At 40.8% G+C, this 57,671-nt stretch carries 39 protein-coding genes and 1 pseudogene (1 of these 40 running past the window's edge); 21 read left to right on the top strand and 19 right to left on the bottom strand.

Going from position 1 to position 57,671, the window contains the following annotated elements; translation table 11 throughout:
• Positions 1 to 91 precede the first annotated feature (91 nt).
• From arsS to AA650_RS18135, 3 genes are all read right to left on the bottom strand, one after another.
• Positions 92 to 1,066, bottom strand: a complete 975-nt coding sequence (arsS, locus tag AA650_RS18145; RefSeq protein WP_053540084.1) for an arsenosugar biosynthesis radical SAM (seleno)protein ArsS — start codon at positions 1,064 to 1,066, stop codon at positions 92 to 94.
• A gap of 421 nt (positions 1,067 to 1,487) precedes the next feature.
• Complete coding sequence (locus tag AA650_RS29355; RefSeq protein ID WP_081424266.1) at positions 1,488 to 2,750, bottom strand: SUMF1/EgtB/PvdO family nonheme iron enzyme; 1,263 nt, start codon at positions 2,748 to 2,750, stop codon at positions 1,488 to 1,490.
• A 1-nt stretch (position 2,751) separates the two neighbouring features.
• Positions 2,752 to 3,249: a hypothetical protein gene (locus tag AA650_RS18135; protein ID WP_053541331.1), complete on the bottom strand. Its 498-nt coding sequence runs from the start codon at positions 3,247 to 3,249 to the stop codon at positions 2,752 to 2,754.
• 870 nt (positions 3,250 to 4,119) lie between these two features.
• On the opposite strand from AA650_RS18135, the gene AA650_RS18130 reads away from it, so the two are divergent.
• Positions 4,120 to 4,914, top strand: a complete 795-nt coding sequence (locus AA650_RS18130; protein ID WP_053540083.1) for an Rpn family recombination-promoting nuclease/putative transposase — start codon at positions 4,120 to 4,122, stop codon at positions 4,912 to 4,914.
• 71 nt (positions 4,915 to 4,985) lie between these two features.
• Here the strand turns inward: AA650_RS18130 and arsM are convergent, their stop codons facing one another.
• A complete protein-coding gene (gene arsM, locus AA650_RS18125) occupies positions 4,986 to 5,954 on the bottom strand; it encodes an arsenosugar biosynthesis arsenite methyltransferase ArsM (protein ID WP_053540082.1) in 969 nt (322 codons plus the stop codon).
• A gap of 279 nt (positions 5,955 to 6,233) precedes the next feature.
• Here arsM and AA650_RS18120 point away from each other — a divergent pair, with 279 nt between their 5' ends.
• Positions 6,234 to 6,851 (top strand): TMEM165/GDT1 family protein, encoded by a 618-nt coding sequence (locus AA650_RS18120; protein WP_053540081.1) that lies wholly within the window; start codon positions 6,234 to 6,236, stop codon positions 6,849 to 6,851.
• 72 nt (positions 6,852 to 6,923) lie between these two features.
• On the opposite strand, the gene AA650_RS18115 is transcribed toward AA650_RS18120, so the two are convergent.
• Positions 6,924 to 7,811, bottom strand: coding sequence for a tetratricopeptide repeat protein (locus AA650_RS18115; protein WP_053541330.1), 888 nt, complete (start codon positions 7,809 to 7,811; stop codon positions 6,924 to 6,926).
• 391 nt (positions 7,812 to 8,202) lie between these two features.
• Between AA650_RS18115 and AA650_RS18110 the strand changes: the two genes are divergently transcribed.
• Positions 8,203 to 9,192, top strand: a complete 990-nt coding sequence (locus tag AA650_RS18110) for a hypothetical protein (RefSeq protein ID WP_053540080.1) — start codon at positions 8,203 to 8,205, stop codon at positions 9,190 to 9,192.
• A gap of 97 nt (positions 9,193 to 9,289) precedes the next feature.
• Here AA650_RS18110 and AA650_RS18105 read toward each other — a convergent pair whose 3' ends face one another.
• Together AA650_RS18105 and hisD are read right to left on the bottom strand one after the other, a co-directional pair.
• Positions 9,290 to 10,459 carry a homocysteine biosynthesis protein gene (locus AA650_RS18105; RefSeq protein WP_053540079.1) on the bottom strand — a complete coding sequence of 390 codons (1,170 nt, stop codon included), beginning with the start codon at positions 10,457 to 10,459 and terminating at the stop codon, positions 9,290 to 9,292.
• Between the two features lie 103 nt (positions 10,460 to 10,562).
• Positions 10,563 to 11,858, bottom strand: a complete 1,296-nt coding sequence (hisD, locus tag AA650_RS18100) for a histidinol dehydrogenase (RefSeq protein WP_053540078.1) — start codon at positions 11,856 to 11,858, stop codon at positions 10,563 to 10,565.
• Between the two features lie 469 nt (positions 11,859 to 12,327).
• On the opposite strand from hisD, the gene rpsT reads away from it, so the two are divergent.
• The 5 genes from rpsT (at position 12,328) to AA650_RS18075 (ending at position 24,428) form a co-directional block, all read left to right on the top strand.
• The gene (gene rpsT / locus AA650_RS18095) at positions 12,328 to 12,615 is read left to right on the top strand and encodes a 30S ribosomal protein S20 (protein WP_039202355.1); all 288 of its coding nucleotides are present in this window, start codon (positions 12,328 to 12,330) and stop codon (positions 12,613 to 12,615) included.
• Positions 12,616 to 12,810: 195 nt separating this feature from the next.
• Positions 12,811 to 13,596, top strand: a complete 786-nt coding sequence (locus AA650_RS18090; RefSeq protein ID WP_053540077.1) for a TatD family hydrolase — start codon at positions 12,811 to 12,813, stop codon at positions 13,594 to 13,596.
• 738 nt (positions 13,597 to 14,334) lie between these two features.
• Positions 14,335 to 17,673, top strand: coding sequence for a DNA-directed RNA polymerase subunit beta (gene rpoB / locus AA650_RS18085; RefSeq protein ID WP_027404243.1), 3,339 nt, complete (start codon positions 14,335 to 14,337; stop codon positions 17,671 to 17,673).
• Between the two features lie 356 nt (positions 17,674 to 18,029).
• Positions 18,030 to 19,922 carry a DNA-directed RNA polymerase subunit gamma gene (locus tag AA650_RS18080; RefSeq protein ID WP_053540076.1) on the top strand — a complete coding sequence of 631 codons (1,893 nt, stop codon included), beginning with the start codon at positions 18,030 to 18,032 and terminating at the stop codon, positions 19,920 to 19,922.
• A 342-nt stretch (positions 19,923 to 20,264) separates the two neighbouring features.
• On the top strand, positions 20,265 to 24,428 hold the full coding sequence (locus tag AA650_RS18075; protein WP_053541329.1) for a DNA-directed RNA polymerase subunit beta'': 4,164 nt from the start codon (positions 20,265 to 20,267) through the stop codon (positions 24,426 to 24,428).
• Between the two features lie 1,037 nt (positions 24,429 to 25,465).
• Here the strand turns inward: AA650_RS18075 and AA650_RS18070 are convergent.
• Positions 25,466 to 25,834 (bottom strand): hypothetical protein, encoded by a 369-nt coding sequence (locus tag AA650_RS18070; RefSeq protein WP_053540075.1) that lies wholly within the window; start codon positions 25,832 to 25,834, stop codon positions 25,466 to 25,468.
• Positions 25,835 to 26,013: 179 nt separating this feature from the next.
• Between AA650_RS18070 and AA650_RS18065 the strand changes: the two genes are divergently transcribed.
• The 5 genes and pseudogenes from AA650_RS18065 to AA650_RS18045 all read left to right on the top strand — a co-directional run bounded on the left by AA650_RS18065 (position 26,014) and on the right by AA650_RS18045 (position 30,741).
• Positions 26,014 to 26,559, top strand: coding sequence for a GIY-YIG nuclease family protein (locus AA650_RS18065; protein ID WP_053540074.1), 546 nt, complete (start codon positions 26,014 to 26,016; stop codon positions 26,557 to 26,559).
• A 1,211-nt stretch (positions 26,560 to 27,770) separates the two neighbouring features.
• Positions 27,771 to 29,141, top strand: a complete 1,371-nt coding sequence (locus tag AA650_RS18060; protein WP_053540073.1) for an HlyD family secretion protein — start codon at positions 27,771 to 27,773, stop codon at positions 29,139 to 29,141.
• Between the two features lie 367 nt (positions 29,142 to 29,508).
• Positions 29,509 to 29,859: pseudogene (locus AA650_RS18055) on the top strand (ATP-binding cassette domain-containing protein); the annotation flags it as partial.
• Between the two features lie 28 nt (positions 29,860 to 29,887).
• Positions 29,888 to 30,445 carry an ABC transporter permease gene (locus AA650_RS18050; protein ID WP_053540071.1) on the top strand — a complete coding sequence of 186 codons (558 nt, stop codon included), beginning with the start codon at positions 29,888 to 29,890 and terminating at the stop codon, positions 30,443 to 30,445.
• Positions 30,418 to 30,741, top strand: coding sequence for an ABC transporter permease (locus tag AA650_RS18045; RefSeq protein WP_367272422.1), 324 nt, complete (start codon positions 30,418 to 30,420; stop codon positions 30,739 to 30,741). The genes AA650_RS18050 and AA650_RS18045 overlap by 28 nt, the downstream gene beginning before the upstream one ends.
• A 37-nt stretch (positions 30,742 to 30,778) precedes the next feature.
• Here the strand turns inward: AA650_RS18045 and AA650_RS18040 are convergent, their stop codons facing one another.
• The 3 genes from AA650_RS18040 to folB form a co-directional block, all read right to left on the bottom strand.
• Positions 30,779 to 33,556 (bottom strand): ParA family protein, encoded by a 2,778-nt coding sequence (locus AA650_RS18040; protein WP_053540070.1) that lies wholly within the window; start codon positions 33,554 to 33,556, stop codon positions 30,779 to 30,781.
• Entirely contained in the window at positions 33,553 to 34,047 is a 495-nt protein-coding gene (locus tag AA650_RS18035) for a hypothetical protein (protein ID WP_053540069.1), read from the bottom strand. The genes AA650_RS18040 and AA650_RS18035 overlap by 4 nt, the downstream gene beginning before the upstream one ends.
• A 153-nt stretch (positions 34,048 to 34,200) precedes the next feature.
• The gene (gene folB / locus AA650_RS18030; RefSeq protein ID WP_053540068.1) at positions 34,201 to 34,566 is read right to left on the bottom strand and encodes a dihydroneopterin aldolase; all 366 of its coding nucleotides are present in this window, start codon (positions 34,564 to 34,566) and stop codon (positions 34,201 to 34,203) included.
• A gap of 12 nt (positions 34,567 to 34,578) precedes the next feature.
• Here folB and menD point away from each other — a divergent pair, with 12 nt between their 5' ends.
• From menD to AA650_RS18005, 5 genes are all read left to right on the top strand, one after another.
• Entirely contained in the window at positions 34,579 to 36,288 is a 1,710-nt protein-coding gene (menD, locus tag AA650_RS18025; protein ID WP_053540067.1) for a 2-succinyl-5-enolpyruvyl-6-hydroxy-3-cyclohexene-1-carboxylic-acid synthase, read from the top strand.
• 162 nt (positions 36,289 to 36,450) lie between these two features.
• A complete protein-coding gene (serA, locus tag AA650_RS18020; RefSeq protein WP_039201298.1) occupies positions 36,451 to 38,031 on the top strand; it encodes a phosphoglycerate dehydrogenase in 1,581 nt (526 codons plus the stop codon).
• 210 nt (positions 38,032 to 38,241) lie between these two features.
• Positions 38,242 to 39,162, top strand: coding sequence for a 50S ribosomal protein L11 methyltransferase (gene prmA, locus AA650_RS18015; protein ID WP_053540066.1), 921 nt, complete (start codon positions 38,242 to 38,244; stop codon positions 39,160 to 39,162).
• A gap of 122 nt (positions 39,163 to 39,284) precedes the next feature.
• Complete coding sequence (locus AA650_RS18010; RefSeq protein ID WP_053540065.1) at positions 39,285 to 40,322, top strand: agmatinase family protein; 1,038 nt, start codon at positions 39,285 to 39,287, stop codon at positions 40,320 to 40,322.
• Between the two features lie 42 nt (positions 40,323 to 40,364).
• Positions 40,365 to 40,535, top strand: a complete 171-nt coding sequence (locus tag AA650_RS18005) for a hypothetical protein (protein WP_053540064.1) — start codon at positions 40,365 to 40,367, stop codon at positions 40,533 to 40,535.
• Positions 40,536 to 41,418: 883 nt separating this feature from the next.
• On the opposite strand, the gene AA650_RS18000 is transcribed toward AA650_RS18005, so the two are convergent.
• The 4 genes from AA650_RS18000 to AA650_RS17985 form a co-directional block, all read right to left on the bottom strand.
• Positions 41,419 to 43,002: an HlyD family efflux transporter periplasmic adaptor subunit gene (locus AA650_RS18000; RefSeq protein ID WP_053540063.1), complete on the bottom strand. Its 1,584-nt coding sequence runs from the start codon at positions 43,000 to 43,002 to the stop codon at positions 41,419 to 41,421.
• A 364-nt stretch (positions 43,003 to 43,366) separates the two neighbouring features.
• On the bottom strand, positions 43,367 to 46,360 hold the full coding sequence (locus tag AA650_RS17995) for a peptidase domain-containing ABC transporter (protein WP_053540062.1): 2,994 nt from the start codon (positions 46,358 to 46,360) through the stop codon (positions 43,367 to 43,369).
• Positions 46,361 to 46,416: 56 nt separating this feature from the next.
• Positions 46,417 to 47,121, bottom strand: a complete 705-nt coding sequence (locus AA650_RS17990) for a peptidylprolyl isomerase (RefSeq protein WP_039200663.1) — start codon at positions 47,119 to 47,121, stop codon at positions 46,417 to 46,419.
• 512 nt (positions 47,122 to 47,633) lie between these two features.
• On the bottom strand, positions 47,634 to 48,398 hold the full coding sequence (locus tag AA650_RS17985) for a COP23 domain-containing protein (RefSeq protein WP_053540061.1): 765 nt from the start codon (positions 48,396 to 48,398) through the stop codon (positions 47,634 to 47,636).
• 682 nt (positions 48,399 to 49,080) lie between these two features.
• On the opposite strand from AA650_RS17985, the gene AA650_RS17980 reads away from it, so the two are divergent.
• The 3 genes from AA650_RS17980 (at position 49,081) to AA650_RS17970 (ending at position 51,994) form a co-directional block, all read left to right on the top strand.
• Positions 49,081 to 49,881 carry a type 1 glutamine amidotransferase gene (locus AA650_RS17980; protein ID WP_442853945.1) on the top strand — a complete coding sequence of 267 codons (801 nt, stop codon included), beginning with the start codon at positions 49,081 to 49,083 and terminating at the stop codon, positions 49,879 to 49,881.
• A gap of 179 nt (positions 49,882 to 50,060) precedes the next feature.
• A complete protein-coding gene (locus tag AA650_RS17975) occupies positions 50,061 to 50,624 on the top strand; it encodes a GAF domain-containing protein (RefSeq protein ID WP_053540060.1) in 564 nt (187 codons plus the stop codon).
• Positions 50,625 to 50,878: 254 nt separating this feature from the next.
• The gene (locus AA650_RS17970) at positions 50,879 to 51,994 is read left to right on the top strand and encodes an RRXRR domain-containing protein (RefSeq protein ID WP_053540059.1); all 1,116 of its coding nucleotides are present in this window, start codon (positions 50,879 to 50,881) and stop codon (positions 51,992 to 51,994) included.
• 114 nt (positions 51,995 to 52,108) lie between these two features.
• Here the strand turns inward: AA650_RS17970 and AA650_RS17965 are convergent, their stop codons facing one another.
• The 4 genes from AA650_RS17965 to topA all read right to left on the bottom strand — a co-directional run.
• The gene (locus tag AA650_RS17965) at positions 52,109 to 54,673 is read right to left on the bottom strand and encodes an AAA family ATPase (protein ID WP_053540058.1); all 2,565 of its coding nucleotides are present in this window, start codon (positions 54,671 to 54,673) and stop codon (positions 52,109 to 52,111) included.
• The gene (locus AA650_RS17960; protein WP_053540057.1) at positions 54,673 to 55,065 is read right to left on the bottom strand and encodes a hypothetical protein; all 393 of its coding nucleotides are present in this window, start codon (positions 55,063 to 55,065) and stop codon (positions 54,673 to 54,675) included. The genes AA650_RS17965 and AA650_RS17960 overlap by 1 nt, the downstream gene beginning before the upstream one ends.
• 239 nt (positions 55,066 to 55,304) lie before the next feature.
• Positions 55,305 to 55,475, bottom strand: coding sequence for a hypothetical protein (locus tag AA650_RS28145; RefSeq protein ID WP_199924288.1), 171 nt, complete (start codon positions 55,473 to 55,475; stop codon positions 55,305 to 55,307).
• Between the two features lie 290 nt (positions 55,476 to 55,765).
• Positions 55,766 to 57,671 carry the 3' portion of a type I DNA topoisomerase gene (gene topA / locus AA650_RS17955; RefSeq protein ID WP_053540056.1) on the bottom strand. It continues 260 nt past the right edge of the window, so the window shows 1,906 of its 2,166 coding nt (coding positions 261–2,166); its start codon lies off the right edge, out of view; the stop codon is at positions 55,766 to 55,768.

Raw genomic sequence — 57,671 nt, 5'->3', positions numbered from 1 at the left:
ACTTCATCTAAAAATTAGAAGTTCAACTACCGCAAATTTCTTTACAAAGTAATTCTTTGATGACATATATATATTCTTAATATTTGTCACCTTATACTATAGCGCCACCACAACTAGAACCACACCCCGCAGTACAACCATAGCAATATTCAGCAGTTTGGACTTCTTGAATTATATCTAAACTACCAATTTCTAATAATTTGCTCACCGTCAATTTTTCACCATTGCTAGTTTTTGCAGGTAAATTCATCATTTGGTTAAAATCACAATCAAAAATATTCCCTAAATAATCAATTGAAAGTTGTTCACGACACATTAAACCATCAATTGTGTTGGGGTTAAAGTGAGACTCTAAAAAATGCAAATACCTAGAATAAAGCTGCTTTTTTTCTAAATGAAACTTGGTTCTCCCCACAGGTATATTAGTAATGGTGAAAAGATGATTAAATCTAATATCAAAATTTTCCATCAAAAAGGTTTTATAAGCCTTTTCTAAATTTTCCTGTTCGGGAGTTAAAGAAAAATCTTCACTATTTGGTAATGGAGGATTGTACACTAAATCTAAAACTAAATTTGGGTTTTCACCATAACCAATTTTGTTCAACCATTGCAAAGCTTTAATTGATTGATCAAAAACACCATTCCCCCGCATTTTATCCACATTATCTGCTAAATAACAGGGAAGAGAAGCAACAATCTTCACTTGATGTTGAGCAAAAAAATCTGGCAAATCCTCAAATCCCTTCACAAAATAGATTGTCAAATTTGATCTCACAATTACCTGTTTACCTGCCTTTATAGCAGCTTCTACCAATGACTTAAAACCATAATTCATCTCTGGAGCGCCACCAGTTAAATCAACAATTTTGATTTCTGGAAACTTCTCAATCAAGGTAATTAACTGTTGACAAATTTCCGGTGTTAGTTCCTCTGTTCTTTTGGGACTAGCTTCGACATGGCAATGGTTACAAGCTAAATTACAACGCTTTCCCAAATTAATTTGTAAAACATTAATTTCTTTTTTTGTTAAAGGTGAATTTAGCTGTTGAAAAAAAGGTGTAATCATAGAAGCATCTCTAGCACGAATTTCTATAAGAGGATATTTTAAAGGTCATTCAACCTAAGAGGATGTTTGAAAAGTTTTGAATATATAGACTGACCCCTCTCCAAACCTCTCCCCTGCAAGGGGAGAGGCTTTAAAACCCCCATTCCCTTGCAGGGAAGGGGGGTAGGGGGTTAGGTTTTTGGAGATTACGGGTTTGATATAATACTTTTCAAACAACCTCTAAGAGACAGGGGGAAGTGGCAGACTATTGATAATTGGAACATACCACTTGACTAAATCGAAAGTTTCCTATATCATAGAGAGACAACCCATCAATCATTCCCGAAATCTAAGTAAAATATTTTTGATCGCTCCACTCCGTTACGCTAGGGAAGTGAAAAGAATAAGAGCGCAGAGCGCAAAAGAGCAAAAGTGCAGAGTGCTAACAAGTCCTCGCCGCACAACTACAAACAACCCGAAAACCAATATTGTCGTAGTCGTAAACGAGGTAGTAGTAGTGGCGAAAAGCAGAACGGCAATACGCAGGATCGTAGATCCACGAACCACCGCTCAGCAGTTTACGTTGACTGCTTAGACTTGTCCAAGCACTGCCATCGGTAGGCGCGTTTATATAGTTTTCATGCCACCCATCCTCACACCATTCCCACACATTCCCACACATATCATATAAACCAAAAGGGTTGGCGGGAAAAATTCCTACCTCTGTGGTTTTTTCTCGATATTGTCCTTTTTGTCCCTGCCCATAAGTGTAGTTACCATGATAATTAGCTAAATCTGTAGAAATTGTTTCCCCACAATAAAACGGGGTAGTAGTTCCTCCACGACAAGCATATTCCCATTCAGCTTCGCTAGGTAAACGATAGGTTTTATTTGCCATTCGGGAAAGTCTGGCACAAAATTCTTGAGCATCATTCCATGATACACAATCAACAGGCAGATTATCACCTTTAAAATAAGATGGATTAACCTTTCCTAGTGCAGCTACAGCCCGCCATTGTTTTTGCGTAACTGGATATTTACCCATGAAAAAGGGGGGAACAGTAACTTGATGTTGTGGACTTTCATCCGAAGTTCGGCCTTCCTCATTTTCTGGAGAACCCATGATAAAAGTCCCTCCGGGAATAGCCACCATTTCCAGAATTACACCATTTCCCAAGTCTTGGGCAAAATACTCTGCTGTTTTGGGAATGGGTTTAATTTCCGGATTAATTATCGGGTCTGGTTGCGGCGTTAGAATAACTTCTTTCCGTCCTCTGATACCACGGATTAAATCCTGTAATGCTTCTTCATCTTCTTCAACATTTGAATTAGTAAATCTAATCCAAACCCACTGTTTTAAATGATATAATTCATCTGGAATATCGCTAATATCAGGAAGTAAAATAGGAATCACACGAAAACCTTTTTCTTTTTTTTCCAGAAAAAATTGTATTATTGCACCAAGTTCTAAATTCCTCTGAAAAGCTCCCAATCTATTTTGGCTAATAAAAAAAGCACCTACTTTAGACTGCGAAATTCCTTGAAAAACAACTTCTTGAATATTGTCTCCAGCAAAAATTTGCTCCTTATCTAACCAAGGATTTAAACCACCTTGTCGTAGTTTGTTGGCAATTTTTATAACTTCGGGTTTATCTTTACTATTGTGAGCAAGGAAAACATCAAATTGTAGTCGGTTATCAGACATTTTACTCCTCCACACCAGCAATAATCGCCAAAGCCTTCGCATACTCTTCTAAATCACCTCGCAAAGCAACCAACTCGCTTCGCAACTTTCCTTCCTCAGACCAACTCACCTCGTGTTCCTTCACACTTACCCCCATAGGTCGTCTTGCTTCCCAAGCTTGTAAAATAGGATGCCATTTAGCTAAAAATGGTCGTAACCCATTATTCAACACCGCAATAGCAATACCCCCAACTGAGTTCTTAGAAGCACCCACATCAGGTCCAGCAGCTTTGAGAACTTCGCGGGTAGTTCCGAATAAACTATACAAAGAATTCAACGCTTCCCGCACTAACCCCTGGTCAACTTCTAAGGACTGCACAGCAACCCGTGTCACCAGTTCCACATACAACGACCAAGCGGCTTTCCGTTCTGTTGTGTCGGCTTCCCATTCCGCAGCACCAATACCAAAGGGAAGACTAATAGATACTTTTTTTAACTTTGCGGGATCTTGTTTAGGCATAAAAGCCATTTTAATAAAATTAATTATTTATTCCATCTAAATTAAACCATACTGAACTTAGAAATAAAAGCAAGAGAATTTACAATTTGGGGAAATCTTGCTGTTTGAGCGAGTTACACGCATTTATTTAGACATCTCGTTCCCATGCTCTGCGTGGGAATGTAGTTAAGAGGCTCTGCCTCTATTATACCTGGAGGTAGAACCTCTAAGATGACATTCCCAGTCAGAGACTGGGAACGAGAGTTTTCTGGCTTTGCGTCTACAGAAGCATCTGCAACAGGTAAATTAAAAGCATCTCCCGGACGAATTTCGACAAAGCCATCTCGTTCCCATGCTCTGCGTGGGAATGTAGTTAAGAGGCTCTGCCTCTATTATACCTGGAGGTAGAACCTCTAAGATGGCATTCCCAGTCAGAGACTGGGAACGAGGAAATTGCGTCGTTTGGGAATAACTTATTGAGTAGGGTGCGTCAGATAGAAGAAATCTGTTTTTTGTCAAAATATCCTCTCTGACGCACCTGAGAACGAGGAAATTGCGTCGTTTGGGAATAACTTATTGAGTAGGGTGCGTCAGATAGAAGAAATCTGTTTTTTGTCAAAATATCCTCTCTGACGCACCTGGGAACGAGGAAATTGCGTCGTTTGGGAATAACTTATTGAGTAGGGTGCGTCAGATAGAAGAAATCTGTTTTTTGTCAAAATATCCTCTCTGACGCACCTGGGAACGAGGAAATTGCGTCGTTTGGGAATAACTTATTGAGTAGGGTGCGTCAGATAGAAGAAATCTGTTTTTTGTCAAAATATCCTCTCTGACGCACCCTACAAGAGATAAAATTCACTAGAGTTTAGATATAAGAATTACTCAATTACCGTGAAAACCGATACAATTTTCTATAGCCTATTTCAAGCATTTCCTAGCATCTTTTTTGAACTAATTAATAATTCTCCCACAGAAGCAGATGTTTATGAATTTACCTCTCGTGAAGTTAAACAACTGGCTTTTCGTTTAGACGGTTTATTTTTACCAACCACCAAAGATCCTAAAAAACCATTTTACATTGTCGAGGTTCAATTTCAACCCGATGATAATTTATATTATCGTCTCTTTGCAGAGCTTTTTCTCTACCTGCGACAATACAAAACTCCTCATCCTTGGCAAGCTGTCATCATCTATCCTAGTCGTAATATAGAAAGAGAACAGAATTTACAATTTGGCGAAATCTTGCTACTTGAGCGAGTTACACGCATTTATTTAGATGAGTTGGGAGAGAGTTCTTTAGGGGTGGGAGTTGTTAAACTGGTAATAGAAACAGAGAAAGCTGCACCAGCATTAGCAAGACGCTTAATCGCACAAGCAAACCAACAACTAACTGATACCAAAATCAAACAGGATTTAATTAAGCTGATTGAGACAATTATCGTCTACAAATTACCCAAAAAAAGCAGAGAGGAGATTGAAGCTATGTTAGGTTTAAGTGAGTTGAAACAAACCAGAGTTTATCAAGAAGCTTTAGAAGAAGGTAAACAAGAAGGTGAAGCTGAAGCAACCAGGAAGTTTACTTTAAAATTGTTACGAACTGGCATGAATTTACAACAAATTGCTGAACTTACGGAATTATCTCTTCAGCAAATTCAGGCTTTACAAAAAGAAATTCAAGAATCATAGTTTTAATTAGAACTTGCTGATAGCGTGGCGGATGATTATTGCATCGTCACGCAAGCTATAACTATCTAAAATTAACAACATCCCCCACCATCGTAATACCATGTAGAATCAGTAATTATAATTTCTTCAGGATTTACAACTGCTAAATTTCTAGCTGTTTTATCACAAACTACTGCGGGAATTCCTCTTTGTAAAATATGCCCATTCTTATCATCAAAAAATATTTCCTTACCTGCATAAATCGCTGTTTTACCAGTAAAAATACAAGCACCGTCCGCGGGAATTTCCACTTTAAAAGCCACAGAATCTAGACTTTCTAAAAGTAGATTTTCTTCTAATTGATAATTGTGTTTATCTAATAAGCGATAAGGACGACGAGCGCGAATTTCAATTTGTCCAAAACCAGCATTAATAATTAAGTTAGTATACTCTTGATATGTAAGTGCGCCAGATAAACACAAAGCGCGTAAATGTTCATTTTGTTGTAAATGAGCAGGAATTGGACTTGTTGCAATCGGGTCACTCATCTGCAAGCGTCCACCTGGTTTCAATACCCGATATGCTTCCTTTAAAGCACGAGTTAAATCTGCTGGTTCAAAAATATTAAACAGGCAATTTTGCGCTACTACATCTACAGAAGCATCCGCAACAGGTAAATTAAAAGCATCTCCCGGACGAATTTCGACAAAGCTAGGATCAAACCAAGGGTTTTCCTTTGCAGCAAGTTGTAAATTACGGGTTGCAGCTTCTCTCATAGCTTCCACAGGTTCGACAGCAATAATCGCACCAGGACGACGAGAAAAATAAGCAAATTGCAAAGCTTCTAAACCACCACCGACACCAACATATAAAACTGTGGGTTCATTACTGAGTTCATTGTGATGAACTGTAGTTCCACAACCATAGTTCATTTCCTGCATAGCTAGAGGAATTTTCAGTCCTGGTAGTTGTAAAGGCGTACTTTGGACACAACAAAGACCTATTTCTGGTGTTTGGGCAACTTGGCTGTAAAATTCGGCTGCGGTTTCTAAATAGGTCATAATCTTAAATTAGGGTTTATGGCTTGACTTTTATTGTCAAAAAGAGTATTATACATGACTAATAGAAGGGGAGTAGCTGCTGACAGTAAATTAAAATTTTCTGTTCAGTATATCTAAGTCAACATACTGGTGATGAGCCTGGTTTAGATAGCGAATAAATAAAGTATTTGAAAGCGAGACCTTCACTGACTACACATTTAACTATGTGGAGTTCAGTGAGGTTTGATTGCTCTCATTGATACTCCACACAGGTAAAAAATCCTTTAGGAGTTTGAGAGAGTGCTAACAGCTTTTACCGCAGGTTTATTACTAATTACCATTTCCGAACTAGGCGATAAAACATTTTTTATTGCTGTGATTCTGTCCATGCACCACCCCCGGCGCTTGGTATTCACTGGTGTAGTAGCTGCTTTAGCGGCTATGACTGTCTTATCAGTTGCATTTGGACAGGTAGTATCTTTTTTACCAAAACAAATTATTCATTACACCGAAATAGTTTTGTTTATTGCCTTTGGTTTGAAGTTAATTTATGATGCCAATAAAATGGCTGTATCTGCTACCGAGGAAGTCGCAGAAGAGGCACAAGAGGCGGTAGAAAAAGCAGATTTAAATAACTCCCAGCAAAAAACTGTTTGGTCAATTTTACTGAAATCCTTCGTATTAACATTTATAGCAGAATGGGGCGATCGCACACAAATAGCCACCATAGCCCTAGCTGCTGGAAATAACCCCATTGGTGTCACCGCTGGTGCAATATTAGGACACGCAATTTGTGCAGCGATCGCCGTCATCGGTGGTAGATTAATAGCAGGTAAAATTTCCGAACGGCAAATTACCTTTATCGGCGGCTTCCTATTTATCATCTTCGGCATAGTCGCCGCCATAGAAGGACAATAAATTTAACATCGTAGGGGCGCAGGGCCTGCGCCCTCATCCTGCGCCCTCATCCTGATTCTACCCTCCAAACCCTTACGGAGTGACCGTAGGTGAAGGCGTAGCTGATGCCGTAGGAGTAGGCTCAGAAACCGCTCCAGCCCTATTGATTTCGTCCTTATACTGAGCCGGTGCTAAAGCCGTCGCACTATCAAATAAAGGTTTTGCTTCATCAAGCTTACCTTGTTGTTTAAACAGCATAGCCTTTGCTAAAACGGGGCGAAAATCTTGAGAATCTTTCTTAATTGCTTGATCATAAGCAGAAATAGCCAAAGTATCATTCTTTTGAAAAGCGTAGACACTACCCAAAAGCACTTGGACAGCAACCACATCCACGCTTCCCGGCTGAATAGTATTAGCTTGAGTAGCAGCAGCCAAACTTTCCTGCAACAAGCCAATAGCTGCTTCTGGACGCTTTTCACTTAATTGCAAATTCACCATCCCCTGCAAAGCCTTTAAATCGCCCGGTTTTGTAGTTAAAATAGTCCGGTAAGTTTGAGCAGCCCCCTCCTTATCGCCAATTTGTTGTTTAGCTTGTGCTAATAAAACCCCATACTCTGACTGTTGGGGATTGAGTTTAGCGAGTTTTTCCAAAGGTTCAATCACAGCTTGAATATCCGCTGGTTTCACTTCCCCTTGGCTCTTTTGACTCAATAACTGTAAACGTGCTTGTAAAAGTCCCTTGAGTGCAGTTTGATTTTCTGTATCTTTCTGTAAAACTAATTCATAACCCCGAACTTGATCTTCCAGTTTTGACTTTTGCTCCGATGAAGATATTTTAGGGTCAGCAGTGGGCTGATTTTGTGGTGATGATTGGGGTTTATTAATCGCTGTAAGGATGGGTATAATAGAAACCCCTACAAAAGCAACAACAGCGAAAGCTAACACTACCCTAACTATCCAGCGATTACGCGATTCAGACACAATATTATTCTGCTCCTCAATGGTAATGAAATTAATGGCAAAGTTAAAAATTTCCAAAACTTTGCGGAATACGGTCATTTGTCTGTGAATTTTATAACAAATAAATATCTATCCTGCTAAAGTAAGTGATGACTTTAGGAAGACCCGTCCGAATTATCGCTATGCTATGCTTCCGATAGCGTAGCTTGGCGTAAGCCATAACTGGATTAAAGCCGCTAAATTGCACATTTAGTGTATAAATGTGGGATTCTGCGTTTTGATTTTCGTACAGAGTATTAAGCGAGTAGCCAGATTAAAAAGAAATATACTTTAATCAGCTACACACTGGCTCTTTTCCTTTGTCTTTATTAAATCCCACAATGGGGTATGTCTTGTGCCGCAAGGAGTTTTTATGAATTCCGACCTGATGCCGTCTTCTGAATCCGCAAATTTCACAGCCTCTAACCAAGGCATAAAAGAGATTGAATCCCCTGTTAGTGCTAATACATTAGCAGACCAATCCTCTAAACTGGAAAGTTCTCTCACTGACTCTAGCAAACCTGACTCTAATGGACATTTGGCTAATCGAGAACAACCAATTCCACCTCCTAGCGAACCGACTCAATACCGAGCTATTGGGTTAATTCGCGGGTGTTACCATGCTAGTGATGAACAGTTTACCCAAGGAACATTAATCACAAAAGATGGGGTTGAACTTAATGCCGTCCTCTTAGGTCGGATTATGAGTTTAGTCAAAAATCACTTAGACCTAGAAACAGAACATCTATGGGTAGTTTATCCCCGCACTAGACAAGAAAATGACGCATTGCACCTGCAAATTGTTGGTGTTTGGGAACCAGAAAATCTGGCCAAATATGAACTAGATGAAGCTGGTACAGATTCGACAGCAGTTTCTAATAACGGTAGTGTAGCGTTAAGCATTAATCCAAAACCCTCATCAGCAGTTCCTGATGGTGGTTTTTCTGTGCGTGGTGAGGTAGTTTACCAGTCCTTTGACGAAAAGAGTTTGGTTGTGAAAATCAAACAAGCTCCCCGTAAACCTACTGATAAAGCTAAATATTTTAAGTTGAAACTCAAGGGCGTATTAACCACCAAAGCTGTGGGTAAGTTCTGGGACTTCAATGTTAAACGGGAGGCTGACGCATTAGTAATAGTTAATGCCGAAGCGATCGCCGATTTACCCAAAAAACGCCGACCACCCTTCAAAGGAGCGCCTCGTGGTGCCGGTGGTGGTGGTAGAAAGCCATTCCCTCCTAGACGCAATGGAGAAGCCCCACGTCCCATTAGAAAGACAGCAGGTGATGCCACCACAGTCATCACCAAACCTGTGCCAAAAACCCCCACTCCTAAGCCAGTAAAAAAGCCTAAACCTGGGGATTAGGTAATTGGTGATTGGTGATTGGTAATTGGTGATTGGTGATTGGTAAAAAAGATTACCCAGTCCCCAGTCCCCAGTCCCCAGTCCCCAGTCCCCAATCTTAAAATTCCGTCCAACGGTCTTGAGGTAAAAAAGAACGCTCCATAGGAATTGGGGCTACTGGTTCAGTGAGAGTAAATTTCCCTTCAGTAATCCATTGCTTTAACTCTTGGGCTACTTGTCGGGAAAGAAACAAACTAGCTAAAGAGGCTACTCGTACAGTCCTGCCTTCAATAGTGATACGTCCAGATTTAAGTTGAGCGTAACTCACTAAACCGAAAGTAGGACGGACACGACGAGGAATTGAAAAATCTACAATTGGTGCTACTAAGTCTTTGTCTTGGACAGCACAGCGTTCTACCACACCAGTATTTAAAACTGGCAGTGGTACACCTACACCCATCATTAAAGATGGTCCATAGCTTTTAAAATAACAACCTCGTATCCATCGCGCGTCCATTTGTTTAGCATCACCAATTAACGCTAAAGTTGCCGATGGTCCGATAGGTGTCCGATTTTCTAAACGCTTTTGCAAGGGAAAATGTTGTGTCCCTTCCCAAGCTACATAACCAATACCCCCAGCGAGAAAAATCCTCGTCCCAATCCCCACAAGTTGTAAATCGGGATCATTGAGGAGGGGTGACAGTGAACCAGGGTTAGAATAGACTGCATTCCCCACACGGGGTTGCAATGGTCCTAAGTAGGTATGCAGTGGGCGATCGCCTCCATTCACCCCAACAATAAAATTTTGATAAAGATTGCGCGGATTAAATAAATAAAACTGATTGATAGTGTCACGGGTAACAGTGGTTTCAAATGTGGCTCTAGGGTAACAATCGGTAACTTGTCCCATAGCGCGAACTTGGATAGATTTACCGGCAATTAAATCCTCAATTACATGACCACCACCACGTTCTCGCACTTCTTCCCCATCTAGGGAATCAACTGGACAACTAGCACCCAAGTATAAATCTACCGCCCCAAAACCAGCATAAGCTGGAACTCCGTCCAACCAGCAACGCCGAATTTTAATCGGTGGGTCAGTATGTCCTAAGTTAATAATTGCACCACTTGATTCCATCGGCTCAAATGTGCCAGTGGTAATTACATCTACTTCTTTAGCGGTTTTAGCAACACCAATTTCAGCAACTCGCGCTTTTAATTCTTCAGCAGTCCAGACTACCGCCCGTTTTCGGCTGATTTTCTCATTAATTTCCGCAATTGTTCGCATTTTAAATTTATTTGAAGGACTATCGGTACACTGGGGGCGTTGACGATAGCCTGCGTAACGACGAGGGAGTAATTTTTAAGACCGTATTCTAAACGGAAAAGTGTCAATCCTCTACCCTGAGTTTAACGGAATCAGCATGAGAAGGTAAACCCTCCGTAGTTGCTAAGATGTCAATGGCAGATGCCACTTTTTCCAAAGCAGTTTGTGAGTATTGGATAATACTTGAGTGTTTTAAAAATGTTTCTACCCCTAAAGCGGAAGCATAACGGGCAGCACCAGAAGTAGGTAAGGTATGGTTAGGACCGGCTAAATAGTCTCCTACAGCTTCAGGTGTGGAACTACCCAAGAAAATTGCCCCAGCATGGCGAATTTGGTTCATTAAAGCCCAAGGATCGGCAACTTCTAATTCTAAGTGTTCTGGTGCAAATTCGTTGGAAAGTTCGGCTGCTGCGGCTAGGGATTCTACCACCACAATTAAACCATAATGGGCGATCGCCTTTTCCGTATCTATCCGCCGTGGGTGATCTACCAATTGTCTTTCCACCGCCATTTGCACTTTTTTCGCCAACCCCGCATCCGTTGTCAGCAAAATCGCTGCGGCCATCGGATCATGCTCTGCTTGGGCTAATAAGTCCGCCGCCACATAAGCAGGATTAGCTGTTTCATCAGCAATTACCAGCACTTCGCTAGGACCTGCTAAAGAATCAATGCCCACAGTTCCGTAAACTAACTTTTTAGCCAAGGTGACATAAATATTACCAGGTCCGGTAATCACATTGACTTTGGGGATAGTTTCCGTGCCATAGGCTAAAGCTGCGATGGCTTGAGCGCCCCCCACACGGTAAATTTCCTGAACTCCTGCTTCTTGGGCCGCTACCAAAACCGCAGGATTCACCATTTTACCGCCTCTAACTGGTGTCACCATCACTACACGAGGGACACCTGCCACTTTTGCGGGAATGGCATTCATTAACACTGTACTGGGATAACAAGCCCGACCGCCTGGTATATATAAACCTGCTCGATCTACTGGGGTGTAGCGTTTGCCTAAAACTACTTCATCATCGCCAAACTGTACCCAGCTTTTGGGGATACGCTGACTGTGAAAAGCCTCTATTTTTTGGCAAGCTAGTCGAATCGCCTGGAGCAAATCCTTGGATACCTGTTGGTAGGCTGCATCCAGTTCTGATCCTGTTACCTTGAGTTCTTCTGCTTTCAGAATTTGGTGATCAAATTCGGCTGTATAATGTAGTACAGCCTTGTCGCCTTGGCGCTTCACCGCTTGCAACACTTCGCGGACTGTTGCTTCTTTATGAAGTACCTGTTCATCCTGGGTGCGATCGCAGATTCGTTGAAGTTCTGATCTAACGTCTGCCTGCTGAGTAATAATTCGCAGCATGGAATAATGACAATACCAAATTTTACAATATTCGCAAAACAAGAACTACTTGGGCTTTTTACCGGCTACGACAACATCGCGTTAGTAGAACAACCATTCAAAATAGCTAAAAAGCCTAAAATATCAGCTTTTTGACTTTTGACTTTTAACTTTCGACTTTCGTTTTGCCGTGTTAGGGGATCAAGCTGAATGTAATTCTCTTCTCTAGCTTAACCTGGATTTTTTTGATACTACTTTATAAAATTCAGACAGCCTGAGAAATTTAATATTCCAGAAGTCTGAATTTGGGGAACTGATCTGGTTTCTTTGTCAGTAAATCATTTTAATCTATTTTTTCAGTCCCAGGCATCAGCTTTTCCGCCCAAATAAAATATTTTTTTTCAGAAACTATCACATTAGCGAAAATAATGCTATATTTATTAAACCTAGTAGTGTGTGTACATAATTAATAGTCTTTTTTGGAATTACTGTGGCGAATACAAAGTCTGCTCTTAAACGCGCACAAATCGCAGAACGTAACCGACTGCGTAATAAAGCATATAAATCAGCCGTGAGAACGCTGATGAAAAAATACTTTAGTTCTGTGGAAGCTTGTGCTGCTAACCCGACAACAGAACTCAAGCAGGAAGTGGAAGCGAGAATGTCAGAAGCTTACAGCAAAATTGATAAAGCTGTAAAAACTGGCGTGCTGCATCCCAACAATGGAGCCAGAAAAAAGTCAAGATTGGCTCATAAACACAAAACCCTTACCGCTTAGTCAATAGTTCAGTGGTCAAGAGATTTTGGATTTTGGATTTACGATTTTGGATTTACTTCTACCCTCAAGTGTGGAGACTGATGATTTTAGATTGGTGATTTTGGATTAATTCCGCTCTCTCATGGCGGATCTTGTCCCAAAAATTCTCAATCCAAAATCTAAAATCCAAAATCTAAAATTTTTCACCAACAAGCCATGCAACTTATAGATACCCACGTACACATTAACTTTGACATCTTTCAGCCAGATTTAGCAGCCGTGCGTTCTCGGTGGCAAGAAGCAGGAGTAGTGCGATTAGTCCACTCCTGTGTTCACCCCCAGGAATTTGCGAGCATTCAAGCTATAGCAGAGCAGTTTCCTGAACTTAGTTTTGCTGTAGGGCTGCATCCTCTAGATGCTAATAAATGGGATCAGCAAACAGCTACCCAAATCAAGTCTTTAGCCAGTTCTCATTCCCAAGTGGTAGCCATTGGGGAAATGGGGTTGGATTTTTACAAAGCAGATAACTATGAGCATCAACATCAAGTATTTGCATCACAATTAGCGATCGCTTGTGAACTCAATTTACCAGTGATCATCCATTGTCGTGATGCTGCACCTGCTGTCAGAGACGTACTGCAAAAATGGCGGGACTTGCATGGAGAAAGAGTACGGGGTGTCATGCACTGCTGGGGAGGGACACCAGAAGAAACTCAATGGTTTCTGGATTTAGGTTTCTATATTAGCTTCAGCGGCACTGTTACCTTCAAGAATGCTCAAACTATTCAAGCGAGCGCGGCTATGGTGGACAGCGATCGCTTGCTGATAGAAACAGATTGTCCATTTCTGTCACCCGTACCTAAACGAGGTGAAAAACGCAATGAACCAGCCTATGTTCGCTATGTAGCGGAAGCACTAGCAAAACTACGAGCCGAAACAATAGAAGAAATTGCCCAGAAAACCACCCAAAATGCCTGTAGATTATTCGGTCTATCATTATAAATGATCATCAAATCTTTAGCATTAGCAATGATTTAACTTATAAGATCCAAACGGAGGATAAAAATGTGCTAAAATTAATCCCTCCAAAACATTTAGGTCAAGCCATAATGGTAAAGGAAGGATAATAATTCCTAAAGCTCAATTTGTGCTGTTATCAACCCGATATTAGCCAGTTTGAGAGTTTGTGGTTTTAGCCCGCTTAATCAATCGAAGCGACCCAGATCTAAAATCCAACATTGTCTGCCCATCCACTTAAATCTCTACAAACGGATGCTCTCAATAGATCACAAGCATTGGCAACCAAGGTTTCACTGGAAAAAACTTGAAAAGGTAGAAACGGCAATCCTTTGGTATATCAAACCTATAGAAAATCGTTAAAAGTAATTGTCCACCCCAGACAATCATAGCAATATCAAATCCATAGTGCAGCCTTAAACACAACGTTGCCCTATCGAATCCTACTCCGGTTTCAGTCCCCAGTTTTGGGAATCCACAACCAGGACCAAGTGTGAGGTGTAAAAGGTGAAAAAGTGTGAAGTAGAAAGAAATTTTAGGGCTAACGCGACTGTTGCGCTATCAGTCAAAAATCTAGCAGCCAACTATTGTCAAGCTTATGGACTTCATACCTTTGGACTCATATTCTAGCACAAAGCCTTCATGGCAGACTCGCAGCTATGGCTGCGCCACGCAAGCTATCGGCTTCCTTTAAAGTTTAACCAGGTTGATAAAGGTAAAGGCATGACTAACGACGACAAATACATGGAATCCGCCTTTCTGTTACCCGACTTGATTGAAATTCAGCGTTCTAGTTTTCGCTGGTTTCTAGAAGAAGGGCTAATAGAAGAACTGAATTCTTTTAGTCCAATTACAGACTACACTGGCAAATTAGAACTGCACTTTTTAGGTAATAACTATAAACTCAAAGAACCTAAATACAGCGTTGAAGAATCCAAGCGGAGAGACAGCACCTATGCAGTGCAAATGTATGTTCCTACCCGTCTACTGAACAAAGAAACAGGAGACATTAAAGAACAAGAAGTATTCATTGGTGATCTGCCCTTGATGACAGATAGAGGCACATTTATCATTAATGGAGCCGAGCGTGTCATTGTCAATCAGATTGTGCGATCGCCTGGAGTCTACTATAAATCAGAAATTGATAAAAACGGAAGACGTACCTATTCCGCCAGCTTAATTCCTAACCGGGGCGCATGGCTCAAATTTGAAACAGATCGTAATGACCTAGTTTGGGTACGGATAGATAAAACCCGGAAACTATCAGCCCAGGTACTTCTGAAAGCACTGGGATTATCCGACAACGAAATTTTTGATGCCCTGCGCCATCCAGAATACTTCCAAAAAACCATAGAAAAAGAAGGGCAATTTTCCGAAGAAGAAGCCCTAATGGAATTATATCGAAAACTTCGTCCCGGTGAACCACCTACAGTTTTAGGCGGACAACAGCTTTTAGACTCCCGCTTCTTTGATCCTAAACGCTATGACCTGGGAAAAGTTGGTCGTTATAAACTCAACAAAAAACTTCGTCTTTCCGCCCCCGACACCATGCGCGTCCTTACCCCTGGGGACATTCTCGCTGCCATTGATTACCTCATTAACCTAGAATACGATATCGGTAGTATTGATGACATTGATCACCTCGGAAATCGCCGAGTCAGAAGCGTTGGGGAATTACTGCAAAACCAAGTCAGAGTAGGGTTGAACCGCCTAGAAAGAATTATTCGAGAACGGATGACCGTATCCGATGCCGAAGTTCTGACTCCCGCATCCCTAGTTAACCCCAAACCCTTAGTAGCAGCCATCAAAGAATTCTTTGGTTCAAGCCAACTAAGTCAATTCATGGATCAAACCAACCCCCTAGCGGAATTGACCCATAAACGCCGCCTCAGTGCCTTGGGTCCAGGTGGTCTAACCAGAGAAAGAGCCGGGTTTGCAGTTCGAGATATTCACCCCAGCCACTACGGACGGATTTGTCCCATCGAAACACCAGAAGGACCAAACGCCGGACTCATTGGTTCATTAGCTACCCATGCCCGTGTTAACCTCTACGGTTTTCTAGAAACACCCTTTAGACCAGTAGAAAACGGCAAAGTCTTATTCGATGTTCCGCCCGTCTACATGACAGCAGACGAAGAAGACGACCTCCGCACAGCCACCGGTGACGTTCCCCTAGATGAAAACGGTTACATCAAAGGACCACAAGTACCAGTTCGCTATCGCCAAGATTGGACAACCACCGGACCTGAACAAGTAGATTACGTGGCAGTTTCTCCAGTACAGATAGTCTCAGTAGCTACCAGCATGATTCCTTTCTTGGAACATGACGACGCTAACCGAGCGCTGATGGGTTCTAATATGCAACGCCAAGCTGTACCCCTGTTAAAACCAGAACGCCCCTTAGTGGGAACAGGTTTAGAAGCCCAAGCAGCAAGAGACTCCGGGATGGTGATAGTTTCCCGCACCGATGGCGATGTAGTCTATGTTGATGCCACAGAAATTCGTGTCCGCGCCAGTGGTCAGTTGTCAGCAGCCAGTGGTAGCCAAGTTATTGAAAAAGGCCAAGAACTTAAATACAAACTTTCCAAATACCAACGTTCTAACCAAGATACCTGCTTAAATCAGAAACCATTGGTGAGAATCGGCGAAAAAGTCGTTGCCGGTCAGGTATTGGCAGATGGTTCCTCTACAGAAGGTGGAGAACTGGCATTAGGACAAAACATCGTTGTCGCCTATATGCCTTGGGAAGGTTACAACTACGAAGATGCGATTCTCATTTCCGAGCGCTTGGTGCAGGAAGATGTTTATACCTCAATCCACATCGAAAAATACGAAATCGAGGCGCGACAAACTAAACTCGGACCCGAAGAAATCACCAGAGAAATTCCCAACGTCGGTGAAGATGCCCTCAGACAATTAGATGAACAAGGGATTATTCGGATTGGGGCATGGGTAGATGCTGGAGATATTCTCGTTGGTAAAGTCACTCCCAAAGGTGAATCAGACCAACCCCCAGAAGAAAAACTGCTCCGGGCTATCTTTGGTGAAAAAGCCCGCGATGTCCGCGACAACTCTCTGCGAGTTCCCAATGGTGAAAAAGGTCGGGTAGTTGATGTCCGGTTATTCACCCGTGAACAAGGTGATGAACTGCCACCAGGGGCAAATATGGTGGTTCGGGTTTATGTAGCTCAAAAGCGCAAAATCCAAGTGGGTGACAAAATGGCAGGGAGACATGGTAACAAAGGGATCATTTCCCGGATTTTGCCTGCTGAAGATATGCCCTATTTAGCCGATGGTTCACCCGTAGATATTGTTCTTAATCCTTTGGGTGTACCTAGCCGGATGAACGTCGGTCAGGTGTTTGAATGTTTGCTAGGTTGGGCTGGTCATAATTTGGGAGTCAGGTTCAAAATTACTCCTTTCGACGAAATGTACGGGGAAGAAACTTCCCGTCGCCTAGTTCACGGCAAACTCCAAGAAGCCAGAGACGAAACTGCTAAGGATTGGGTATATAACCCCGACAATGCGGGGAAAATCATGGTCTATGACGGTCGCACGGGCGAACCCTTTGACCGGGCTATTACTGTCGGTGTTGCCTATATGCTCAAACTCGTGCATTTGGTTGATGACAAGATTCACGCTCGTTCTACAGGTCCCTACTCTTTGGTGACTCAGCAACCTTTGGGTGGTAAGGCTCAACAGGGTGGGCAAAGATTTGGAGAAATGGAAGTTTGGGCATTGGAGGCTTTCGGTGCTGCTTATACCTTGCAGGAGTTGTTAACAGTTAAGTCCGATGATATGCAGGGACGGAATGAGGCTCTGAATGCCATTGTCAAAGGCAAAGCTATTCCCCGTCCTGGTACTCCTGAATCCTTCAAGGTATTGATGCGCGAGTTGCAGTCTTTGGGCTTAGATATTGCGGTGCATAAGGTAGAAACTCAAGCAGATGGTAGTTCTTTGGATGTGGAGGTAGACCTGATGGCAGATCAAGCTGCTCGACGGACACCACCTAGACCCACCTATGAGTCGCTTTCCCGTGAATCTTTGGAAGGAGATGATTAGTGAGGCAGGGGAGGTAGGGGAGGTAGGGGAGGTAGGGGGAGGTAGGGGAGGTAGGGGAAGGTAGGGGAGGTAGGGGAGGTAGGGGAAGGTAGGGGAGGTAGGGGAGGTAGGGGAAGGTAGGGGAGGTAGGGGAGGTAGGGGAGGTAGAGGAAGGTAGGGGAGGTAGAGGAGAATATTTTTACTCTTGCCTCCTGCCCCCAACTCCCCCAACTCCCCCACTCCCCCACTCCCCCACTCCCCCACTCCCCCACTCCCCCACTCCCCCACTCCCCCACTCCCCCACTCCCCCACTCCCCCACTCCCCCACTCCCCCACTCCCCCAACTCCTGACTTCTGTTTATTAATTTTTAATTCTCATGAGATCCCCCCAAAATAATCAATTTGACTACGTAAAAATTGGTATAGCTTCGCCAGAACGCATCCGCCAGTGGGGTGAGCGTACCTTGCCTAATGGACAACTCGTAGGTGAAGTTACCAAGCCAGAAACTATTAATTACCGCACTCTCAAGCCGGAAATGGATGGGTTGTTTTGTGAACGGATTTTCGGACCAGCTAAGGATTGGGAGTGCCATTGTGGTAAGTATAAGCGGGTGCGCCATAGAGGGATTGTGTGCGAGCGCTGTGGTGTAGAAGTAACAGAATCCCGCGTCCGTCGTCACAGGATGGGTTTTATTAAGTTGGCTGCCCCGGTGGCTCATGTTTGGTATCTCAAGGGGATTCCTAGCTATATTGCGATTCTCCTGGATATGCCGCTGCGGGATGTGGAGCAGATTGTTTATTTCAACTCTTACTGTGTTTTAGCGCCTGGTAATGCGGATACTCTCAGTTACAAACAACTGTTGAGTGAAGACCAGTGGCTAGAAATTGAGGATGCTATCTACAGTGAAGATTCCCAGTTAGAGGGTGTGGAAGTGGGCATTGGGGCTGAGGCTCTGTTGCGGTTGTTGGCGGATATTAATTTGGAGCAGGAGGCGGAAAGCCTGCGGGAAGAAATTGAGAAAGCCAAGGGACAGAAACGGGCGAAGTTAATTAAACGGCTGCGGGTGATTGATAATTTCATCGCTACCGGTTCGCACCCAGAATGGATGGTGATGGAAATTATCCCCGTGATTCCCCCAGATTTGCGCCCGATGGTGCAGTTGGATGGGGGGCGGTTTGCGACAAGCGATTTGAATGATTTGTATCGCCGGGTAATTAATCGCAACAACCGTTTGGCTAGGCTTCAGGAAATTCTCGCCCCGGAGATTATTGTCCGTAACGAGAAACGGATGCTGCAAGAGGCTGTGGATGCCTTGATTGATAATGGTCGCCGGGGACGGACGGTGGTGGGGGCTAATAACCGCCCGCTGAAGTCGTTGTCGGATATTATTGAGGGCAAACAAGGACGGTTCCGGCAAAACCTGTTGGGGAAACGGGTGGACTATTCAGGGCGATCGGTAATTGTGGTCGGACCAAAGCTGAAGATTCACCAGTGTGGACTGCCACGAGAGATGGCGATTGAGTTGTTCCAGCCCTTTGTAATCAATCGTTTGATTCGGTCGGGGATGGTGAATAATATCAAGGCGGCGAAGAAGCTGATTTCTCGTAATGATCCCAGTGTGTGGGATGTGTTGCAGGAGGTGATTGAGGGACATCCGGTGATGTTAAACCGAGCGCCGACGCTGCACCGCTTGGGGATTCAGGCTTTTGAACCGATTTTGGTGGAAGGAAGAGCGATTCAATTACATCCTTTGGTGTGTCCGGCTTTTAATGCTGACTTTGATGGTGACCAAATGGCGGTTCATGTGCCGTTGTCCTTGGAGAGTCAGGCAGAAGCACGGTTGTTGATGTTGGCTTCTAATAATATTTTGTCACCGGCAACGGGTAAACCGATTGTGACTCCTAGCCAAGATATGGTGTTGGGGGCGTATTATCTGACGGCGGAAAATCCCAATGCAACGAAGGGGGCAGGTAAGTATTTCTCCTCTTTGGATGATGTAATTATGGCTTATGAGGCGCAACAGGTGGAACTTCATGCCTATATTTACGTGCGCTTTGATGGGGAAATTGATTCGGGTGAACCGGATACTGAACCTTTGGAAGTGATTGAGGACAAGGATGCTAAGGGTAGGGTGACAAGTCGCACCCTAATCTATAAGTTCCGCCGGGTACGGGAAGATGGTCAGGGAAATTTGATTTCTCAGTACATTTATACGACTCCTGGCAGGGCGATTTATAACAAGGCGATTCAGGAAGCGATAGACGCTTAGGGAGTAGGGGAGGTAGGGGAGGTAGGGATGTAGGGGAGGTAGGGGAGGTGGGGGAGGTAGAGGAGGTGGGGGAGGTAGGGGAGGTAGGGGATGTGGGGGATGTGGGGGATGTGGGGGAGGTAGGGGAGGTAGAGGAGGTAGGGATGTAGGGGAGAATATTTTTACTCTTGCCTCCCCCAACTCCCCCCACTCCCACCACTCCCCCAACTCCCACCACTCCCCCTACTCCCCCACTCCCCCCACTCCCCCCACTCCCCCCACTCCCCTACTCCCCCCACTCCCTCTGACTCCTTCAACTAACAACTAATGATTGGGCGCAGGGCCTGCGCCCCTACTAAAATTATGACTAAAGCAGTTTTTCGCAATCTGGTGGTGAACAAGGGTAAATTAAGAGACTTGATTTCCTGGTCTTTTACCCATTATGGGACGGCGCGGACGGCGGTGATGGCAGATAAACTCAAGGAGTTGGGTTTTCGCTATGCTACCAAGGCGGGTGTGTCTATTAGTGTGGATGATTTGATGATTCCTCCTTCTAAGAAGGAATTGCTGGAGGCGGCGGAGACGGAAATTTTGGCGACGGAGGAACGCTATCAACGGGGGGAAATTACTGAAGTTGAACGTTTCCAGAAGGTAATTGATACTTGGAACAGTACCTCAGAAGCGCTCAAGGATGAGGTGGTGGTGCATTTCAAAAAAACCAATCCCCTCAATTCTGTGTATATGATGGCTTTTTCGGGGGCGCGGGGCAATATTTCTCAGGTGCGGCAGTTGGTGGGGATGCGGGGACTGATGGCAGATCCCCAGGGGGAAATTATTGATTTACCAATTAAGACCAATTTCCGTGAGGGGTTGACGGTAACGGAATATATTATTTCTAGTTATGGGGCGCGGAAGGGGCTGGTGGATACGGCGCTGCGGACTGCTGACTCAGGGTATTTAACCCGGCGGTTGGTGGATGTGTCCCAGGATGTGATTGTGCGGGAGTTTGACTGTGGCACTAATCGTGGTTTGACGATTGGGGCGATGGTGGAGGGGAATAAAACTCTGATTAAACTGGCGACGCGGTTGATGGGTCGAGTGGTGGGTGAGGATGTGGTGCATCCAGAAACGGGGGAAATCATTGCCCCTCGGAATACCCCTATTGATGATGATTTGGCGATCGCCATCCAAAAAGCCGGGGTACAGAAGGTGACTGTCCGCAGTCCTTTGACCTGTGAGGCGGCGCGGTCGGTGTGTCAGCACTGCTATGGTTGGAGTTTAGCCCATGCCAAGATGGTGGATTTGGGTGAAGCTGTGGGGATTATTGCGGCGCAAAGTATTGGTGAACCGGGAACCCAGTTAACCATGCGGACTTTCCACACCGGGGGTGTATTCACAGGGGAAGTAGCCCAACAGGTGCGATCGCAGGTGTCAGGAACAGTGAAAATTCCCCGCAAGTTACAAACCCGTCCCTATCGGACTCGACATGGTGAAGATGCTTTGTATGTGGAAGCCAATGGGACTTTGACGATTGAAGGGGATAAGAAATCGGGAACGGGGGAAAGCCAGGAAATTGCTGTTACCCAAGGTTCAACGCTGTATATCCACAATGGTCAACAGGTACTAGCGGATCACTTGGTGGCTGAGGTGGCGCTGGGAGGCAGAACTACCAGAACCAATACAGAAAAAGCCGTCAAGGATGTGGCGACGGACTTGGCTGGGGAAGTGAAGTTTGCCGATGTAGTGGCGGAACAAAAAACCGACCGTCAGGGCAATACCACTGTCACAGCCTCTAGAGGGGGGTTGATTTGGATTCTGTCGGGGGATGTATATAATTTACTGCCCGGAGCAGAATTGGTGGTAAAAAATGGCGATGCGATCGCTACTAATGGAGTCTTAGCGGAAACCAAATTAACCACAGTTCATGGGGGTGTGGTGCGGTTGCCAGAGGCGATTCCAGGGAAAGCCACCAGGGAAATTGAGATTATTACCGCTTCTGTGGTGTTGGATCAGGCAGCAGTGACAATCCAGAGTTCCCAAGGACGGAATAATTACCTGATTACCACTACCAATCCCGATAATGGGGCGATATCGGAGTTTAACTTGCGGGCGACTCCAGGGGCGAAGGTACAAAATGGTCAGGTAGTGGCAGAATTGATTGATGATCAGTACCGGACAACCACTGGGGGCTTGTTGAAGTTTGGCGAAGTGGAAGTACAGAAAAAAGGTAAAGCCAAATTGGGCTATGAGGTAGTCCAGGGGGGAACACTGCTGTGGATACCGGAAGAAACCCATGAGGTAAATAAGGATATTTCCTTGTTACGGGTGGAAGATGGACAGTATGTGGAAGCGGGGACAGAAGTAGTCCAGGACATCTTCTGTCAAACTGGTGGGGTAGTGGAAGTTACCCAAAAGAACGACATTTTACGGGAAGTAGTGATTAAACCCGGTGAACTGTTGATGGTGGATGATCCAGAGACAGCGATCGCCCATGACAATACGTTCTTGCAACCCGGTGAGGAACTGCAAGGAACTGTAGCTACGGAATTGCGCTATGTTCAGTATGTGGAAACTCCTGAAGGTCCAGGGTTGCTGAGTCGTCCGGTAGTAGAATTTGCTGTCCCCACCAACCCTGATGTTCCAGCCACCACTTCCGTCAGTCAGCAGACAGGGCGCTCGATTCAACTGCGGGCGGTGCAAAGGATTCCCTACAAGGATTCGGAACGGGTGAAGTCGGTGGAAGGTGTGGAACTGCTACGGACACAGATAGTATTAGAAATTGAGCAGGAGACGGAGGGAGAACACGGCAGTTCACCTTTGGCGGCGGACATTGAACTGATTACAGACCCAGAAGATGGGGAGATTCAAAGACTACAGTTGGTAATTTTAGAGTCTTTGGTAGTGCGCCGCGACATTACCGCCGATGCCACCCAAGGCAGTACCCAAACTAATTTGGAAGTGGTGGATGGTGACACCATTGAACCGGGGGCTGTGGTAGCCCGGACGAAGATATTATGTAAGGAAGGGGGGATAGTCCGGGGTGTGCAACAGGGGGCAGAAACAGTCCGCCGTTGTTTGGTATTGCGTGCCAATGATTTGGTGACAGTGAATACCAATGTCTTGCCCACTGTCGGTAAAGGTGATTTGGTAGTAGAAGGAAGTGCGATCGCGCCGGGGATATTCGCATCGGAATCGGGACAAGTGGTGGAAGTCAAGGGAGGTGACAGGGAACAGGTGACAGGTGACAGGGAACAGAGGATAGGTGACAGGGAACAGGGAACAGGTGACAGAAATGCTTCTTCACTGTCACCTGTCACCCGTCACCTGTCACCTTCTGCTTACACCATTACCCTCCGCGTCGGTCGTCCTTACCGGGTGAGTCCGGGGGCGGTGTTACAGGTAGAAGATGGGGACTTGGTGCAACGGGGTGACAACTTAGTGCTGTTGGTATTTGAACGGGCTAAGACTGGGGACATTATTCAAGGTTTGCCCCGGATTGAGGAACTGCTAGAAGCCCGTAAACCCAAGGAAGCTTGTATTTTAGCCCGTCGTCCGGGGGAAGTGAAGATTGTCTATGGCGATGGGGATGAGGTGACATCCATCACCAGAGAAGCCTATGCCATTAAAATTGTTGAAGCCAATGGCACAGTCACCGACTATCCCCTTGGACCTGGGCAAAACCTGATTGTTCCCGACGGGGCGCACATTGTAGCCGGACAACCCCTCACCGACGGACCCTCCAACCCCCATGAGATTCTGGAAATATTCTTCAGTTTGGGGTCAGAGGATGGGATCTATGCCTGTGCAAGCCACGCTTTGCAGAAGGTACAAACCTTTTTGGTGAATGAAGTACAGATGGTGTACCAATCCCAAGGCATTGACATTTCCGACAAACACATCGAGGTAATTGTCCGGCAAATGACCAACAAAGTGCGGATTGATGACGGTGGGGACACGACCATGCTACCGGGGGAACTGGTAGAACTCCGGCAGGTGGAACAGGTGAACGAAGCTATGGCGATTACCGGTGGGGCGAGGGCAGAATACACTCCCATGCTGTTGGGGATTACCAAGGCATCGCTGAACACCGACAGTTTCATCTCCGCGGCTTCTTTCCAAGAAACCACCAGGGTCTTAACAGAAGCCGCCATTGAGGGCAAATCGGACTGGCTGCGGGGACTGAAGGAAAACGTGATCATTGGGCGCTTGATTCCCGCGGGGACTGGCTACAACACCTACGAGGAAGCGGGGGTAATTGATGATTACGTAGTAGATATGGGCAGTGGCATCTTAGATGAAGTAGATGATTCATTGGACATGGTACTAGACGACCGCACCGCAAAACTCTACAACCTCGACGCACCGGGCATGGGCGATAGTGGCTTTGGTAGCAAAATAGGAGAACGGCTACTACTCGATGAGGATGATTTAATTGCTGATGAAATTAACGACCTAGTTATAGAAGATGACGATGATTTCGGAGAAGAAGAGGAAGATGATGACGACGATGATTTTGATGATGAATAAACTCTAGGACACTGCGGCGAAGGGACTTCCAAATAAAAAAATACTCAACCACCTAACGCAAAAATCTCTCAAACCCTTATTCCTCTGTGTCCTCTGCGCCTCTGTGGTTCGTTAATCAGGATAATTTATTTCTTGGAAGTCCCTAATAGTATTAACGTAAAACCCATAGCCCGCCTGGGAATGAATTCCCAGTCTAATAGCAGAAGTTGTCTTTTGATGACTAAATAACCCGGAAATTTTTGAGTAAACTTTAGTTTACTTTCGCTATTAGCCCGGAAATTCATTTCTGGGTGGGTGTGGAAGCCAACAAATAAGCCATCTGTAGCCTAAGTTGACACCAATGAAGCTCTTGCTTTACCCCTACGTTTAGAATCAAACAATCAAGCCGTTTTGAGTATAGTACAAAACGGCGTAAATAAACCAACCATTCTAAATCCTCCAAAAGCCTATACTGTCTTCATTTTGACTTTTGACTTTTGACTTCCGCCTTGCCCCAACCCCCCTTACAAAGGCTACGGTGTACACACAAGTTAAATTACCCCCCTTAATCCCCCCTTATCAAGTGGGGAAACCGGAAAAATTAGTTCCCTCCCCTTCACAAGGGGGGAAACCGGAAAAATTAGTTCCCTCCCCTTCACAAGGGGAGGGTTAGGGTGGGGTAATTTGAGGAATAATGGTGATTCGATAACTTGTGTGTACACCGTACTTACAAAGGGGGGCTAAATTCCTCAAAGTCCCCCTTTTCAAAGGGGATTTAGGGGGATCTGCGGGTGTCAGATCCCACATGAAAAAGTTTTCAAACAACCTCTTAGAGACTTCCAAATAAAAAAATGTCCCAAAACTAACGCAAAAACCCTCCCTATTTCTTCTCTCTCTGTGTTCTCTGTGCCTCTGTGGTTCGTTTGTTCATTTATTTATTGGGATAATTTATTTCCTAGAAGTCCCTTAATCAGATTTAAGCCAGTTTTCTACTGATATCTGAATCTGTTCCCTTGCCCCAAGGACAATTTTTAACGCCCACCTACTTATATCCATTATTAAAAATCACCCAGCTTGATCTTAATTCCAGAATCTAGGGGAGGAACTTTTAGATATTCAACTGGCTCATAAGGGTTACGATTTGAGTTATTACTGGGGCATAATTTCAAAAAAGATTCTGGATTCTTGATATAATCAAGAGGATTTATTTTCTTACACTCTGGCTTGCTGATACTGAAATATGGTTCAGGATTGACTTGGGGCATCTGATACCAATAACTGTCAATTGTGATTGGTTGTGTGATTAACTCTGCTGATTGATCATGTTCAACTCCGATAGGAGAAACTGGTTGAGGTTTAGCATTTATACTTTTATGAGCAAAAAACTCACATAATAAAAAAGTTAGGATTAAAAAAGGTAATTTCATTTGATAATGGTGAAGATGTGGAAAGTTTTTTGGTTTAGAGACTTCCAAGAAATAAATTATCCCAAGAAACGAACCACAGAGGCACAGAGTACACAGAGAGAGAATTTTTGCATCAGTTTTGGGACATTTTTTTATTTGGAAGTCTCTTATGATTACAATAACAAATTTTTAATTCACTTATGACAACAGAAATAAACTTACCAACCTTAGCTAGTTTAGAATATCATGCCTATATTGATAATGATGGTGAAGTCATAGTCACCTTTCAAGAAAAAATTGGAGTTTACGCGATTTTTAATCAGGATAAAATTCTGCAATTTGTTGGCTATTCTCGTGATATTTATCTAAGTTTAAAGCAGCATTTAGTCCGTCAACCTCAAAATTGTTATTGGGTAAAGGTACAAACTATAGAACGTCCTAATCGAACAATTTTGGAAGCTATTGAAAATGCTTGGATTACGGAAAATGCTAATCCTGATATTCCGAACATCGAAAATAAACAAAAATGGAATAATCCTATAGATGTAAAAGAATTAATGACACCAGAAGAACAAAATAATTATCAAAATATAGCTATTGATGAATTCGGAAAAAGCAAGGTTTTAAAAAATGTGGCGCGGCGGGTTGAAGAAGAAATTTTAGGAGTTCTCAAAGACCGGGGAGTCAATACTCAAATCCGCTTTAATCCAAAATTAAAAGAAACAGGATTATTAGATTTAAAATGAACATCAGAGACTGGGAACGAGACGAATCCCTACCACATCTCGTTCCTAGTCTCTGACTAGGAATGCAGGTAATGAGGCTCTGCCTCTAATATCATTGAAGGCAGAGCCTTCTAGAATTCATTCCCAGTCAGAGACTGGGAACGAGACGAATCTCTACCACATCTCGTTCCTAGTCTCTGACTAGGAATGCAGTTGATGAGGCTCTGCCTCTAATATCATAAGAATATCCGGTAAGTGGGAAACTCAGTGGCTTGGCTCCCTGAGAGGAAAGCGACACGGGCGGTTTTAACCGCTTTGAATCTTTTTTCATTACCGCCTTGGAGTTAAGAAACTCGGGGTACTTTTGTGGTGTACTTTCAACGGGACAATTACCGATTCAAATTTCCCAACTCTGTACGCATAATGTGTTGCTCCGAAGAGCCTCCCATTTCTGGGGTAATGTTAGCTAGATGCCTCCGGCACGCTGGCGCGAACGACCAGTTATAAGAGCTTGCTTGAGCTTACAACACTGTTCCAGTGACCTTAGAACTGTTTAATCACAAGCGACAGAGCGGGGAACTAGTGAAGCAGCGCGGTCTTGGGGGTTTCCCCCATGAGCGACTGCTGAACCCCGAAGGGGCTACGCATTCGGTGGGTGTCGTGACTCAAATAACGGCTACCATGAGACTAAGCTCAGGGTGGTCTGGTCAGTACAGCTTGTTTGATTACTCTTGCAAGCTCAGTCCCTTTAGGGCTGGGTTACTGACTGACTATCTATATCAATAGGATTTCAGGGCTTTGGCAATAGTATTGACTAGACAGTCTAGTATATATTTTAAGGTAGAGGTTGTTGACACTCCCCGCGTCTTTAGACCGGGGATTCTATAGAGAGTTTCAGTCTATATCTCTCAGTTATCCCAGCTTCAGGCAGGGTTCCTTAAATATTTGGGTTCCTGCCCTGATCCTGTTTGCCATTACCGGCAGAATCATCTCTGACAAGCGTAACTTTCCGAGAGTCCCCCGGTAGGTTTTTAATGTCTTTGCTGACAATTTAACTGTATCACGAATATGGATTAAAATTTGAAGTTATTTCAAATTTTTAAATTAATGTCAATGCAGGATAAAGGAAAGCCTCTAGCCTTCATCCCTTGTCTAAAGCACAGATGTAGCTGACTTAGGAAGCTACATCTTCAAGGGTTTTCGGCATTTCCCTTATAATTTGGTATGCTACTATGTCTCAAACTGCGCCAACATCTCCAGACAATTTTCTTAATGTTCCTATACCACCATCTAAGCAGCGAAAGGGTAAAAAACCAATTCCTTTGTTGTTGGGGTTGTTAGTCGTGGGGGGTAGTCTTGGTTATGTCCTGTGGCAAAATCGCCCCCAGGGAGAAGTAGATGTACTCAAATTAAGTGGTAGAATCGAGGGCTACGAAACCGAAATCGGGATTAAACGTTCGGGAAGAATCGAGTCCATTGCCTTGAGAGAAGGGGCTTATGTCAAAAAAGGACAAGAATTAATTAAGTTAGACGACAGTAATGATCAACTGTTACAAGAGCAATTACGAGGCGCTGAAGCACGATTAACATCTGCACAATCCGATGAACAACAGGCGATCGCAGAGGTGGATAGAGTGCAAAGTGAACTTGAACAAATTAACAGTCAAATTAGGGAAGCAAAGCTGAATTTACAACAGTCCGAGGGGGATACCCAAGGACGAATTCAACAGGCAAAATCTAATGTAGCGGCGGCTAAGGCTCAATTATTACAAACTCAAGCTCAAGTGAAGCAAACAGAGGCAGAGGTAAAATTAGCGAGAATTAACAGCGATCGCTATGCCCAGCTTATCAAAGAAGGCGCTATTAATCAACAACAATTTGACCAATCACAAACCACATTAGAGACAGCCATAGCCACTCTAGAAGCCCGAAAAGCGGCTGTAAATGCGGCACGAGAACAATTAAGCGCTATCCAAGGGGCATTAACTCAAACCCAAACCACAGGCTTTAATCCTGGCATTCGTAATGCTCAATTAGAAGCATTAAGCAGAAAAAAAGACCAGAGTTTTGCTCAAATGAAATCTGCTCAGGCTAAAGTCAGATCGGCTCATGGTAAAGTCAGAGATGCCTTAGCATCAAAACAGCAAATCCTCACCCAAATAGCAGACTCGAAAAAAGATTTAAATGTTGTTAGTCCTTTAGATGGGGTAATAACTTCTCGCAGTGCAGAACCCGGTACAGTAGTTAGTAGTCAAACCAAAATTTTAACAATAGTTGATCCCAAAAATATATATCTGCGAGGTTTTATTCCTGAAGGTGATATTGGCAAAGTCCGATTGGGACAAATTACTAAAATCTTTCTAGATTCTGCACCGGAAAAACCCCTAAATGGTAAAGTAATTTCTATTGATCCTCAAGCTTCTTTTACTCCAGAAAATATTTACTTCCAAAAAGATCGGGTGCGACAAGTAATAGGAGTTCGCATTCGAGTGGAAAATCCTCAAGGTTGTTTTAATCCCGAAAATCCCTATAAAGAATCAGATTTACCCTGTGCTAAAATCGGAATGCCGGCAGATGCGGAAATTAGGTTACAAGGTAATTAAGAGAAACAAACCACAGAGGCACAGAGGACACGGAGAAATGAGAGTTTAAAATATTTTCTGCATAAGTCATGGGGAGTTAAGAATGACTAATTACCAATCACCAATTACCAATTAGCCATTACCAATTACCAATTACCAAACAGAGGCTATTAAGGTTAGTAATTTACAAAAGAAGGGAACAGGGAACTCTTAACTGGGAACAGGGAGCAAATAAGAAACACTCATTTGCACCAGTTTAAAGCTCAGTCAAAAAAAGGATGTTTTTAAAAGATGCGTAGCACGAAAAAAACAGTGTCATTATTTCAATCTCATGTTTTTAAACATGAGTTTTTCCTGTTCCCTGTTGCCCGTTCCCTGTTCCCTCTGACATAAAGATTATGGGAAGTTAGCCGCAGTTAGAGGAATTAATTTTACTGTTAATAAGGGGGAAATGTTTGGTTTGATTGGTCCTGATGGTGCGGGGAAAACTACCACTTTTCACATTTTAGGTGGTGTGATGGTAGCGACTGCGGGGGAAGTTTTGGTATTTGGTCAACCTGCACGAGATGCGCGGTTAATGACGGGATATTTAACACAACAATTTTCTCTATATTTGGATTTGAGTATTGATGAAAATTTACGTTATGCGGGAGGTTTACGACAAGTTGATGATGATTTGTTATGGGAACGTCGTCATAAGTATCTGACATTAATGAGTTTAGAACAATTTGGCGAGAGGTACTATTCAAAGAGTTACCAATTTCTTTATGCAGCAAGAAGGACTTTTACCAGCTACTAAAAGAATTACCGCTAGAATCCGTTTGTGGTTTAATCCTGGTAGATTAGAATCTCTATATATTGTTCCCGGAGTATATGGTGTAATTCTATGGATTTTTCCATCTTTACTAACAGCGATCGCAATGGTTAGAGAAAAAGAAAAAGGGACTATTTTACAAGTTTATGCTTCTAGTATCAGTGCCACAGAATTATTATTAGGTAAAGGCATGGCTTATCTATTAATTGCCATAACTGAAGCATTAGTTGTGATAGGATTAGGGGGAATTATTTTTAAATTAAGCGTTGTTAATAAACCTATCACTTTATTACTGGGAACTTTAATATTTTTGATAGATAGTGTAATGTTTGGTTTACTTGTTGGAGTCCGTAGCAATAACCAAAATTCAGCGGTACAAATCATTTCTCTGGTGGGGTTTATTACCTCTTTGTTATTATGGGAATTGTGGTATTTAATTTGCCATTTCGGGGGAGTTTTTTGCTATTTATTTCTTTATCAAGTATGTATGTATTTGTGGGAATTAGTTTAGGAATTATGTTAGCGACTGTTTGCCGTTCTCAACAACAAGTATTACTCACATCTTTCTTTATTAATTTACCAATGGTGCAGACATCTGGGGCAATTTCTCCGATTGAAGCTATGCCTCCTTTTTTCCAAGTTTTATCTTTATTAAATCCTCTTCGTCATTACATCACCATTGTGCGGGGTATTTTACTTAAAGGAGTTGGTTTAGATGTGCTGTGGATTCATGTTTTAGCATTACTTGGTTTTGCTGTGGTGTTGTTGAGTATTAGTGTGAGTAAGTTTCGGAATCAGTTGAGTTAAGATAAATTGAAGATTTGCGAAATTCAAAAAAAGATAATTACAAAATTCCTTTTCCTAGTACCCGACGCTTCAACGCTACTATTTTAGGTCGCGCACCTTTACCTGAAAAACCTAAACCTTCTCGGAAAATCTCAGGCATATAAAATCGCTTTATTTCATCTTTTTGTTTATCTTCATAAATCACTCCCATGTCTTCTAATAATATTACTGTTTTTTGACCCATAGCAAACTCTTCTACATCAAAAGGAATTATCTTTTGAGTCGCAGGATATTTAGGAAGTGTATCTTCTACCCATGTTTTGAAAGCTGGATATTCTTCTTTAGCTTCTCTTACTTTTTCTTCACTACATGGTTTCAGAGCGCGACGAATTGCTGGAGGAGGTAAAAGTCGGCTTGTAGACCATTTTTCAAATTGTACTTCTTTAGCTCTATTTACTGTAATATCAGCTGCATTATACAAAAAACGGACAATATCTCTGGCTTGAAGTCTGCCTTTAAAATCTGTTAAAGCTGCAAATACCCAAGAAGCTGTGTAGGCTTCTTTAGCCTTATCTGTTCCCAGTGTTTTACCCCATAGTTGCTCTAATTCATCTATGATATTTTCTTTAGTTAGACTGTAAATACTATCTTTTTTTGCAGCTATTACTTTAGATTCGCTACAAATCCAATAAACTAATCTCAAGAAAGAATCTTGATTCCAATATAAATCATAAGCACGGTAAAGGCTTTCAAACTGGCTTGAATTTTGAGTAATTGTATATCTGATAAAATCACGACGTAAGAAAATTATTACACCAAGATGAGATTGCCTAATTTCTGATAATTCCTTTGGTAAATCATCAATTAAAGCTCTTAAAGCAATCTTCTCTTGATTACTAGAACCGATCTCCTTAAATATATCTTCTAATCCATCAAACAAAAAGATAATTTTTAATGCTTTATCTTTTAAATATTGATTTATTTTACCAAGTGTATTAGGAGTATCTATATTTGGATTAATACCTATAGCTCTGCCAATTTCACCAACCCAGAATTCCGTCCATTTTGGTTCATTCCAGTCTTCGTATTTAACTGCATTTTTAACCCTAGTAGCATACTCTAAAGGTTTAAATTCAGAACTATTATTACCCAAAGCTTCTCTAACCTCATTTCTAGCTTTTTTGATAACAATTTTTGCATTATCCTGAACATTACTAGACTCAAGTAAAGGAAATATATGGGTTTTTGACTCAGTTTGATTATTTGTATGATCAATATAATTCAGAAAATTTTCCCAATATTTAAACCGTGATAACTGTATATAATTAAAAGTCTTTCCAGCCCCTTTAGCTCCAATTGATACTATATGAGGTAATTTATCTCTAAAGTTAGTAACTAAGTTCCGCAAAGGTTCTGTTATCAGCAAATCTTCTCCTTGTCCTTGTTCAGCGTTCTCATATCTCCGGCACAAATCTCTAAGTCTTTGAACAGATTGCTGTAAATTGTTTTCCGGTGTATTATCTGAGATTGATTCTTGATTTTTTGGATTTGGTAACTGTTGTTTTGCCCACTCTATAGCAATTCCCATGACTGAAATTGAAGTTCTATTTAATTTAGAGCGTGCATCTTCCCAGTCATTTACATAAAGTAATTCCTCTACAAAATAAGCTTCTTTTATTTCCAATCTTGGCTCATCTAACTTATCTTCTTGTGATTGTACATAAGCAGATATTAGTTCTACTAAGGCAGTATCAAATGCTGGTAATTTTTTAAATTCTTCTTTTAACATACTGATTACTATTGATGGATCATAGTATTCTTTATCTTTAACTTCTGCTTCTAATGGTGCAACTTTGCCAATTTGTTTTAAAACCAAACTTGTACCCTGAATAGATTGATCATTGATTGTTGTTACAAGAAAACGCTGGATTCTGGGGTCAAAAATTATGGGACTAGATATTTCACTTAAACCTGCTCTCAAATCTATAAAAACATAATCTACACCTAAAATTTCACCTAAATGATGAATAGCATTACCATATTCCCATGTTCCATCTATACCTCTGACTAAATGTTCAGGTAAAATAGGTATATCTAATAATTCATTTTCTTTTAGAAATGCAGGTAAAAAATAAATTTGTGAATTTCCTTCATGTTTCACTGATTTTTTTACTTCGTTAGCAAATAAAGCAAGTGCTTCTTCTCTATCAATTGGTGAATAATGGTAAACTTCTAAAAAATTAATAAAAGAAACGGATGGTTGTTGTTTTGCCAACGCATTCCAATAGGTAAGACCTGGTGCTTCCAAATCAGCATCAATAACTAACACATTTATAGACTTATTTAACTCTTTAGCTCTATCTAACAAAGCAAAAAGATGGGCTGTTAAATTTAATGTTCTTCCTACACCACCTTTAAAAGAATAGAACGCTATTAAACTAGGTTTTTCTGTATATGCTTCTGGGAGCTTAACTATTTTTTTGACAGCAGGTTCTGTCTCTGAATCACTTTCTAAATAAGCAATTTCTTCCCAAAAAGGACGTATCTCAATATCTGTTATATAAGGTTCTTCTTCTGAGATAAATTCTACGGGTAATGTAGCATCACCAATATCAAATCGAATAACAGATTCCTCTTCATCGTACCAATCTCCAAACCATTCTTTTAATACGTCATTGACTTTATTTATAAAATTTTCATCAGAAATATTTATTTCTACAGCATCAGAAAAACACCTAATACTTACTATGTTCTCTGGTAAATTAGTCCCATAGTTAGTTTTGCGTCGAAAAATTCTTCTAATATCAAGCCAAGTCAGTAATTTAAAATCTTTCATAGTCCTTGAAGTTCTTTTTTAATCAATTCAACAATGTTTAACAATTTTTCTTCTATGTCTTTGTCTGTTATTTTTTCCCGTTTATTCTCACTCTCATCTTTTTTTAAGATGAACTTCCCTCCATAGCGCCAAATCTGGTTAATGTTATCAGGCGTTAATTGTCGTTCTTGTTTTATCTTAACATGAGAATTATCCTGAATATCTTGAATAAATAACTGTTCTGGTAGTTTCCACATTTGCAATGAATTATTACCAGGGTATAAACCCTCTAACAACTCATTTATATCATGTCCATATTTTAATATTTCTGGACATAAATCAGTACGACTTACGTTCTTTCGCTTCATCAAAACTGCTTTTAAGCCACATTCAACGGCATAAAATAATAATAAGCGGTGGGCATTAGTTCGGACTCTATTATGATTATGATAGGCAGAAGAATTTTCACGCCATGCTCTTTGCATTTCCCTGTCTGTAAAAGTGATCGCCATTCCCGTTAACTAAGATTTTACTCAGTTATTTTACGTCAAAATCGCGCTACCCATTAACCGATCATACCGATATTTCAACTCATCCTCTGCTAAAGTCCAACACTCCCTAATTGATACATTTGTAATAAACCAAATCTTTCTGCGTGACTCTTGCTACTGGGGTTTACTTCTAGTCAATTCAATACTAATTTTGCCGCTAAAATCAGGAATAGGTGCAGCGGGTTTACTGAGAATAACTTGTACTTGATTAATCCCCTCCTGATCCTCTAAAATACCATCAGCGATCGCCCCAGCTAGTCTTTCCACCAATGCAAACTTTGAGGTTTTTAGCAAATTTTGCACTAAGCTAATTATCTGCCGATAATCTATAGTATCTTCAATATTATCTGTTTTAGCGGGTTTAGAAAGATCCAACCATAATTTAACATCTACCTCAAACCATTGTCCTAATGCTTGTTCTTCTGGTAAAAATCCGGTATAACCATAGCCACGAATTCCTGTTAAATGAATACAGTCCATAATCTCTAATCAATGCAACTTACTTTTAATAATCTTAATCTTCTTTGGTCTTATGTATTAACAGAAACCCTCAAACGCTTGGGTTTAAATTGCGCTGTCATCTGTCCTGGTTCTCGTTCTACACCATTAACGGTGGCTTTTGTGCAACAAATACCAGATATTGAAGCTATTCCCATTTTAGATGAACGTTCAGCGGCTTTTTTTGCGTTGGGACAAGCCAAGGCAACGGGAAAACCTGTAGTATTAGTTTGTACTTCTGGAACTGCGGGGGCAAATTTTTATCCAGCGGTAATTGAAGCTAGGGAAAGTCGCGTACCTTTGTTAATATTAACTACCGATAGACCAGCAGAATTACGGAATTGTCATTCTGGACAAACTATTGACCAAGTGAAATTATATGGTAATTATCCCAATTGGCAAGGGGAATTAGCTACACCTTCTCTAGATGTGGGAATGTTAGATTATCTCCGGCAAACGGTAATTCACGCTTGGGAACGTTGTCAATTTCCCAATTCTGGCGCAGTACATTTAAATATACCTTTTCGTGACCCTCTCGCGCCCATTCCTGATGGTACAGATTTTACCTTAGATGTGGAAGATTTCTTTGCGGGAATAGTTTCCACCCCATTACCAATTACCAATTACCAATTACCAATTACCAATTACCAAAAAGGCATTATTATCGCTGGTGTAGCCCAACCACAAGCCCCGGAGGAGTATTGTAGAGCGATCGCCAACCTTTGTCAAACTCTCCAATGGCCTGTTTTAGCTGAAGGACTTTCCCCGGTTAGAAATTACGCAGATTTAAATCCCTATTTAATTTCCACCTACGATATTATTCTCAGAAATCAAAACCTTGCCCAAGAATTAACTCCAGAAATAGTTATCCAAATTGGCGAAATGCCCACAAGTAAAGAATTACGTAATTGGTTAATTACTACTAATCCTCAACGTTTGATAATTGATAATTGTGATCAAAATTTAGACCCTTTACATGGAAAAACCACCCATTTAAGAATTTCAGTTACAGAAATTGGTAAGTTGGAAATTGCAAATTTAGGAAAAAGTGAATATTTACAAAAATGGTCTACAGCAGAAAAGCAAATCAGGAAAAATATTGATGATGATTTGGAAAATGTAGATGAATTAATCGAGAGTAAAATTGCTTGGTTAATTTCCCAAATCTTGCCACCGGAAACACCCATATTCATTGCTAATAGTATGCCAGTGCGAGATGTGGAATTTTTCTGGAAACCCAATAATTTAAGAATTAAACCCTATTTTAATCGGGGTGCAAATGGCATTGATGGTACACTTTCCACTGCTTTAGGAATAGCACATCATCAGCAAAGTAGTGTGATGTTAACGGGAGATTTATCTTTATTGCATGACACCAATGGTTTCTTGATTAGCAATAAATTTATTGGACATCTAACAATTATCTTAATTAATAACAACGGTGGAGGAATTTTTGAAATGTTACCCATTGCTAAATTCAATCCGCCTTTTGAAGAGTTTTTTGCTACTCCTCAAAATATTGATTTCTCTCATTTATGCGCGACTTACAAGGTGCAACATCAGTTAATTAGTTCTTGGGAAGAATTGCAAGATAACTTAAAACAACTACCAAAAATGGGAATTAGAGTTTTGGAAGTCAAGACAAACAGGAAAAGAGATGTGATGTGGAGAAGAGAAAATTTAGGAAAATTTGGTAACTTGTAAGTAGTTCAAATATTCAGATCCCCGACTTCTTAGAGAAGTCGGGGATCTATGTTTAAGTCCCCTATCAAAACCGATTTCGATAAAATTTCCCCAAGTGCCACAGATAAAGATTAAACTAAAAAGTCTTGCAAAGCAAAACCTGTCAACCAAAATCAAGTAATTATGTCTAAGGTTCTTGTCTCCGACCCCATTGATCAAGTTGGTATTGATATTCTTTCCCAAGTAGCTACAGTTGATGTCAAAACCAGCCTCAAACCAGATGAACTCAAAGCCATCATTGGCGAGTATGACGCGCTGATGATCCGTTCTGGAACTCGCGTTACTCAAGAAATTATAGAAGCCGGTACAAAATTAAAAATTATTGGCCGTGCTGGCGTGGGTGTGGATAACGTTGATGTCCCCGCAGCTACCCGCAAAGGGATTATTGTCGTCAATTCCCCAGAAGGTAATACCATTGCCGCAGCCGAACACGCCTTAGCCATGATGTTGTCCTTATCTCGTCATATTCCTGATGCTAATGCTTCAGTAAAACGTGGTGAATGGGATCGTAAAAGTTATGTTGGTTCGGAAGTATACAAAAAAACCCTCGGCGTTGTCGGGTTAGGAAAAATTGGTTCTCATGTTGCCAGTGTCGCTAAGGCTATGGGCATGAAACTCCTCGCCTATGATCCATTTATCTCCACAGAAAGAGCCGAACAACTGGGTTGTCAACTGGTAGACTTAAATTTGCTATTCCAGCAAGCCGACTATATCACCTTACACATTCCCAAAACCACAGAAACTGCCAACTTAATCAACGCTAAAACTTTGGCGTTAATGAAACCCACTACCAGGATTATTAACTGCGCTCGTGGTGGCATTATTGATGAAGCGGCTTTAGCAGTGGCAATCAGAGATGGTGTAATTGCCGGGGCTGCATTAGATGTGTTCGATTCCGAACCATTAGGTGAATCGGAATTGCTACGCTTAGGTAAAGATGTTATTCTTACACCTCACCTCGGTGCTTCCACTGCTGAAGCCCAAGTTAACGTAGCCATAGATGTGGCTGAACAAATTCGGGATGTGTTATTAGGACTATCCGCCCGTTCCGCGGTGAATATTCCTGGACTTAGTCCTGATATCCTAGAAGAACTCAAGCCTTACATGGAATTAGCGGAAACCTTGGGGAACTTAGTTGGTCAACTCACCGGCGGTAGAGTTGAGACACTTAATGTTACACTGCAAGGAGAACTGGCAACTAATAAAAGTCAACCCTTGGTAATAGCTGCCCTGAAAGGACTTCTTTACCAAGCCCTGCGGGAACGGGTAAATTATGTCAACGCCACCATAGAAGCTAAAGAACGAGGAATTAGAGTTATTGAAACCAGGGACGCTTCGGCACGGGATTATGCTGGTTCGTTGCATCTTCAAGCCACAGGAACTCTAGGTACACATTCTGTTACAGGTGCTTTGTTGGGTGATAAGGAAATCCACTTAACGGATGTTGACGGTTTCCCCATTAACGTTCCCCCCAGCAAATATATGCTGTTTACTCGACACCGTGATATGCCCGGTATTATTGGTAAACTCGGTTCTCTACTGGGTAGCTTTAATGTCAATATTGCCAGTATGCAGGTAGGTCGGAAAATCGTTCGTGGTGACGCTGTTATGGCTCTCAGCATTGATGATCCTTTACCCGATGGCATTTTAGCAGAAATTAAAAAAGTGGAAGGTATTCGAGACGCTTATACAGTCACACTTTAACTGTGATTTTTGGGATTTATTTGATGAAGATGATTAAATAATTTGAGAATTAGAAAAATCATCTTTAACTATGATTTTTGTGATTTATTTGATTAGGATGATTAGAAGGATTATCTTAATTATCCTAGTCATAAAAATCATAGTTTGTTTTCCCCAATCACCAATCACCAATCACCAATCACCAATCACCAATCACCAATCTAAAATTCTATGGCAAATACCTGGTGGGAATTAAATATTTTATCTGAACTAGATTTAGAAGAAACTATATTTTGGCGGTTAGAAAACTTTGGCTGTCGTGGTACAGCAGTAGAAATTAAGGGCAATGTCTCTTTTGTTAAGGCTTATTTACCCACCTTTAAAGTACAACTGCTAGATTTGGCTGCTTTATCGCTATGGCTGCGTCAAGATGCCCTGTGTGTAGGACTCACCGCACCCGTGGTGCATTGGGGCTTAATTGACGAAGAAGACTGGTCTAGTAGCTGGAAACAACATTGGCAACCTGAAGAAATAGGCGATCGCTTTCTCATTAACCCTGCTTGGTTACCTCTACCTGAATCCCTAGACCGATTGGTAATTCGTCTTGATCCAGGCGTAGCCTTTGGTACAGGTAATCATGCCACCACTCAACTATGTTTAGAATCCCTAGAAATGCGCTTCAGTGAAATCCCCCAATCCTTCCTAGACACAGAAGAACCAAGAAAACCTTTAATTATCGCCGATATTGGTTGTGGTTCAGGTATTCTAGGCGTTGGGGCAATATTATTAGGTGCGGGTAAAGTCTATGCCGTTGATAACGATCCTTTAGCCGTAAAATCTACTTTTAGTAATCGCACTCTGAATGAGATTCGTCCAGATTCTTTAATCCCTCTTGAGGGTAGTGTAGACATAGTCCGAAAAATCATTGATCAACCTGTAGACGGGATTGTTTGCAATATTTTAGCAGATGTAATTATCGAATTACTCCCAGAAATGACCGCCATTACCAAACCTAGCACTTGGGGTATATTCAGTGGTATTTTACTAGAACAATCTAAATCCGTTGCTGATGCTTTAGAACAAAATGGTTGGATTGTAGCTACTCTCTGGAAAAGAAAAGAATGGTGTTGTTTAAATGCCCGTCGTTCTTAATTATAATTTATGGATTTTTTCCTATTGAATATCACCAAAAGTAATGGTAATTAAAATCAGCCGAGATTAACAAATATTGATAAAATCTAAATATCAATCCCTAACCAGCACTAATTTTCAATATGAACGACTCCATTGAAAACTATAATCCCAACAGCGTAGCCGAAAAAAATGGCAACTTCATGGGATTACCATTTAATTACGATTCAGCCAACTTAATTATCTTCCCCATACCTTGGGAAGTCACGGTTTCCTATCGTGCCGGAACGGCCAACGGACCACAGCAAATTTTAGATGCTTCACTGCAAATAGATTTATTTGATTTTGATCATCCTGATGGTTGGAAACAGGGAATATTTATGGTAGAAATTCCCCAGGAAATGATTGAAAAAAATAACTACTATCGTCAACAAGCAGCCATAATTATTGAACGTCAAGCCCAAGGTAAATCCCTAACAGACTCACCGGATTTAACTCCTATTCTAGAGGCAATTAACCAAGCTGGAGAACAGGTAAATCATTGGTTATTTACCCAAGCACAAGCAGCAATAAATCAAGGTAAACGAGTTGCTGTCATTGGTGGTGATCACAGTTCACCATTAGGCTACTTTCAAGCTTTAGCTAATCAATATGATGACTGGGGAATTTTACATATTGATGCCCATGCAGACCTACGTAATGCCTATGAGGAATTTGAGTTTTCTCATGCGTCTATTATGTTTAATGCCATAAAAATACCGCAAATTTCTAAATTAGTCCAAGTAGGTGTACGAGATATTTGTCATGATGAAGTACAAATAATTAATCAATCAAATAATCGCATTATTGGTTATTATGATTCAGCAATTAAACAACAACTATATTCTGGTAAGACTTGGTTGGATTTATGTCGAGAAATTATCAATCATTTACCAGAAAAAGTTTATATTAGCTTCGACATTGATGGTTTAGACCCTAAACTTTGCCCCAACACAGGTACTCCTGTCCCTGGCGGACTGGAATTAGAACAAGTTTACTGTCTATTCCGCGAACTGGTAAATAGTGGTAGAAAAATTATTGGTTTTGATGTTTGTGAGGTTGGTGATGCTGAATGGGATGGTAATGTCGGGGCGCGAACAGTTTATAAGTTAGCAAATTTATTAGATTTATCTCAGAAATAGGGAACAGGGAACAGGGAACAGGGGACAGGGGACAGGGGACAGGTGACAGGTGACAGGGGACAGGGGACAGGGGACAGAAGTAATTTTCCAATTACCAATTACCAATTACCAATTACCAATTACCAATTACCAATTACCAATTACCAATTACCAATTACCAATTACCAATTACCAATGACTAATGACCATTCGCCATTTTGGCATAATAAATGATTTCTTATCAGGTTTTATGAAATTTGCATACATACTATAGGAAGATGCTGAAAATAAATCATATAGGTTAAATTAATTCGGGATGTTGTTATGCACTGGATTTAAGTCAAGGTTTGGTTGACAACCAAACCTTTTTTATTGCCCCTTTTCTCCCAGTTGATGATTTGATTAAAAATATACCCATTCAACAAACAAGATCCATTTGATTAGACATCTCCCAAAAAAGATGTAGAGCCGAGAATCCCTACCCATGGAACGTCTCTACAAGGGTTTTAGGTCAATTGGTGTCAACTTAAGCTCAAATCCCTACCACATCTCGTTCCTAGTCTCTGACTAGGAATGCAGTTGATGAGGCTCTGCCTCTAATATCATTGAAGACAGAGCCTTCTAGAATTCATTCCCAGTCTCTGACTGGGAATGAGACGAGTTGAGTTCTTTGCGGAATAGATGTTTTACGTTAATTTGACACAAATAAGCTTTTGCTTTACCCCTACACATCTGAGTTCTTTGTCATTTGGCAAAAGTTTAAATCTCACCCGTGTTTAGTATAAACTAAAGGTTAATCAAAAATTTCTGGGTTATTTAGTCATCTTTTAGATGACTTTTGCTATGAGACTGGGAATTCATTCCCAGTCGGTATATGGGTTTTACGTTAAATTGACACTTATGATCACTGCTAAACTCCTACTAAATCTCAACCCCTAAGTAGTGAGACAGAATTAATTACACAATATCATTGCGTTAGCGCAGCGTGGCGTTAGCCATATGGAACGAAGTGAAATGAAGCAATTCCAAGGGTTGTGATTGCTTCCCTTCGCTCGCAATGACTGTAAATATTTTTGTCAAACTACTTACACATCTAGGTTAAGTCTTTTAAAAATCCCTAACGGACTTCGTTCAAACTCTCCACTTGCTTGGTAAACATCTCTGTAAATAAACTCATGACTGTCCGTTCTTCTCGGACTTTAATATTAGCAGTAATAGACATACCGGACTGTAAGGATATCTTTCTATCTTGATTGGTGAGACTTAATTGTTGTCTATCTAACTTGATTTTGGCGGGGAATCTATAAAATTGATGGTTTTGGTCGGGAGGTAAAGCATCTGAACCAATATCAATTACTTTACCCTTGATATCACCAAATTCACTAAAGGGAAAGGAATCAATTCTCACATCTACATTCATACCTTTCCTCACGAAACCAATATCTTTATTGGTGATGAAAACTTCGGCTATGAGGCTATCTTTGGGGACAATTTGTAGTAATTTTTGGGTAGAATTGGCAACAAAACCCGGATTTTTAGCTTGAAGATCAAAAATTACACCTCCTACAGGAGCGCGAAGTTCTTGATATTTAACGTTTAATTGTGTTTGGGAGATTTTACTATTAATATCTGCTAAACGCTGTTCATTTTCTAGAATAATTTTCATGAATTGACTATCAATTTCTGCAATCCGTTGTTTGTTAGCACCGATTTTTTCCAAAATAGTTTTATCAGAACTAGCAACTGTATTGGTTAATTGCTCTTTTCCTTTATCAATATCGAATTGTAGACGTTTTGCCTCTTCTTGTAATTGTGATATTTCTGCGGAAAGCGTTTGTACCTGTTGTTTTTGATTCAGATATTGCAGTTTAGAAATACCACCTTCTTCAGCTAAGGTTTTAAGACTAGCTAAAATCTGACTTTGAATTGCTAAACCATTTTTAGTATCTTGCAGTTTAAATATGGTTTGAGAAAGTTGTTTTCGGGTTTTTTCAACTTCTAAATCTGCGGCTTTAGAACGGGATTTTAATTCTGTTTTAGCAACTGCTAATAATTGTTGTTCATCAATTCCTGTACCTGCTGCTCCCGGTGAATTTCTTAATTGAGAACGTAATAATTCATTTTCTGCTACTAAGGAAGCGCGGCTTTTAAGCAGAAAAGCTGATTCTCCTGGGAGTCTACTGCGTAAAAATGCTATTTCAGCATCTATTCCGGTACTTGCTCCCATTAAGCGACGATAGATATTGTTTTCTTGAATTAAAGCTATCCGAATCTTATTCAATGAATTTAATTCGGCTAGGGTCGCAATGGAATCAAAGGTTAATAATAAATCTCCTGGTTTTACCTCTTTACCATCTTTTACATACAGTGATTTTACAACTCCATTTATAGGAGCTTGTACGTCTTTGACTGTTCCTTCTGGTTTTAATTGTCCTGTGGCGGGAACTACTTGCTCAATTTTCGCTAAACAAGCCCAAATAATCCCAAAACAAGCTAATCCCATGAGGGTGAGCATGATAGTTCTTGACCAAATTGGGGATTGGCGTAAGACTACAGATTGGTCGAAGTTATTAAAATTAAAATCGGGTTTTGGCTGTTTAGGAGCGGGTTTGGGTGGTGTTAATACTTGTGCATCTCTATAAGATCCGTTACCGTTTCCGTTACCGTTACCGTTGCTGTAACTACCATTAAGTTGAGTCATAATAATTTGGGATTTGGGATTTTAGATTGAATATTTAGTGGTGTGTGATTTTAGAGTTTGAAAAGTTTAATGTATTACTGCCTTTTTTCGTTTTCTCGTTCCATACTCTGTACTCTGTATGGGAATGAATTTATAAGAAACTTCAAATTAAAAAAATATCCCAAAATTTCTTGTGATGCAGTCCGAAAAGCCCGCTAATAATGCAAGGACGGGCAAGATGCCCATCCCACAAGATTGGACATTTTTTTTGTGGAGTTCTCTAACGGCTTTAGGCAGAGCCTCTGTAATGGCATTCCCAGTCAGAGACTGGGAACGAGATGAACAGGGTAAAGCATGAGCTAAACCCTTACAAATAACTGACAAATTACAAATTTACTTCCTGTTGTTGATAAAGATAGAAATAATGACCTTTAGCTGCCATGAGTTCTTGATGACTACCTTGTTCTATCATTCTACTGTTATCCATGACGACGATAGTATCGGCATTACTAACAGTATTTAAACGGTGGGTAATGAAGAAGACTGTGTTGCCTTTGAATGCACGAGCTAAGTTCAGACAAATTTGCCTTTCTGTCGGATAATCTAGAGCGCTGGTGGCTTCGTCTAAAACTAAGATTTTAGGTCTTTGTAATACAGAACGAGCGATCGCAATTCTCTGTCTTTGTCCACCAGAAAGGGCTGATCCTCGTTCCCCAACTCGTGTATTATAACCATTGGGCAAGGTCATAATAAATTCATGAGCAACAGCAATTTGAGCCGCTTCAATAATTTCCTCAGTTGTGGCATCAGGATTTGTTAAGGCAATATTTTCTTGAACTGTGCCATCAAATAAGAGCGTATCTTGGGGAACTACACCAATTTGCCGCCGCAGCGAATAAAGTTCGACTTTGGCAATGTCATAACCATCAACTAAAATTCTGCCAGATTCTGCGTCATAAAGTCTGAGCAGTAATTTCATCATTGTACTTTTGCCTGAACCACTTTGTCCGACAATGCCCACAAATTTACCTGCGGCAAATTCGACGCTGACATTGCTGAGTTGTAGTGGTCCGCTGGCAGCAAATCGGAAGGAAACGTTTTCATATTTAACAGCACCGCTAACAGCAGGAAGGGGAATATTATTCCGATCTATTTCTGCTTCTTGTGGTGTGTCCACAATATCACTTAATCGTTCTAAAGATAAACCAGTTTCTTGGAAGTTTTGCCAGATTTGCGCCAACCGTAAGATTGGGGTAGTAACGTAACTAGAAATAATCCGAAAAGCAATTAATTCTCCTAATGTTAATTCTCCTTTCAAAACTAAATAAGCTCCCACCCATAAAACTAATAAACTGCTAAGTTTACTGAGAAACTGACTGGTTGAATTCGCTAATGTGGAAGTGAGAACAGTTTTAAAACCGGCAGCGACAAACTTAGCATATTTCTTTTGCCAAGAAAACCGGGAGCGTAATTCAATATTTTGGGCTTTAACTGTTTGAATACCTGACATAACCTCAACCAAATAAGATTGAGTTTCGGCATTCCGTTCAGCTTTAGTTCTTAATTGTCTACTCACGGTGGGAGCAGCGACTAATGTCACCACCACAAACAGAGGAATTGTCCCTAATCCGACGAGAGTTAGTTGCCAACTGTAAAACAACATGACAACTATATAAACGACGGAGAATAGGGCATCTAATACCACTGTTAAAGCTGTACCAGTGAGAAACTGACGGATATTTTCTAATTCATTAATTCTGGTGGATAGTTCACCAACTGGTCTTTTATCGAAATAGCGCAGTGGTAAGCGTAGCAAGTGGTCAATAATTTGTGACCCCAAACTCATATCAATGCGGTTGGTGGTATCTACAAATAAGTAAGTCCGCAAGGTGGTTAATACTGCTTCAAATACACCCACTGCTAATAGTAATACTCCTAGAATATTCAGGGTACTAATACTATTTTGGACGATGACTTTATCAATGATTAGCTGAATAACCAGAGGATTAGCGAGGGCAGCTAGTTGGACGAAGAAGGAAGCAATAAATACTTCTATCAGTACCCGGCGGTAACGTGATAAGTAAGGAACAAACCAAGATAACCCAAAGCGTTCTTTCGGTGTTTCTTTGGTTGCACTCAGTAATAAAACTCTAACTTGTGGTTGAAGATTAGCGTCATCAGTTTCTAATTCTTCTACCAATTGACTAATTTGGCAGTTGATAATGCCTTGAGATGGTAAACCCAAAACTACTGTTTTTCCATCTACCGCATAGAGGACAGCAAAACTGTCACGATAGCGAATTAATGCTGGTGTAGGAATCCGATTGATGGAAACAGCAGGAACATCAACTAGCTGGGATTTAAGTCCAATTAGTTCTGATAAATAAGCGCAAACTTGAAAAGATATACTCCCTTGACGCTTAATTTGGTCGGTTAAAATCCGCCGCACTACTTCTTTCCGAAAGGGCATTTCTAAATGCTTGGATAGCATTTGAAAACAAGCCAGAGTGGCATCTAATTCTCCTTGTCCCCGGAAAAATGGATAGTTTTGATTTTTAAATTGCTTGTTTGATGTGGTGGGGGGAACAAATTCTGGTTCTTGGGCGTAGGGAATTTCCGAATCTACTCTGCTATCTGATATAGTTTCTAATGTTTCGGATTCAATGGTAACACCATCAAGTAATGATAGGTCTTGAGGATTAATGCCCAATAAGCGGAGAGGAATGTTGCCTTTAACTTCAATTACGTCGGTTTCTAGACGAGAACAGGGTGGGAAATTGGGCAGGGAACTACGACCACTCACAAACCAAATGCGATCGCTATCTAATTCTCTTAAAGCCGTTTTTCCTGGTGATAAATAATGAATTTTTGCTTCTAATTGAGCCTGTTGGGTAATGTCTTTGAGGTTGTGATTTACTAAAGCTTTTTGCGCTACCTGGGAACTCAAAATATCAAATATTTCAATTGGGTGACTTATGTGTTGACGAGCTTGAGCAAAGGCTGGATTGCGGTTGATAAATTGCAAATAATCTGCGGCTTTCCAGGTTAAACAGATGACTTCGGTGGAAGCGATCGCTGTTTCACAAGGAAGTTCACGCAACCAAGCAATTTCGCCAATTGTTGCCCCTGGTTGCAGTAATTTTAATGTAATTGGTAATTGGTTTTGGGGATTATATCCCAATAGTCTGACGTTGCCTTGATAAAGAATGGCGATCCTTTCTGGTAGTTGTTCTTTACCAATAATTTTTTGTCCTATGCGATAACGCAAAGGCTGGAGAATTTGTGACGATAAGAGGTTATTAATTTCCTCTTTCGATAATTGATCAAATCCTTCAATACTGGCAATGAATTCTTCAAAGGTACTCTGAATATAAGTCATATTGATTGAGTTATTTATTTCACTTCATTTTGGCGAAAAGGTTGATATTTGGCGATTTATATGGTCTGAATCTGACATTTTTGTTCTGTCATTTGTGTTTGTAACCACTGATTAAATCGTTCATTTAGTAATCGTTGTCGCATGGGACGATCTAGTTGGGCTGGGAGTATTTTTTCTAATCGGACAATTACTAGGACGTTATTGATTTGAGTCGGTGGTGATAGTTGTTGTGGTTGACTTTTGGAGAGGATATTCACCAATGTGGGATGGAGGGATTGTAAATCTATGGGTCCGACTAAGCCATCTGTTTGGGATTCTGGTCCTTGGGCGTATTCCCGTGCTAATTCCGCAAAAGATTGTTCACCCTCTTGAATACGGAAGTAAATTTCTTGAGCGATACCAAGTTCTGAGGTGGTAATTAGGGAATAAATCACTCTATCTAACTGGGTTTTCCGTTGAAAAAAGTAGGAGTTTAAATCCCCTCCCCAGGTTTCCTCTTTGAACTTTTCTAGTTTTAATTGTCGTACCGCCATGATTTTCAGTTTTTGGAAACTTTCGCTCTGTGGTTCTAGTCCTTGATATTGTTGGGCTAATTGTTCGCAGGCTAGTTGTTCTTCTTCTGGGGTACAGACAATTTCTGCGATCGCTTGATCAATGAATATTTCCTTAATTAATAGCGGTAATAGCTGGTATTCCGACAATAATGATAAAACTTCTGTAGGCTGGAGGGTGCGATCGCCCAATTGTAGAACTTGATTCATATTATTTGTAATCAGGTTTGTCACCATTGTTAATTTCTCTTCAAAAGATAGTAGAACTAGATTGTCACCAAGTTATATTTTGGTTAAATTATACAATTTATGACAACTTTACTCTGCTTTGGTTTCAGTGTAGTATTTAAATACTAATTATTTGCCAATAACCAAAAGTTGATTTCTGGGCATTTAAGTAGTCAGAGTGTTGATATTTGGATATTATCGTACCAACTTACCATAAATTAATAAATTTGTCATATCAAACTTACTTTGTAGGAAATGGGGAATAATGACGAATTAGCAGCCTAAATTAGATAACCAGTCATTGCGGTTATTGCGTATTCTTCACTTACCCACTAATCTTCAAAAACCAATCCATCCTGAGAAATAATTACAACACCTAATAAGTTAATACAGGACAAAATTATATAAAGGGTAAATTTAATTTCTCTAAAAAGGTAAATATAATCACAAAAATACTGTAGGGGCAAACCCCCTGTGGTTGCCCGGAATCATAATTAACGAAATCTGCCCGGATTTAGCCGATTGGGGCTTTGGCGTGTGGTACTACCTTTAATTGCTACTCCATTTCTCAGTTTTCCACCAGTACCACCATCTTTAGGATCAAGGTATGGTTTCAAATTAATCCCACCTTTAGTAGAAGTAACTTGATTCTTGCTACCACCTAAAAGCGTTTGTCCGAGACTGTATAAGCTATTACCATTACTGCTATTACGATTAGTGTAAGTATTGACAGCAATAGTTTGTTGTCCACTATCAGCAGTAGTTAAATTTTGGAATACACTATTGCGAATAGTATAAGGATCTTTGCCACGAGGGACTGTTAAGACAATTCGACAACTGGGTTGGGCTTCGGTGGTGACACAGATAATATTTTCGCTATTTTCTACGGCTATTTGCAGTTCTTGTAATCCATCTGGGCGATATGATTCTAAACGGGTGGCGATCGCTTGACAACGTTTCTGAGCATCCCACCCGCCTCCTAAACTCTGAGGTGCAGCCCAAGCAAAGTATTGTCCTGGTTGACTTTGGGGCTGATACATGACTGTAAACTGTCCATTGTTAGACTGGCAACTAAATCTGGCGCTACTGTCAACTGTGGTGGAAGTTGGGATGGTGGTTGATGAACCTGATGGTACTGTAGTAGATGAACCTGATGGTATTGTAGGAACAACAACTTGAGCAAAAGCCACAGTGTTACCAAAAAATAAAGAACAGCCCAAACTACTCAACAATAAAACCCGAAGTGATTGTAATGACATAAATATAACCTCTGTGAGAAACAGGTAAATAGTTGATATCTCTATTGACGGAGAATATATTTTTTTGATTCATTAACAATACCTATTTTTTTGTTTTTAGTATACATAGCAGAAACCGCTACAAGCTACGAAGGATTATCAGCAGCTTACAGCGGTTTCTTGATTAGGTTGTGGTTCAATACAAAAATAATAGAAGTGGACTTGACAAGCAATCAATTAAATTCGATTTAAACCACGCTTCCCTTATTTCTAATGGGCAGGCACTTCTGGCTGCGAGTTCAACACCTCCAATAACAATTTGGTGAGATTTAGGCGAAAAAACTTTGACAGGAAGCTAAAATCTAAAATTGATTGCCGATACATTAGAGCAGGAGGCACAAACTCTAATGAAAAGTTTGGATTTAAGGTTTGACTTTTAACCTTTTTGTACCATACCCTTAATCTAGCATGAGTTTTTTTATTTGTGTTGTCTGTTTACTAAACTTGAAATTTATTAATATATTGCAACAATTCGGAATGGGCGCAGACCTCACAATTCGGAATGGGCGCAGACCTCACAATTCGGAATGGGCGCAGACCTCGCAATTCGGAATGGGCGCAGACCTCACAATTCGGAATGGGCGCAGACCCTGCGCCCCTACTTGACTCCTGCTATAGTAGAGGTTTTATAAGTTATAAACCGATGGAAATTATTATTGGTTGGCTATATCCCAAGTTGATGAGTACCTATGGCGATCGCGGAAATGTGATCACTATCCAACGTCGCGCTCAATGGCGGGGGTATAATGTCATTGTTTTACCCTTAGACCAAGAGTCCACCACAGAAGATATAAAATCAGTAGATGTGATTGTTGGTGGGGGCGCACAGGATCGTCAGCAAGAAATTGTCATGAGGGATTTGCAAGGGGCAAAAGCTGAGGCAATGCGTGATAAAATCGAACGTGGCACGCCGGGAGTTTTTACCTGTGGTTCTCCCCAACTGCTGGGAAATTATTATGAACCAGCCTTTGGACAAAGAATTGAAGGTTTAGGAATCTTAGATTTAGTTTCTATTCATCCTGGTGAAAATACTAAAAGATGTATTGGTAATTTAGTGATAAAAGTTACAGCTTCCCGGTTAGCGCAAGAACTAGAAGCAATGACAGGGACAAAACCTTATTTGGTCGGGTTTGAAAATCACGGTGGCCGGACTACATTAGGAAAAGTGGAAGCTTTAGGGCGTGTGGTGTATGGTTTGGGGAATAATGGAGAAGATGGAACAGAAGGCGCGTTTTATCAAAATGCGATCGCTACCTATTCTCACGGTCCATTATTACCAAAAAATCCTTTTGTTGCCGACTGGTTAATTCAAACTGCGTTAAAGTTGAAATATCAGCAAGAAATTAAACTTTCACCTTTAGAAGATACTTTGGCAATGCAAGGACGGGAAGCGATATTGAAACGCTTAAAAGTTAATTTGCCCAGTGTGGCTGGAGTTAGGTAATAGGTGATGGGTAATGGGTAATGGGTAAAACATTCTTCCCAATTACCAATTACCAATTACCAATTACCAGCCTAATAAACTACATTATTTCTTTATTAAATAAGAATAATTTTCTGTACAATGTCTGATAAATTTCTATAGAAGCGTGAAATTGTGTAATTAGTTATTATTTTAAATCTGTGCAACTTCCTTTCGACTCCGCTCAAGGTAAACCTTCTTCCCCAGAATTTGAAAATCGCTCAAATTGTCACCCTGATGAGGGGTTGCAAAAATTACTTAATCGCCTTGTTATCAGAATAGAACGCGATGAATTAGTGCGAAAAACGACAAATCACCTGAGAGAATCACTTCAGGCTAATCGTGTAGTATTGTATTATTTCTATGAACAATGGCAAGGGCAGGTAACATTTGAATCATTGAGTGCTGATGAATATTCGATTCTTGGTTTTACCGGACCAAGCGGTTGTTTTAACCATGAATATGCTGCTTTGTACTTAGAAGGAAGAGTAAGAGCGATCGCTGATATAGAATTAGAACCAATTCAGGATTGTCACCGTGATTTTCTTCGCAGTATGCAAGTTCGCGCCAATTTGGTAGTACCAATTCTCATACCGCGAGGATTATGGGGACTATTAGTAGCGCATCATTGTCAAAATTCCCGTAATTGGACATTAACAGATATTGAACTAATGCAAACGGGAGCGCGAACTTTAGCAACAGATTCTAATATTTTAGAAAGTTAATAAATTATAATTGTATTCAAATCGAATACCCTCTAACATTGTCAATAACTCAGCCCTAAAGGGACTGAGCTTGTAAGAAATCAAGACTTACGTGTTTGACTAGCTCATTGAGACGTAATTTGGTACGAACTTCCAGATACTTCCCTAGTCTGGATTATCTTCAAGCTATCTTGTAATAGCGTTGGTTAAAGCCAAGACATCTTGATTGCGTTGAGCAAAGGGACATTAAACTTTACTCGAAGGATTATCTCTTTATGCGAGTACCCGTAATTTCAGTAGACAATACGCCATTAATGCCAACTAAACCAAGTCGAGCAAGACGATGGATCAAAGATGGTAAAGCAATCGGCAAATTCGACAAACTTGGCATTTTCTATGTCCAGTTATTAGCCGAACCAAGTAATACCGAAACGCAAGAAATAGTTATTGGTTTAGATCCTGGTAAACTTTTTTCAGGTATAGCGGTTCAATCCAAAAAGTTCACCTTGCAGATGCTACATTTAGTTTTGCCATTCAAAACAGTCAAAGACCGGATGGAGCAACGATCAATGATGCGACGTAATAGGCGCGGAAGGCGAATCAATAGGAAACTGTCTTTCAATGTCCGTAATCATCGCCAAGCAAGACTTGATAATCGTCGTGGCTCAAAATTGCCTCCAAGTATTAGGGCAAACAAAGATTTAGAATATAGAGTAATTAGTTTACTCCTCCAACTTTATCCAATTAAAACTATTGTTATTGAAGAGGTTGAAGCACGCGGTAATAAAGGCTTTAGTCCCGTTATGGTTGGTCAAAGATACCAAATTAGCCGACTATCAAAACTTACAAATGTCGTTTTGAAGAAGGGCTGGGAAACATCAAACCTTCGTAAGCATCTGGGATTGCATAAAGAAAAATCCGATAAATCTTTGCAAATACCAGAAACGCACGCTGTTGATGCAGTAACGTTAGCTTGCTCTGAATTTGTTAAATACCAGACATGGAAAGGAGCTAAAAATCATGGTGCATCTTGGGTAGGAGGCGTAGATGTCACTGAATCCCAATTCACTATTGTGCGTCGCCCACCAATTAGCCGGAGGCAATTACATTTAATGACCTTTAGTAAAGGTGGTAATCGTCGGAAATATGGTGGATCTACAACTCGTCATGGATTTAGAAAAGGTGACTTTGTGGAAGCAAGTCAGGGCAATAAAACATTCTTTGGTTGGGTTAGTGGAGATACTGAAAAACAAGTCTCTGTCAGTGACGCTAATTGGAAAAGACTAGGACAATGCACTGTTAAAAAAGTTAAGTTGATACGAAGATCAACAGGTCTAATTACCACTGCGGTTAAAACCGCCCGTGTCGCTTCCCTCTCAGCACTAAAGTGACTGAGTTTCCCACTTACCGCGAGGTCTTATGAAATAAATGTTGGGTTGACGTAAGAAAACCCAACCTACTTGCTAACACACTTTTTTAGGGTCTCATTTTTTATGTAGAAGGTTTTAATTACCTGAATCTTTATGAGGATATTTACGATTATATTTCATTCTCAATGATGATTTAAACAAGCGGCCAACTCGTAGTTCGCCAGTATACTTAGGACGATCTTCAAACATTCCCACTCTCTTCATACTCTCAATCGCATTCCTGATTTTTGATTTATCTATCTGTGTTTTTTCAGCTAGTTCAGAAATACATTGATCTAACTTAAAAGGTGTTTTCAGTCCATCAAATGCACTAAGTAAAGACCTAATTTTTTGTTCATTTTCAGACATATGATCTGCAAGATTAATTAGATAGTTTAGTTCAGAACGCAACTGCCCTAAATAATCTTTTGCTGCTGCTTCATGAGCTATAACAATGAGTGAAGGATCGATTTTACCATCTTCAATTTGTTTACCTGTAAAAGAACCTACATCAGTAGATGTGGGATTTGCAATTACTTGAATAAATTTATCGAAAATACGTGGATAGTAACGAAGTTTATCAGTGGTGCTACCTTCTGGTGTTTCGCTGGCACTATCTGCAAAATATGTTTTCAGAAATGTTTTAGTAGCCAGATTATTTCTCCGCAGTTTTTCTGGGAAAGCCATTAATAATAAATTTTCGCATTCTTCAGTAGATAAAACACCTCTCTGAATATCTTCGCGTTTTTCTTCTATTCTTTTTATTAAGTCTGGAAAATTTTGTCGATACCAGTTAATATTACGTATTCGAGATAATATAAAATTAAATATTTTTTGGGTATCCCAATTCAGATAAATTACCTTTCCAAATATTTGTTGCTCAATGTTCTGATAGCCTCTTTCAGCTAAATCAGTTCTTAAGAAAATTTTAAACTGTAAACGATTTGATAGTCTATCATCAGATTCAATAGTTTGAATAAATCTAAAAAGGCTTTCAATATATGTAAAAGTAAGTTTAGCATCAAAAGCAGTTTCTAAGCCATCAAGAAGAAAAGTACGCTTTGGACTTTGATTTAATTGATCAATAATTAAATTTATAATAGTTCCATTAAAATTCTGCTCTAGTTTTCGAGAAAAATTTTCTCTTAACAATTCTCTTGATGTTGTCTTTGTTTCTAGGGCAGCCAAAAGTAAATTCCACCATAAATTCTCAGGCGTATCTCGATAACGCTCAATAGCTGTCGATAGTTCTGGACTAGGAGATTTCAAACCTTTGTCTTCTGCATTATCAGCAGTTACAAGTAATGGTTCACCAATTTCTGCTTTGGCTAGTTCTTTTAATAATCGAGTTTTACCTGTACCTTTTCTACCAAAAATATATGAAATTGAATTGTCAGGTATAAGAAGTTGTTGGAGAGCATCTGTCTGGATCAAATCTCCTTCATCTGTAGCTCCACTTGGGGTAAGTATATTATTTTGAATCTGCTTTTTAGAAGCTATATTTAAAATACTGCGTAGACTATTAAGTTTATCAAAATTTTTGGGTGCTAGTTGATTTTTATCTGGTAATCGGCTATATCTAAAAGCACTGTCATAAGGCCAAATAATCCAATGATCTCTAACTTCAACAGCAGAAAGTTCTGAATCTTCATCCTCTGATTCTTGAGATATTATCTCTGCCAGCATATCTAGTAATGTTTCAATTTGTTGATTATTCCTGTTTATATATGATTCTTCATTCTCATTATCTGGCTGCCAAGAAACAAAAACTCCAGGATTAGAAATATGTGTTCTCAAGACAGATTCTATGAATTGTTTAGCGGGTAGCCATTGATCATCAAGACGAACACATACAACTGTTGGTCCTGGAAGTGTAGTCATCCAGGGTAAAGTTACTGGTGAAAGTCCTGCTCGATGATCGATTAAAATGATATCGTATTTTTCAGCCGCAAATTCAGAGATTCGCCTAGCTGCATTCTCAATTATCATTGGTTCAAGAGCAGAGCGCAGAGCAAATGCCGCAGCATCAATATTAAAATCTGGCGAAGTTGGCCGACAGGCTAATAAATCTACATATCCAGCTAAAGGTATCGACTTAACACGCTCAGGTTTTATTTCTGCAACAGACTGAACTACTCCTAGCAAAGTTCCTGAAATAGAACCGGAAGTTCGTCCATAAATTACGTCTAATGATGGGGCTTCAATGTCACTGTCTATAACAAGAACTTTCCACCCATCTTCAGCTAAAACTGTAGACATGAGTCCAAGTAGAGTGGAACGTGCTTGTCCACCTTTATATCCATAAAAATGGACAATTTTTAGTTCTTTTGAAACCTGATCATTAACAACTGATTTTTGAAATTGCTGTTCGATAAGAGAACTTAACCAATGATGTCCTCTTTCTCGTGGACGATTTTCAGGATATTCTAGTGCAAATTCCTCTGAGGTAAGAAGTCTTAATGATAGCAGGGAATTAAGGAGTGTAGTCCTTAGTTCTGCCACACTTATATTAATATCCTGAGCAAAAGATATTTCACGTTCTTCATCATCAATATTTTGAAACTTGGGAGACAGATAGATAATATGAACGTAAGGAAATCTAAATATGGTTTGTATTTCTCCGAGCTTTTTTGCTTCTTTGAGTAGTTGAGCAGCATTCATTACAGAGATACTCCTTTAGTTCTTAAACTTGTCTTGATGTCTCTAATAGTTTCTAACGCATCTCTAATTTGAGTATCCGTAGAGGTTCCTGGAAAGTCCCCTTCATGTCTAATGTATCTAATACCGGGGTAATTGTCACCGTCCACAGGAACAGCATTTCCGGTTATATCGGTACAACGCAACACACCAAGTTGTGATCGTAGTTGCTGTGCAAGTGAAGTCTCACCTAAATCATTAACCCAAGTAATTATTGTATGCCCCTTTTTCCAGGGTGGATTAAGATGATCTTTAATAGCAAGTTCCAGAGCTACAAGTGAACAATACAACGATAATAGATAATTGCTGCTGTCTGCACCAGTGGTAAATGCGGCTCTGTTATAAGCATGAGTCATATTTGACACTAAGTATTAAATTAAAAAAATAGTTAGGCTGATTGTATCATATGATGTTGATATTAAATTTAACTAAAATAAAGCTCGCATGAGCAAGTAAGTTTTAAAATTCTGGAATTATCTACAACCTATTCCTCAACAGTTAGGGACTTCCAAATAAAAAAATACTCAACCACCTAACGCAAAAATCTCTCAAACCCTTATTCCTCTGTGTCCTCTGCGCCTCTGTGGTTCGTTAATCAGGATAATTTATTTCTTGGAAGTCCCTTACCCTTCTTTGAAACTGGTTGAACTTCCTGTTGTAGTGATTCTAGCAGTGATTGTACCAATTGCCAGCGATAGCGAAGCGATCCGGAGGAATCGCTCATTGGTAATTTTAGCACTTGTTTTTGCAATTCTTGTAATGTCATGAGAGGATATTAAAATCTATTTCGTCTCAATTATACAGCATATTTTATGTAAGTGAAGTACACCAATAGCATTGTGTTTACAGAATAAATGTTGATTGGATATTGTCAGAATCAGGATATCCAGGATTAAAGGATTTACAGGATTGTGATTTCTAGATTTTCTGTAAATATTTAAAAACAAAAAATGATAATTACAATAACAGTATATTCTCTATCATTCAAAAATCGCTATTTTTCATCAACAATAAAAAATAACATCCTGTACATCCTTAAATCCTGGGAATCCTGATTTAGACATTTAAATTCCCAAATTTAGGACTCCACCATCCTTTGGCAGTATGAAAATAAGCCACATCCTTATGTTTCGTATCCTTCCATGAATCTTGACCAGAACAACGCAGCATAGTTTTATTTTGCCCATCTTTGAGGTAACTGTATTCCTCCAAAGGTTTCTTGCATACAGGACAGGGATATGCAGTGATTTTTGCTGAAGGTTTGGGAGCATTTTCATCTGCAGATGTTTTAGTTTTCGGTGCTTCCCACTTTTTGTGAAAATCACTCCAAAATAGCACAATGTTTTCGCAACCACTCACACATTTAAGAAAGTATTTCTTTTTAACTTTACTGCTGGGAATTTTCGCTAAACAGTTCTTACAATCAGGACAACGAGTTTTAGAAGTTTCATATTTACGCTCAAGAAAATTATTACTTTTAGCTGTAGTTGATGAATTAACAACCACAGTTTTAGCTTTGGAAAGTGCAGGAACAAAATAACTTTGATTCCAAGTAGTTAGGTAATGTTGCCAAGAGTTTTTTCCTTCAGAAATTGCATCTAGGGCATCTTCCATTTTAGCAGTAAATTCCGCTTCTAATAAATCTGGTAAAGCCTTTTGTAAAAATTCATCAACTTCTAAACCCAAAGCTGTGGGTTGAAGATTATCTTTTTTTAACTCCACATAATTGCGTTTCTTTAAAGTAGCAATTGTCGGAGCATAAGTGCTAGGACGACCAATGCCTTTACGTTCCATTAATTGGACAAGTTTGGGTTCGCTATATCTGGGTGGTGGTTGGGTTTGTTTTTGGTCATGTCCAGCTTTGGCTAAAGTTAGGATTTGTCCCTGTTGCAATAAGGGTAAAACTGCATCTTTGCTCAGATTCAGCCAATATTTTGCATAACCGTAAAATTCAATTACCTGCCCTCTAGCTTGCCATAAGATATTACCTGATTTCGTAATTACTAGAGTTTTACGAAGTTGAGCCGGACGACATTGAGAAGCGATCGCTCTTTTCCAAATCATCACATATAGGTTAAACTCATCTTCAGGTAATTCTGCCCGTAATTGCACCGAAGGACGAAAAACATCTGTAGGACGAATGGCTTCGTGTGCTTCCTGAGCGGTTTTACTACTACGCTGTTTGGCTACTTGCTGGGGGACATTTTGCGGGTCATTTTGTTCCAACCATTGACGAGCGCTCGCACAAAATTCAGGACTCAACATGACTGAATCTGTTCGCATATATGTAATCAACCCTGCCTCATATAGCTTTTGCGCCACCTGCATAGTTTTGTCAGGGGAAAATTTCAACTTTGAACCGGCAGCTTGTTGGAGGGTGGAGGTGGTAAATGGTGGAGGGGGTTGACGATAAACCAGTTTCCCTTCTAGGTGAATAATTTGATGAGGATGAAGTTTTGCTTCTTCAACTAATCTTGTGGCTTCTGCTTCCGAGAGAACGCGCTGAGATTCAGGTTTTTCTGGGTTGTTACTAGCTGCATCATCGTGAGTTTCCGTTTCTGCTTCTGGTGTTTCTTTGTCAGTATTGGCCGTACCTTTGTAAAAAGCCCGAAATCCTTCTTGATAATCTACCCACACACTCCAGTAATCTTGGGGAACAAAAGCCAGAATCTCTCTTTCGCGCTGACAAATTAGGTGTAATGTGGCGCTTTGAACTCTACCTACGCTTTTTGCCCCGTTATTTAATCCCCAAACCAGGGGACTACCTTTATAACCTACCAACTTATCAAGACAATCTCGACATAATCCTGCACCGATTAAATTAGTGTCAAGTTTTCTGGGATGGGCGATCGCATTTCGCACTGCTGATGGTGTAATCTCAGTATAAACTACTCGTTTGGGGTCTCTTAATCCTAACGTTTCTTTAAGATGCCAAGCAATGGTTTCTCCTTCTCTGTCTGGG

The sequence above is a fragment of the Anabaena sp. WA102 genome (assembly GCF_001277295.1).
GTDB lineage: Bacteria > Cyanobacteriota > Cyanobacteriia > Cyanobacteriales > Nostocaceae > Dolichospermum > Dolichospermum heterosporum.
The sequence above is the reverse complement of the archived record's forward strand: the minus strand, read 5'-3'. Positions and strand labels throughout refer to the sequence as shown.

Coding starts and splice junctions, on each gene's coding strand:
- arsS (WP_053540084.1), bottom strand. CDS start 1,066: ATGATTACACCTTTTTTTCAACAGCTAAATTCACCTTTAACAAAAAAA.
- AA650_RS29355 (WP_081424266.1), bottom strand. CDS start 2,750: ATGTCTGATAACCGACTACAATTTGATGTTTTCCTTGCTCACAATAGT.
- AA650_RS18135 (WP_053541331.1), bottom strand. CDS start 3,249: ATGCCTAAACAAGATCCCGCAAAGTTAAAAAAAGTATCTATTAGTCTT.
- arsM (WP_053540082.1), bottom strand. CDS start 5,954: ATGACCTATTTAGAAACCGCAGCCGAATTTTACAGCCAAGTTGCCCAA.
- AA650_RS18110 (WP_053540080.1), top strand. CDS start 8,203: ATGAATTCCGACCTGATGCCGTCTTCTGAATCCGCAAATTTCACAGCC.
- AA650_RS18105 (WP_053540079.1), bottom strand. CDS start 10,459: ATGCGAACAATTGCGGAAATTAATGAGAAAATCAGCCGAAAACGGGCG.
- hisD (WP_053540078.1), bottom strand. CDS start 11,858: ATGCTGCGAATTATTACTCAGCAGGCAGACGTTAGATCAGAACTTCAA.
- AA650_RS18090 (WP_053540077.1), top strand. CDS start 12,811: ATGCAACTTATAGATACCCACGTACACATTAACTTTGACATCTTTCAG.
- rpoB (WP_027404243.1), top strand. CDS start 14,335: ATGACTAACGACGACAAATACATGGAATCCGCCTTTCTGTTACCCGAC.
- AA650_RS18080 (WP_053540076.1), top strand. CDS start 18,030: ATGAGATCCCCCCAAAATAATCAATTTGACTACGTAAAAATTGGTATA.
- AA650_RS18075 (WP_053541329.1), top strand. CDS start 20,265: ATGACTAAAGCAGTTTTTCGCAATCTGGTGGTGAACAAGGGTAAATTA.
- AA650_RS18070 (WP_053540075.1), bottom strand. CDS start 25,834: ATGAAATTACCTTTTTTAATCCTAACTTTTTTATTATGTGAGTTTTTT.
- AA650_RS18065 (WP_053540074.1), top strand. CDS start 26,014: ATGACAACAGAAATAAACTTACCAACCTTAGCTAGTTTAGAATATCAT.
- AA650_RS18060 (WP_053540073.1), top strand. CDS start 27,771: ATGTCTCAAACTGCGCCAACATCTCCAGACAATTTTCTTAATGTTCCT.
- AA650_RS18050 (WP_053540071.1), top strand. CDS start 29,888: ATGCAGCAAGAAGGACTTTTACCAGCTACTAAAAGAATTACCGCTAGA.
- AA650_RS18045 (WP_367272422.1), top strand. CDS start 30,418: ATGTATGTATTTGTGGGAATTAGTTTAGGAATTATGTTAGCGACTGTT.
- AA650_RS18040 (WP_053540070.1), bottom strand. CDS start 33,556: ATGAAAGATTTTAAATTACTGACTTGGCTTGATATTAGAAGAATTTTT.
- AA650_RS18035 (WP_053540069.1), bottom strand. CDS start 34,047: ATGGCGATCACTTTTACAGACAGGGAAATGCAAAGAGCATGGCGTGAA.
- folB (WP_053540068.1), bottom strand. CDS start 34,566: ATGGACTGTATTCATTTAACAGGAATTCGTGGCTATGGTTATACCGGA.
- menD (WP_053540067.1), top strand. CDS start 34,579: ATGCAACTTACTTTTAATAATCTTAATCTTCTTTGGTCTTATGTATTA.
- serA (WP_039201298.1), top strand. CDS start 36,451: ATGTCTAAGGTTCTTGTCTCCGACCCCATTGATCAAGTTGGTATTGAT.
- prmA (WP_053540066.1), top strand. CDS start 38,242: ATGGCAAATACCTGGTGGGAATTAAATATTTTATCTGAACTAGATTTA.
- AA650_RS18010 (WP_053540065.1), top strand. CDS start 39,285: ATGAACGACTCCATTGAAAACTATAATCCCAACAGCGTAGCCGAAAAA.
- AA650_RS18000 (WP_053540063.1), bottom strand. CDS start 43,002: ATGACTCAACTTAATGGTAGTTACAGCAACGGTAACGGTAACGGAAAC.
- AA650_RS17995 (WP_053540062.1), bottom strand. CDS start 46,360: ATGACTTATATTCAGAGTACCTTTGAAGAATTCATTGCCAGTATTGAA.
- AA650_RS17990 (WP_039200663.1), bottom strand. CDS start 47,121: ATGAATCAAGTTCTACAATTGGGCGATCGCACCCTCCAGCCTACAGAA.
- AA650_RS17985 (WP_053540061.1), bottom strand. CDS start 48,398: ATGTCATTACAATCACTTCGGGTTTTATTGTTGAGTAGTTTGGGCTGT.
- AA650_RS17980 (WP_442853945.1), top strand. CDS start 49,081: ATGGAAATTATTATTGGTTGGCTATATCCCAAGTTGATGAGTACCTAT.
- AA650_RS17970 (WP_053540059.1), top strand. CDS start 50,879: ATGCGAGTACCCGTAATTTCAGTAGACAATACGCCATTAATGCCAACT.
- AA650_RS17965 (WP_053540058.1), bottom strand. CDS start 54,673: ATGAATGCTGCTCAACTACTCAAAGAAGCAAAAAAGCTCGGAGAAATA.
- AA650_RS17960 (WP_053540057.1), bottom strand. CDS start 55,065: ATGACTCATGCTTATAACAGAGCCGCATTTACCACTGGTGCAGACAGC.
- AA650_RS28145 (WP_199924288.1), bottom strand. CDS start 55,475: ATGACATTACAAGAATTGCAAAAACAAGTGCTAAAATTACCAATGAGC.